This window comes from Oceanobacillus caeni (assembly GCF_042678465.1).
GTDB classification, from domain to species: domain Bacteria; phylum Bacillota; class Bacilli; order Bacillales; family Amphibacillaceae; genus Oceanobacillus; species Oceanobacillus caeni.
Map to the genome: position 1 here is coordinate 1 of NZ_JBHTKV010000005.1, position 57,671 is coordinate 57,671.

The following is a 57,671-nucleotide window of genomic DNA, read 5'->3' on the forward strand; positions in this document are numbered from 1 at the left end:
GACGTGGAACAATCCATGAATGGTTGTTGTGCAAAAAAACTTAATCTTTTTGTGTCCAAAAACTTGACGTAGATCCAATAGAAACATCATAAATAACGTTAAATTAATACTTAATAGTCCTATTTCATGCAATACGTCAAATTGGCTTCGCTGAAATGTATTAAAAAAAACGAGTACAATTAATTGAACGAGAAATAAAGATTCCCCTTGATAGTTTTTCATGGTATAGCCCCTTCAAGAATAAAATACAATTTATTTTAACAAATATAAAATCCGTTAGAAAGCTATTTTATAATTTTCTATGGTAGCGTTTGTGATTACTAAAAAGTAACAGTTTCTATCTTATTAAAATCCATGTATAATATATGTAGTTAAATTGTTAAAACATTGTAAAACTAAAATAAAATCTATGTAAATATATATGTTATAATACTGACAAGATAATTTTACGGAGGTCTAACTGATGAAAAAGGTAATCACATACGGTACATTTGATCTACTTCACACAGGTCATATCAATATTCTACGCCGTGCGAAAGAGTTTGGAGATTATTTAGTTGTTGCTATTTCGTCTGATGAATTTAATGCTTTAAAAGGGAAAAAAGCGTACTATACTTTTGAACAACGTAAAGCCATTTTAGAAGCAATCCGTTACGTCGATGAAGTAATCCCTGAGCATAATTGGGAACAAAAGATAGATGACGTAAAGAATCATAATATAGATGTATTTGTTATGGGAGATGACTGGGAAGGTAAATTCGACTTTCTAAAAGAATATTGTGAAGTAGTTTACCTACCGCGTACAGTTGGCATCTCTACTACACAAATCAAAGCAGATTTAAAACAAGCTAACAATGCTTAGAGAACTAGCAGTATATCTCTATCTTCTTGTTTTCCGCGTTATTTTTAATCTATGTAAACTATTCCCCAAAGAGAAGAAAGTCGTTGCCGTCGCATCCTTTGGGGACAATATCATGTACACAGCTCGGGCATTAAAACAACTAGACGACCAAAAGATCATCGTTTTAAAAGATGAAAAATGTAAATATGAATTTGATTCAACTATAGATCAAACGTTTGATTTTAAAGTGAAAAAGCCTTTTGATTTTATTAAATCTATTTATCACCTAGCGACCGCCTCTACTGTTTTAATAGATAATTATCAAGGCTTTTTAGCTGTGACTGAATTTAGACCTGGCGTTCGCTGCATCCAACTTTGGCATGCAGCCGGATCTTTGAAACGATTTGGACTTGAAGATCCGACAAACGAAGCACGCACGTCTAAGGCACTGGAACGCTTTAAACAAGTTTATTCGCGTTTCCACTATACAATTGTTGGTTCAGAGAAAATGGTAGAAACGTTTCAAAAAAGTTTTGGCTTAAGTGACGAGCGATTTATTCGTACAGGCATCCCCCGCTCTGATATTTTATTTAATGAACAAGTCAAACATGATGTTTATGCGGAACTTATTGAAAAACATCCAATGATAAAGGGGAAAAAAATCATTCTCTATGCACCAACATTTCGTCATGAGCAATTAGAAAACTATCAATTGGAACTAGATTTAAAACAGCTCTATCGTGATTTATCTGATGACTATGTACTTTTTATAAAATTACATCCAGCTGTTTCCAATCTAGTAAACTATGAACAATATGAGGGCTTCGTTTATGATGTTTCATATTTTACAGAAACGAACGCCTTATTGTTAGTCACAGACATTTTAATATCCGATTATTCCTCTATCCCTTTTGAATATGCGTTACTCGAAAAACCAATGATTTTCTTCGCATATGACATGGATGAATACAAGATTACGAATGGACTCATCCGTGATTATGAAGAACAAATGCCTGGGCCAGTCGTGTTCACGACCTTTGAAATCATTCGCACGATTAAAGAAGATGACTTTGATCTTGGACAAGTTCGAGCGTTTTCCGATGAGTGGAATGAATATTCTACCGGCAACGCAAGCATGAATTTGGCTAAATTTATTGCAGGTGTGGAAGAAGAGGAAAAAGAGAGAGAAGAAGTTTCGGTTTAATTTAATGATATGTAATGAGAGCAGCCCGATTACTAACTTTTAGTAGTCGGGTTTTTTGGTTTGTGTGTTGGTGGAGTGGAGATTGGGTTGAATGCTGATTTAAATAGTGTGGTTACTGATATCTTGCTCTCCAGCACTGATATAACATCTTGTTTGCTGATATCATGTATGCTGGTACTGATATAATCTTCATGGTTGCCGATATCCCACTCGCATGTGCTGATATAAACTCCTTGTTTACCGATATCCTACACGCTTGTACTGATATAATCCCATTGTTCGCTGATATCCCACTCGCTTGTACTGATATAATCCCATTGTTCACTGATATCCTACACGCTTGTACTGATATAATCCCATTGTTCACTGATATCCCACTCGCTTGTACTGATATATTCTCATTGTTTACCGATATCCCACTCGCTTGTACTGATATAATCCCATTGTTCACTGATATCCCACTCGCCTGTACTGATATAACCACCACAATTACCGATTTCCGCTCGCATCCCCTCCCCCCCAACCTTAACCCCACGTAAAAAATATTAACTTACTGTAATTTTCTCCCGCCTTTACAGACGCCAAGTATAAAAGACATTAAAATAGATTAGGATTATGTATAGGGAAAGGAGAAAAAAATGAAAAAGAAATATATCATTTCCATAGCTGCGATTATTTGCGTGTTGGCATTGATTGTTTTTGGTATAAATAAAATGAATACATCGTTTTCCGCTTCTACCAATGAAACGACAAAAAATTATTCCGATGACATTGTATTTGATGGGGATCATTATAAGGTAGAACATGCCCCTTTTGAAGAAGATGGTCACGTTTATATTGCTCTTTCGGATTTAGAAACCATCCTTTCACCTAAGCTAAAGCACGCAAAGAATAATTTGACAATCACCTACGAAGATAATCAATTGAAATATGAAGATGAAACCATTCAAAACAGTAATGCAAAAGAAAGTGATATACAAACGTATCTGACAAAGAATGATATCATCTATTTACCTGACCAGCATATCGAAAAATTCCTCGGTGTGAATGTGGGATACTTTTATAATAAAAAGACGGCTACCATCGCTCTTTCCAGTCCCACTGAACAACAAAAACAAACGTTTGATCAACAAATTGGCACGACGATTTTTTTACATAAAAAGGATGTATTACCTGCTAAATACGAGCCAAGGAATGGTCTTTATTTAGGAGGCTATGTTATCCAGGATGAGTACATTGATACGAGTATGAATGTTTTTAATGAGATGGCTGGGAAAAATCATGTTTCTTATTTCCGCTATGTTGGGTATGGCAAGCCTTTTCCGAAAGAATGGGTGGAGGAAGTGAAGTTGGTTGGTGGTTTTCCTCATATAGCTTGGGAGCCGAATGATGGCCTGGAAAAAGTGAAAGACGATGAATATCTCCGTCAATTTGCCAAAGATGCAAGTGATGCCGGCGTTCCGATTTTACTTCGTTATGCGAGTGAGATGAATGGAAATTGGACCGCTTATTCAGGGGATCCGGAACTTTATTTAGAAAAATGGAAGCTTGTACATGATGTCATGGAAGAAGAAGCTCCGAATGTCATGATGCTGTGGAATGTGTTTACGATGCCAGAACAATCGATTGCGAAATATTATCCTGGCGATGAGTATGTAGATTATGTTGGGGTGAATATTTACAACGTCGTGTATCATAACGATCGTTTGGAGGATTTATCCGATTTCGAGGATCCATTACGATTACTGGACTATGTTTACAACACCTTTAGTGACACGAAACCGATTGTTATTGGTGAGTTTGGTGCAACCAATTATACGGTAACGGACGGCTTGTATCATGTGGATTTTGCTGTAGAGAAAATCCAGCGCATGTACAAATATTTGCCAGAGCTCTATCCTCGTGTAAAAATGATTTATTATTTTGATGTGAATAATCTGGTAAACGCACCTGAAGGAAGGAAAATTAATAACTATGCGATCACAGAAAATGAGAGAATTACGAATGCTTATCGTACAAATGTGAAGAAAGATGTGTATCTATCTAGTGTTCAGGAGAATCCGTCAAACGAAGAGACCTTTTCGTATCGTGACTTCCTCTTCTTCTATAAAGGTGAGCTTTTTGTAGATAGACAATTTGTCCAGGATTATTTAAAGATGGAAATTCAAAAGGACGGGAAAAATACGTATAAAGTAACGTTTAAAAACCAAACAGCTTCCATTCCAAAAGCAGAACTAACCATCGATAAAGCAGCCTTTTTCGAAAAGCGAGATATTCATGGTATCGCCCTTGAAGCGTTGTTAGATGCATTTTCTATTAAATATGAATACGAAAATGGGGACATCCATATTTATCAATAATTTAAAAATAAGGGAACCGAGAATGTGAATAGGCTCGGTTCCCTTATCTTTATTCGTTATCCTCTTCTACAAATTTCTTAAGAACTGCCAGTTTTTCATCCCAATAATGTTCAAAGAACGTAAGCCAATTTTGTATTTCAACCAGTGGTTCTGGTCTAAGCGTATAACGTGTTTCACGTCCCACCCTCTGACTTCTGACAAGACCAGCATTAGAAAGAATATGAAGATGCTTATTTACAGCTGTACGACTTATCGGGAAGTGTTCCGTAATCTCAGCTATCGACATTTCTTTTTCAGCCAATAATTTTAGCATACTTCGACGAGTAGGATCGGCAATTGCTTGGAAAACATCGTGCTTAGGTTGATCGACCATACTTAGGCCTCGATATATGCTGGAATCTTCTCTTTTACAATTTTTTCCCATCCACCATCCATATGTCCGCGAATGGCAGTGTGTGGTTGTCCAAATTCGGTTACCTTTTCTGCATCCCAGCCAGAATGTACGAGAGTAAGCTCCGTTTTTCCATCGCTCAACTTTTTCAATTCAATAGAAAGGTGCCAATCTTTACCCCAGTCGAAACCAACACGGTTAGGTGGAGCAAGTTCCGTTACTTTGCAAGGAGAGTCACCGTACTGACCCGCATGAAGTACAAATTCATGTCCCAAAACAGGTTCAAATGTATTCGGCATCCACCATGCAGCAATGCCTTCTGATGTAGAAACAGCTTGCCATACTTTATCTATTGGAGCATTAAGTTCAACCGTTTTGCGTATTTCCGGTAATTTTTCTTGTGATTGCATTATTTTCTATTCCTCTCTTTCATTAAATAACACCCTTTAGTGTTATGTTTATTATAACACCTATTCGTGTCACATCAAGTACATTTTATTTTTCCCACAAACTCCTCTTTCATATTCTGATGGATGTGAATGAAAGATTTATAAATGAAATGTAAATATCATTAATCATTTGTAATTTTATTACGATCTTCATCAAAACCTTACAAAATTATATTACAATTAGTTTTGTAGATTAGATGATTTGGTATTTGCAACGGCTTTGGGGGATGTCAGGGTTGTTAGATTCATCACTACGATTAACGGATTCGCAGACTCGATTAGGGAATTATTTACATCTAGTTGTTAAATAACAATAAAGATGTTGCTTGCTATTCAACAATCGGCAATTAACAGAATATAACGATTTGAACTAATCCTTTTTGTAATGATGTTTTATATGTACTATATTTTGAGGGGTGATAACGTGAATATTAGACCAAACAAGAAAACAGAAGTGAATAAATTAGTAGATATATGGTACGAAGGTTCCTTAATAGCGCATAGCTTTATTGATAAGGAGTATTGGAAATCACAGCGAACGGAGATGGAAAAAAAGTATATCCCAATGTCTGAAACCTATGTTGTAAGCAATGAGAAAGATGTTGTCGGCTTCGTATCAATGGTGGATAATTATTTGGCTGCATTATTTATTGATGTGAAGCACCAAGGTGAGGGATACGGAAAGGAATTGTTAAATTTTATAAAAAGACAAAGGGAAAATATACAATTAAAAGTGTACAGGAAAAATAACAAAGCCGTTGATTTTTATTTGAGAAATGGCTTTGTTATAAAAGAGGAATCATTAGATGAACAGACTGCCCAGGAAGAATTTTTAATGGGCTGGGAAAAGTGTTGAATTTTTTATTGCTTTGATTAACGAATTCACGGACACGAGTATCGGATTAATCCCAAAGATTAACGGATTCGTGAACATGAGTATCGAATTATTCACTTTAATTAACGAATTCACAGGTACGAGCAGAGGATAGTTGTTGAGGGGGGACCCTGTGGGTAGTTCCCCCCCGGGACTTAATTGGAAACAATGATATACGGCACGAAGGTAAGGATATAAACAATAAACAATAGGATGGATACTTTTGCGTATTTAGATTTAAACAGATTATTTAATCCATTATTGAAAATGCCCAAGATAAAAACGCAAAAACATAAGCCTAATGCTCCCATTGCTACAATGAATAACATTTCTTCCATGAGTCCACTCCTTTCTGATTATTATTTATTTTAATCGTAGCAAGTGAAATAAGTTTGCGAAATCGAATCACCTAACAAAAAGCAGTAGGATGTGACGCTTTTGTCACTTGGTTGAACAAGGAGTGATTCAGTGCCAACAATCAAACGCTAAAAAAGTTACCATACAAAAGAGCAAGACCCAGCTGAATCCGATATAATAAAGGGAGATTAATTGGCGAGGGAACTGGAGATACTGTGTATTTAACAACAGAAACATGTTCCCCCTCCCTCTCCATACTTATCCTTAAGCTTATAAAGGAGAAGCGTTACAAATGATGAAACACATAACTATTATGGGAGTTCCGTTTATAGATATAAATCAGAGGGATTTTGTTTCCCTTTTGGAAGAACGAATAATTCAACATGAAAAAACATTTGTGATTACAGCAAATCCGGAAATTGTGATGAAGGCGAATGAAGAGCCGGACTTTATGAACTACATTCAGCAAGCGACTTATGTTACGGCAGATGGAATCGGCATTGTGAAAGCTGCGAAAATGTTAGGGAATCCCTTACCGGAACGAGTTACCGGCTATGACACGATGATGCAGTTACTTGATGTTGCAAATGAAAAGGGTTATAAAATTTTCTTACTAGGTGCGCATCCAGATACATTACATAAAACGATCAAAACGATAGAAAAAAATTATCCCAATATCCAAATAGTTGGCTCGAATGATGGCTATTTTGATTGGGAAGATAATGATATTACCGAACAAATTTCTACTGCTAAGCCGGACATTACGTTTGTTGCATTAGGGGTGCCGCGCCAGGAAAAATGGATATCCGAGAATATCGCACAGTTTGACCGAGGCATATTTATTGGTATTGGTGGATCCTTTGATGTGATTGCAGGAACGGTGAAACGTGCTCCGATGATTTGGCAAAAACTAAATATCGAATGGCTGTACCGTTTAATCAAACAACCAAGCCGCTGGAGACGTATGCTCGCACTACCACGATTTGCTTTTCAAATTTGGAAAGATAAAGGAAAATCACTATGAGCCGCTCCACACTCATCAAAGGGACGATTATTTTAACCGTTGCTTCCCTTCTTTCCAAAATATTAGGAAGCATTTTTCGCATCCCTTTACAAAATATTGCTGGAGATGAAGTGCTTGGTATTTTCAGCTTAGTTTATCCCGTTTATATGGTAGCACTGATTTTATCGGTTGCGGGAATCCCGACCGCCATCTCGAAATTGATTGCCGAAGAGAGAGCGCTCGATCCAAACGCTAATATTCGTCCGATTTATGTGACGGCAAGTATTTTAGCCCTTTCTTTCGGCGTTGTCAGCTTTACCTTCATCTACGTTTTCTCCTCCCCTATCGCTTATGCATTGGGAGGACCTACATCACGACTTTCACTCATCATCGTAGCTACAACCTTACTAATCGCACCATACATGGCGGTTTACCGCGGATTTTTCCAAGGCTTTGGGGATATGGGGCCAACCGCCATTTCGCAAGTGATTGAACAATTTATACGTGTTGGACTCATTCTTGTTCTTGCCTATGTTCTTGTTTCGCGAGGACTTTCCAATGAAAAAATTGCCGGGTATATTATGATTGGTTCGGTCGCTGGGGCATTGGCATCTTTCCTCTTTTTAAGAGTAAAATTCGCACGATCACCTTTGAAGCCGGTATCGAATTCGTCTTATTCCTTTGCAACCTTCTCACGTGTTGGGAAAAAAATTTTAAAAGTTTCTATCCCGATTGCGGTTGGTTCTATCACGATGGCTTTGGTTAATTTTATCGATTCCCTTACTATTCCATTTGGATTACGTTCGATTGGTGTAGATGGAGCAAGTGACATTCATTATTTATATGGTATCTATGGTCGTGGATTAGCACTTGTGCAGATTGCAACGGTGTTTGCCACTTCGATTGTGCTTCCGTTAATTCCTTTACTAACGGAAAAGTTAGTAAATCATGATCGAAATGGGATGCGTACGACCATCGAGAAAGCTTTTTATATGGCAAATCTCATTGCATGGCCTGCTGCTTTTGGCCTGTTAGCTTTAACGTTACCAATGAATGTAGGATTGTTTTCCGACTTAGAAGGAAGCACGATGCTTGCCATTATTGGCTTCAGCTCTGTTTTTACTTCTTTAACCGTATTGGGTACCGGAATTTTACAAGGAATGAACTTAGCAAATCAAGCTGCATATATTATTTTGATTGGAATTGTCGTCAAAACTTTTTCGAATATCTTTTTAGTTCATCTTTTTGGGTTAAATGGTGCGGCGATTTCTACGTTAGTTGTCTACATTTTTTTATTTATCGTGAACATGATATTCATTTACCGAAACATCGCTTTTTCATTTTGGAACGGTTGGAAAGTCGTAAAAATGATCGTTACATCCCTCTCGATGGCGATTATCATTGGGGCACCTACTTTATTTTTCCAAGTTGCAGAATGGTCAAGGTTGCAGGCTGTTTTATATGTAATGGGAGCAATCCTTGTCGGGGCAGTTATTTATTTTGGAATGTTATTCGTTTGGAACGTGATTGATAGAGAAAATGTGAAAAAACGTGTTCAAAAAGGAGGATGAAAAAGTTTCGCCAGACTTTTTGAACTTCCTCTAAAAATCTGGGGTGGGTGCTGATATACGGGGACCGGGTGCTGATTTCCAGGGGTGAGTGCTGATATCTGAGGATGAGTACTGGGTTTCCGGGGAGTGTGTGCCGATATCTGAGGATGGATGCCGATATCCGAGGGGTGAGTGCTGATTTCCAAGCAGTCTGTGCTGATTTCCAAGCAGTCTGTGCTGATTTCCGAGGACCGGGTGCTGATTTCCGTGGTGAGTACTGATATCTGAGGAATGTGCGCCGATATCCGGGGAGTGTGCGCTGATTTCTAAGGGGTGTGTGCCGATATCCGGGGAGTGTGTGCTGATTTCTAAGGAGTGTGCGCCGATATCCGGGGAGTGTGCTGATTTCTAAGGAGTGTGCGCCGATATCCGGGGGGTATGTGCTGATTTCTAAGGAATGTGTGCCGATATCCGAGGAGTGTATGCTGATTTCTAAGGAATGTGTGCCGATATCCGAGGAGTGTATGCTGATATCTGTACCTCTAATTAATGAACTAGAGAGGAAGAATAACATGATGAAACAAAAGTGGGTTTGGGGCGTACTCGTTATTTTGCTTCTAATCTCGTCGGTTGGCCTGTACCAGCGTTGGAATGTGGAAACAACAAACAACCAATATGAAATGGTCGTTCCGTATGAGGAATTGAATACATTAACACATGATTCTACTTTTACAGTGGATGAAGTCCTCTCCCGATTAAAAAATGCAGGATTAACATCGGTGAGTTTAAATCCGATGACATTAGTTGAACTTGACAATCAGGGCATCCTTTCGATTTATACAGATAAAATGCTAATGGAAATGTTGCGCTTTTCCATGGTGGATGAGCAAATTTCCGAAGTACCTGGATATTATATCTCCATTCCTGATGGGCAATACTATGAACAAGTCATATTGGATGAAATCAACCCAGAAATACGGACCATTGCCGGTGAAGAATTTTACTTTTTACCAAAGGATTCGGGTAAAGGGTTGAACACGTTCCTTGGCTATGATGAATCAGTTATTCATGAGATTACGGAGCATGGATTAGATTATGTTCTGCGTATGGACAATGCTGTGGATTTTGACCAGGAAGCGATGGATCGAGTGCTTGAAGTTCATAATGGGGATACGAATATTCTGTTTCATGGCGAAGAGGTCATTGGTTTTCCTGAATTAGAGAAAATGAATAACTGGATCCGGCAGTTACATGAGGCTGGTTCTAGCTTTTACATGATTGAATTTGCCAAACAACATGGTTTTCAAACATTAGCACGAAACACAGACTATGACATCATTCGTTTGCATAGTATTGATTTAAATCAAAAAACCTTGGATGAAAGTGCGAATCAAGTTGTCCGTGCTGTGAAGGAACGGAATATCCGCTCCCTCTTTTTCCACTTAACGTATGGGGATCCGGAAGAAAGTTTGGAAGATGCGGAGGAATTTTTGACTGAGGTTCAGCACATGATGCCTGGTGGATTTCAATTAGGGACCGCTCAACCTTATGAGACGATTCCTGTTTTACTGTGGAATACACTAGTTGTACTCCTAGCTGGAATAGTTTTTACGTATTTAGCCGCAGCGAGAATATGGAAGTGGCGTAGTTTATCGATTATAGCAGGACTTGGTATGACCTTATTAGCCCTTCTGTACATTGTTTTGGATCGACTTGTGATTTTACAAGGTTTTGCCTTAATCATTGCTATCGTTACACCGATTTATGCTATTTTAGCTTCTTTGGATATGGGCGTTGGTCGGCTTCGTGATGTAACAATTCAATATATAAAGGCGATTGCGATTAGCTTTGTAGGAATTATAATTGTGCTTGGATTGTTAAACGGAAATGCCTTTATCACTGGGATGGAAATATTTAGAGGGGTGAAATTAGTTTACGTCCTCCCTATCGCTTTTGTCGGTGTTTATTTATTTTGGCAAATGGCATTTAGAATTTTACGCGAAAATGGCCCGCGTCTATTGAATGCCGAAGTGAAATATTGGCATTTGCTAGTATTCTTAGGTCTTGCAGCCATTGGGTTGTATTATGTTAGCCGAACTGGAAATGCGGGTACAGCAAGTGACATGGAACTTTTGCTTCGTCATAAACTGGAGGAGTGGCTCTATGTACGCCCTCGGACAAAAGAGTTTTTAATCGGATTTCCTTTGTTTATCGTTGCGTTGTATGTAAGACCGAAAAATAAATTACTTGGAAACCTGTTACTCATCCCAGGAACGATTGGATTTTTATCCATCGTAAACACCTTTACGCATTTTCACATTCCGTTATATATCTCATTGCTACGTACGTTTTATAGCATCGTCATTGGATATTTGATTGGCTTGTTGTTGATTTTTATTATTAAAAAATGCTATACCTATTTATCATCTAAATTGGCAAAAGCGAGGTGACCCGAATGCATGTTGTTCTATCAGGTTATTATGGATTTGATAACTGTGGTGACGAGGCGATTTTATATTCGATTATACAAGGATTGCGCGGGATTCAAGCGGATATCGACATTACCGTTCTGTCCAACAACCCGTCATATACGAAAGAGATGTATGGAGTAGACTCCGTTGACAGGCATCACCTCGGGGAAATTTCAGCCGTCATGAAAAAAGCAGATGGCCTCATTAGTGGTGGCGGCAGTCTTTTACAAGATAAAACTGGATTGAAGTCTATTCCGTATTATAGCGGGATCATCCAACTTGCAACATTTTATAAAAAGCCTGTCTTCATCTATGCACAAGGGATGGGCCCGATTTCTAGTAAATTAAGCAAATGGATTGTGAAACATACATTAAATAAAGTCGAGCATATTACGGTACGAGATTGGGATTCACAAAGGCTATTAGATGAACTTGGCGTAAGCAAGGACTCCACGATTGTGCCCGATCCCGTGCTAGGCTTGAACAGCAATACTTTTTCATGCGACTGGCAAGGAAGCAGTAATGGCCCTATTTTAGCTGTTTCTGTTCGCGATTGGCCAAGCCAAATAGCGTTTAAAAAGTATATCGCAGAGGCATTGGATAAGCTTGCCGGAAAAGGCTATTCAATAGTGTTTGTCCCCATGCACGGAAAACATGATGAAAAAGCATCCATGGACGTAGGCGATTTAATGCAAGAAGCGAGCGAGATTTTCCCATGCGATTGTGAAGTTGAAGAGAAAATAGCCATCATCGGAAAAGCCGATTTACTCATCGGCATGAGACTACATTCTCTTATTTTTTCAGCAATCACATACACCCCATTCATCGCCCTTTCCTACGACCCAAAGATTGATGCCTTTGCCGAGATTTGTAAACAACCAGTCATTGGCAACACGGAAATAGACGATTGGGATGGAGAAGCATTGTTTACGGTAGCAGATTCTATATTGGGAGACGGAGAAAATAAACGTGCGGAATTAAGAAAGTTTGTAGAGCCCTATCAGAAGCAGGCGCTGCATACACCGGTGTATGCGTTGGAGATGTTGAGAAGGAAACGAGCATAGAAGTGTGCTCGTTTTTTTGTTGGGGTGTGGAGTGTTGATTGAAGTGGGATATTGAATGTATGGAGCAGGTTATCGGGATTGGTGCGTGGGATATCAGGATTCAGGGCCTCTTTATCAGGAGGCATGTGACTTTTTTCGGCGATCAGGAAGCAGATATCAGTAGGCAATTGACTTTTATCGGCAAGCAGGCTCCAAATATCAGCAGGCAATTGACTTTTATCGGCAAGCAGGTGCTGGATATCAGCAGCCAGTCACTTTTTATCAGCATTCAGGTGCTGGATATCAGCAGCCAGTTGACTTTCATCAGCTATCAGTCACCGGTTATCAGTTGGCAATTGACTTTTATCGGCAATCAGGTACCGGTTATCAGTAGCCAGTCAACTTTTATCAGTAAAGATCAGTCACCGGTTATCAGTAGCCACTCAACTTTTATCAGTAATCAGTCACCGGTTATCAGTTGGCAATTGACTTTTATCAGTGCAAAGCAATTTAATGAAATAACCACCTTTTCTTCACCCAGTTTTTTTAAACCCTCAAACAAAATATCACAAACCCTACTTCTTTTAATCATCGTCTACCACACCAAACCGAATTCCCTGTATAATGAAAACAAAAGAATCCCCCACTAAGAGAGGAAAAATGATTATGAGTTCTATACTTACAAGAATTAAAGAAAATCTCCATACTTTATCAGAAGCGGAAAAGAAGATGGGTATTTATGTGTTGGAAAATCCAAAACTTATTCCTAATATGACGACGAAGGACCTTTCTAGGAAAGCTGGAACAAGCGAGTCGAGTATTGTTCGCTTTTGCAAATCCATTGGAATAGAGAGTTTTAAAACATTCAAATTAGAACTTGCCAAGGAATTGGCTAAAGAAGATTTGAACCTTACTGATTTTAATTTTTTGCAAAAAAAGAGCGAACCCTATGATATTTTTCAACAAGTTTCCTTTGTCAATAAATCTGCCATTGAAGCAATCACTACCTCACTAGAACGTAAAGAATTTGAAAAAGCAGTGGATAAGATTCTTCATGCGGATAAACTTGTTTTCTATGGGGTCGGTGGGTCAGCAACAGCGGCATTGGATGGTTTTTATAAATTTACGAAACTTGGATATCCCAGTACAGCCCATCAAGACTTTCACTTTTTACTGTCATCTATTCCCTATTTAAATAAAAATGATGTTGTCATCGCGATTAGTATGTCAGGAAAAACAAAAGATGTTTTGGAACTATCCCGATTTGCTCAAAAAGAAGGAGCAACTGTGATTGCCATTACAAATCTTGATAAGTCCCCACTGTATAAAGAAGCGGATATCCGACTTTGTACACCAGTCGTTGAACAAGATTATCGAATTGGAAGTATCCCTTCAAGAATGACACAACTAACCATTATTGACGCATTGTACCTTAGCGTCTTAAATAAAAAAGGTGAAAATGTCCTCTCCCGCTACCATGAGGCACGAAATGAAGTAATTCGACTAAGAAGGTAATCACAGCTTAACATTTGGGGGCTTTCCCTCGAATCCTAGCCTGATACTTTCTTTCCCTATAACTATAGTGAAATAAAATTTCATAGTTTATTAATGTTATATTGACTTTATATTTCATATTTTGTAAAATAAAAGTGTAAGAAGAAAGGGTGAGAAAATGCTAAACAAATTAACAACAGAATTAAGAAACCCGCATAGCATAGATATAGATATAAAACCTATCAGAGAAATTTTAGAGATAATGAATCAAGAAGATAGTAAAGTTCCAACAGCGATAGCTAAAGAAATTCCTCAAATTGAAAGGGCTGTCAATTTTGCTATCGAGTCTTTTAAGCAAGGTGGTAGATTAATATATATTGGTGCTGGAACAAGTGGACGTTTAGGAATCCTAGATGCTTCAGAATGTCCCCCAACCTTTGGAGTATCGCACGACCTCGTTCAGGGCCTCATAGCGGGAGGATCGAAGGCCATTACAGAGGCGATTGAAGGTGCCGAAGATAATAATACTTTAGGAGGTGATGACCTAAAAGCCATTTCATTAACAGAGAAAGATACCGTAATTGGAATAGCAGCAAGCGGGAGAACGCCTTATGTCATTGGTGGCTTACAATACGCAAATGAAATTGGTGCAAAAACGGTCAGCATTAGTAACAATAAAGACTCTGAAATTGGAAAAATTGCTAATGTAAAAATTGAAGTGGTCACAGGCCCAGAAATCATCACAGGATCTACTCGATTAAAAGCTGGCACATCGCAAAAGCTTGTCCTAAACATGATTACGACAACAGCGATGATTGGGATTGGAAAGGTTTATCAAAACTTAATGGTTGATGTCCAACCAACAAACAAGAAGCTAATCGAACGATCCAAACACATTATTATGGAAGCAACCAATGCTGATTATGTAACAGCAGCAGATTACTTGAAAAAAGCAAATTATAACGTTAAAGCTGCCATTGTCATGATTTTATTAAATTGTACATTTGATCAAGCAGTTAAGAAATTAGAAGAGTCAAAAGGCTTTATTCGAAATACGAAATAGCTAATGAGGAGGGAGTCAGAATGAAAAAGGAGGAGAAATTAGCAAGAGAGATACTTGAACATGTTGGTGGGGCCGAAAATATTCGTTCCTTTACCCACTGCATGACTCGTGTGCGAATTAATTTAAAAGAATATGAAAAAGCAGACATCAAACAATTGAAACAAACAAATGGTGTCATGGGTGTCGTGGAGGATGACACCTTACAAATCGTTGTTGGCCCTGGTACCGTCAACAAAGTTTCTAACCACATTACGAGCATTACGGGAATAAAAATGGGAGAAGCACTTGATGTCAATGAAGATAATATTGCCGAAATGACAAAAGCAGGAATTAAGAAGAAAAATAACACACCAATGAAAAATTTGCTACGTAAAATTGGAAGCATTTTCATACCGCTTATTCCTGGTATTGTTGGTTCTGGAATCATCAACGGTACGGTAGGATTTTTGAAAAACTCCGGTGTTGATGACACATTAACGTGGATGCAACTTCTAACGGTTCTCGGCGGTAGTATTTTTGCCTATTTAGCGATTGTTGTTGCTTGGAATACAGCAAAGGAATTTGGAGGCACCCCAGTATTAGGTGCTATCGCAGGTATCATCACCATGAACCCAGCGCTTGCAGACATTACTCTCTTTGGAAATAATTTAACACCCGGTTACGGTGGATTAATTGGTGCGATGTTTGCCGCTTGGCTCATGGTATTTTTTGAAAAGCAATTCAGAAAAATTATCCCAAATGCAGTTGATATTATTTTTACTCCATTACTAACGATTTTAGTTGTCGGTCTATTAACTTTAGTTGTGGTACAGCCGGTCGCTGGTGTCTTATCTACTGGAATCACGTCTGGAATTAATGCGGTGTTAAGCTTAGGTGGTGCAATCGGAAGTGCTATAGCTGGTGCCTTACTTGCAGGTTTCTTCCTACCATTAGTAATGCTCGGTCTACACCATGGGTTGACGCCAATCCATATGGAGTTAATCAATACCTTTAACTCTACCGCATTACTACCAATCCTTGCAATGGCTGGAGCGAGCCAAGTTGGAGCAGCAATTGCGATTTATGTAAAAACGAAAAACAAACGTCTACGTAATGTTATTAAAGGTGGTCTTCCAACAGGATTCCTTGGAATTGGCGAACCATTAATCTATGGTGTTACCTTACCACTGGGCCGACCTTTTATCACAGCATGTCTTGGTGCAGCAGTAGGTGGGGCCTTCCAAGCAGTTATGAAAACAGCAGCTACTGGAATCGGAGTCTCTGGTATCCCACTTATTCCATTAATTGCTGACAATAAGTATATACTCTATTTCCTTGGCTTACTCATCACGTATACAGCAGGATTTATCATCACTTATTTCTTTGGATTTAAAGAAGAGATGGCGGATAACTTGGATTAATATTTAAAAAGGAGGAAGTTAGTTTTCCTCCTTTTTCTTTAGTAAAACGGAAAGGTGTGTTATAGAAATGCTTGGTATTTCCATTTATTTATCAAACCAATCTATCACAGAACAAGAAACATACATTAAAAAAATGAATCAACTAGGGTTCAGTAGCATTTTTACCTCCCTACATATCCCAGAAGACGACCCAAATATGTATAAGGAAAGACTATTGGAATTGGGTAAACTTGCCATAAAATACAACATGAAATTAATCTGTGATATTTCCCCAAAGTCTTTGAATTATCTCGGGTTTTCATGGGAAAATGCTCACGAATTAAAAAACTTTGGTATTACTGGTTTACGTGTGGATTATGGCGTAGCTGAAGAAACGATAGCTAAATTATCTAATCAAATGGCAATCGCCCTTAATGCAAGCACCATTACCCAAGAAGACATCGAGCAATTGCGAAACCATGGAGCAAATTTCACATCCATAGAAGCTTGGCATAATTATTATCCTCGCCCAGAAACTGGATTAGCTTTAGAAGACTTTCATGAAAAAAATCGTTGGCTAAAATCAGAGGGTATTAAAGTAATGGCATTCATCCCTGGTGATGGCGAAAAAAGAGGCCCACTATTCGAAGGACTCCCAACGATTGAAGAACAGCGAAAACAATCTACCTTTTCTTCCTTTTTGGAATTTAAATGTAATAAATGGGTGGATAAAATATTAATCGGTGACCCTTCCATTAGTGCAGCATCTATGAAACAATTTGCAAAATATAGGGAAGGAATAGTTTTGCTTCGGGCAGAGTATTTTGGGGGCAATGAGTATATCTACGACCAGTTACAAACAAAGCAAACCAATCGCCAAGATGCCGCAAGAGATGTTATTCGCTCCACCGAATCCAGACAATACGGTCTAACTAGAGATTACCCTGTCAAACCTGAAAACACAATAGCAAGAAAGGCTGGATCTATCACCATAGATAACGAAAAATATGGACGCTATCAAGGCGAAATTCAAATCACGAAACGCAACCTCCCTGCTGACGATAAAGTAAATGTGATTGGCCAAGTAATTAAGGAAGATAGAGCAATACTTCCATATATCAAGGGAGGAATATGCTTTCAGATTGAGTGGGTTGCATCCAAAGGGGATTAGTGGAAGCTTATTGTCTAATTGTAAAAAATCAATGATAGATATAAAGAAGACTTCCATCAGTGGGGGTTTTCCTTTTTCCCAAAAGCATCGTTCCGTTACTCATCCACAGTGATCCTATTGACACAAAATATCAGCAATCTATTGCTTTTTATCAGCAGTCAGCCACGAGATATCAGTAATCCCAAGTACTTTATCGGCATGCAAACAGGATAAACCAATACCTTTACTTTTACAGAACCTATTCAATAATAAGTAAAGTTTAACTAAAACACCCTATAGGCCCACTCATAAAAGGAATCCACTTTGATAAATTATTATTCAAAGTGGATTCTATCTGCATTTAAATTCAGTTTATAATAGAATACCCCTCATCCTATCGTACTTCAGACGTTAAAATCTAGCCTTATTCAACGCCCGTCGGTTAATCGAATTTTGTTCAAGTTCTCCTCGTGACGGTTCCGTTCCAAAAGAAATAGGTTCATTCAATTCCTCTGTATTATATTCCGTATAATTTTGTCTTCCCACTGTCTTATACTTTATTTCAAATTCTTCCTGGAATTCAGGTACCGTTGTTTCTGAAGGTGACTGTTTCATACCGGATATCCATGTTTCGAAATCTAACATTCCCCTATCAATGATACCGCATAAATCATCCAAGGATTGAGTCAACTCTACCAAACAATCCAATCCATTGCGTAGCATAATTCCTTTTTTCTTAGCCTTTTCAACAGAGTGTTCAAGTTTGTAAAAATTCTCATTGTAATCAAATTCAACATAGCAGCTAGTACGATCCCAATTGAAATGAAAATCTTGAACCTTTAAACGTTTCATAACATCAGTAAGTTTTCTTTCATACATGCTTTGCTCGTCATTTGGCATCCATTTTAATAGATTTCTTGCAACAAAATTTCTTTTTGGCATATCATTCACCTTCCTTGTAGATTCCGTTAGTGTTTCGAGGCAATAATCTTATATTAATAATTTCTACAAAATGGACGAGATTCCTTTAATAATCGTTCTACAATTATCGACTATTTTTTCAAAACCAAAGTAACCTTAGTAGCGCTTTGACAAAACGACAAATGAAGAAAATACAGTTATCATCGCTAGTGTTGCTAACAAACTAACCGTCTGATATCCGTTTAGATCAATGATTTTCAATTGAAAGAGTGGCATGAGAATAATCATATAACCCAAAATAAAGAGGAAACTAAAAAACACTCCTCTTTCTCGTATTCTTTTTGAACGCTCATCATCTTCTTTAAATTGTGGATAGAGATAGGATAGACAAAAGGACATAACAGCCGTACCTAAAAAAACAAGCTCATGTCCAACAAAGAAATCTCCTGTTGATATGCTGGAAAAAATGATAAGCAAACTATTAAGTAGAAATATAAAACCACTTATGAAGAAAAGCCTTCTCCCTGCCTTACTACTCATTTTCATGAAACCCCCTCCTCCTTATTGAAGTAATTTTATCTTGTTATACAATTCATCTTCTATCCATCATTATAAAGTAAAGGAAACCCGACTGTAAAGGATACTTTACATAAAAATAGCACCTCCTAATATCGGGGGTGCTACTTAAACATTAAACATAATATATTTTCAATATAAAATAACGTATCTTATAACCTTTCCCATGCACAACTATCCTTTATTTCGCAAACCGCTTAAAAATAAACACAAACAAGACAATTATCACGGAACAGCCAAAAATCCCTACAGCCAACATCATAAGTCCAATTCCATACCAAGGATCAACCATTCTGGCCACCACAAAACTTGCTGCAAATGTTAGTATGGCAATCGCAAAACTAATGATGGAAGGCAGATAGGCTTTACGCAAGCAATAATAATGAAGGTACACACTTAGTATCCCCATCAGTAACAGATACAGAATAGCAATAGTTAAGGTGTTTACCGAACAATCAAACATTTGTATGAATCGATTGTCACCTGATGATTGAGGTGCATCTAGGTTAACAGCTTCGATGTTGTGCGTTGTTGGATCAATGGTCATTAACCGATACACAGCTGGGGCATTTGACCAATTAGTGTTTTCCAGAAAAGCGATTTTATTTTCCTTATGAAAAAAGGTTGGAGATGTTACGGCTTTTTTCAAGTCTGTTAATCTCTCCACTTTTTGCGTATCCAAGTTTAATAAAAACAAATCATACTTAAAAAGCGAACTGTCTTGTGATTCCTGCGAAACGTCTGTAAACGCTAAATACCTTCCGTCCGGTGACAATTTTGGTTCATAAAAGGACTGTGTATTAATCATCTTCGCAGAAAGAATGGACGGACTAATATTTACTTTTCCATCTTCGAATGAGTAGGAATAAATCCGATCTTTGCTCCCGTCAAATTCACTATAAAAAATCGTGTCTCCATCAGGCGAAAGAAAGAGATAATCCATGGAAAAATGATCGGCATCCGTCAATTTTTTCATATGTTCCCCGTCTACCTCAATAGAATACAAGTCATATCCTTCTCTTGATTCTTCGCCTTTTTTAACCTCTCCCGCTTCTACTGCAACGAAATAAATTGTTTCCCCATCATGTGAAAAAATAGCGTCTGTTACGTGAAACTTGCTGTCCGTCAATGGCCTACCTTCACTTCCATCTTGGTTGACCATCCTTAGAGTTTGAATCCCTTCCGCATCTTTACTTAAATAAACAAGCTTTTTACCATCAGGTGAGTATTTTGGTTGGCTATCCCGCTGGTTATTTGAATTGGTTATTTGTTTAACATGAGTGCCATCAGGATTTGCCGTATAAATGGATTCCTTACCATCTACATAGTAAGAAAAAGCGATTTTCGAATCATCTGGCGTTACACTAATTTCTTCTCCGAGTCCAGTAAAATAGCGATATGGATCGTCATCTCTTAAAATGGCATAAAGTAACGTACCTACAAATAACAAAACAACCGCGCCAATAGTTACTAAAAAGATGCGTTTTCGTTTCATGTATAACTTCCCCCCTTTTTATTCAAAAGCACAGATAAGCGCCTTTTTTGTTTGGAAAAAGCGCCGACGATAAGTGACAGTCATTACCATTTATCTTACAGCAATGTATATTTCGATGGTTCCATTCGGATGATACTTTTCGAAATCAATGGTATATTCAGAATCACCAACTCCATCTGGTCTCACTCCTCCAATTGTTTGTTTATAAAGTAATTCGACAAATCTTTAGCATAACCTTCCTTGATTCGTTATCCCAAAATTAACTTGCTTGGTTGTGAAAAAAATTAACAGTCATGTGTAAAAAGCATTCCATATCATTATTCAGCACGCGGGGCAGATATCAGCAGTTGTTTACTCTTTATCAGTAGTCGAGGACGGGATTTTAGCAATCATTGACTTTTTATCAGCAATCAATACGCGATTTCAGCAAATACAAGATATCGGCACTCAATCACTTTTTATCAGCAATCATGTTACCGATATCAGTATCCTTCTTACTTTATCAGCACTTAGGCACAATATTTCAGCATTCCCTCATGCTTTTTCAGCATTCACGCACGACATATCAGCGATCCTCCACACTTTATCAGCACTCACCTTCCCCTACAAAACAAAAAACAAGCTGCCTCCCCCAAGACAACTTGTCTACTTCTTCCATCCTATTAAATTTAAAATCGGTCTATATTGATCACTAATGACCCCAGTGATTTCCACAATCAATTCCACCAAAATTAATAATGAAACTAATATAGAAATGGAACCCCATAATGTGGACCTCGTTAGGACAATTGCGATGACACTAAATAGAATACTTAGTGCATAAATCATAATAACCGTTTGTCTGTGGGTGAATCCTAGGCGAATGATACAATGGTGTAAATGAAATTTATCTGGTGATGATAATGGTCTTCCTTGTACGATACGGCGAATGATGGCAAACGTTGTATCCATAATTGGAATTCCCAAGATAATAATTGGAATGATTAAGGATACGATGGTAACCTCTTTGTAAAGACCCAATACCGAAACGACGCTGATCATATAGCCTAAAAATAATGATCCAGTATCACCCATAAATATTTTCGCTGGGTAGAAATTATATACCAAAAATCCGACTGTACTACCGAGCATGACGAGTCCAAGAAATGCGATGAGGATATCTCCTCTTGTAATCGCTATGACTGAAATTGTAAATAATGCAATCGATGATACACCAGCCGCCAAGCCATCTAAGCCATCAATTAGATTAATCGCATTTGTTATTGCGACAATCCAAATAATGGTGATTGGGATTGCAAAGAATTCAAAGTAAATTCGCTCGTCCTGCCAGATGGTAACGAACTCGATTTGAATTCCACCTAATACGGTTACTAGTGCCGCGATGATTTGCCCGAGTAACTTATATTTTGCCGAAATGGTAAAAATATCATCCAAGATTCCAGTAAGAATAATGATCGTCCCACCAACTAAGATGGGCCAATAGTCTCCAGGATTAGGATAAAAGAGAATAATTCCAATTATAAAACTTAAAAATATCGCCAAACCACCTAATCGTGGCATAACGGAAGTATGAACTTTTCTTTCATTTGGTTGATCCGTAGCTCCAATTTTCAATGCGAACCGTTTTACGATTGGTGTAATAATAATGGAGCTAAAGAAACTAACAATTAACGCAATATATAACATTTTTAAATCCTCCTGAACAGATAGGAAGTTTTCTTTTATTTTGTGTTACGAGTAAGTTTTTAATTCATGGATAAGGTAGGATAAAAATGCTCCTTAAATCTTTGCAATTCATCTGTCGTTGTTAAAATGGAAGGATATTTCTCTATTTGAATCATTTGTTCTTTCGTATTCACTGTCCAAACTACAAGCTGAATCCCAAGTTTTTCACACTTATTAACATATTTTTCCTTTAATCCATCATACCTCACCGCTAGATATTTCGCATCTATTTTTTCCATTAATTTAAAATGTGAACGTTTCACCCGATTTACTAAGGGGCCTACCTGTGCTTCTGGAGATAGGCTGCGAAGCTTTTTCAAAGAATGGTGGTTAAACGAAATAAAGTAAACTTGGTCCATCATTTCCAACTGATTGACCACTTCCACCACTCTTTCCTCAATCCTTCTATATAGCCTTGTATCCTTTAATTCAATGGAAACAATAATTCTCCCTTTCGCAAGCTGTAAAACTTGAGCCAAAGATGGGATTTTCTCCTCTGTTTCATTGATGCGAAACGCTTGTAATTCTTGGAATGTATATTGACGTATTTCCCCATGCCCATCTGTCATACGATCAATCGTCGCGTCGTGCATGACAACTGGAACCCCGTCTTTTGTCAGATGCACGTCTAACTCCATATGGGTGAATCCCATTTCAATCGCTGCACGAAATGATGAAATCGTGTTTTCCGGATATTCCACTGGATAACCTCTATGAGCAATACCTCGAATATTCATTTCCCAAACCCCTCCATTATTTAGGTGATACATACATTATATCGGATGAATGTTAAGCAACCATTAATGAACAATTAACTTCGTATGAATTTTATGTTAATTCAATCACAAAATAATTTTATCATATTGTTAAATAATACTTAAAAGGAATGGAGGATTTTTTATGAAAAGAGTAATCACCTATGGTACGTTTGATTTTCTTCATAATGGCCATATCAACTTATTAAAACGTGCCAAAGAATATGGAGACTACTTAATTGTTGGAATCTCCACTGATGAATTTAATATGATAAAAGACAAAAAAGCCTACTACAGTTTTGAGCAACGAAAAATGATACTGGAAGCTGTTCGCTATGTCGATCTTGTCATCCCAGAGGAATCATGGGATCAGAAAATAGACGATGTGAAAAAATACAATGTGGATGTTTTTGTCATTGGCGATGATTGGGAAGGTAAATTTGATTTTTTAAAAGAATATTGTGAAGTGGTGTATTTACCTCGAACCGTTGGGATTTCCACCACAAAAATTAAAACAGACTTGAATCACCACGCGAAATAATGAGAGAAATTGCAGTAGCCATTTACCTTTTTACCTTCCGCCTTTTTTTCACCTTTTTTAAACGATTCCCCTTGCAGCAAAAGACCACCTTTGTTGCTTCTTTTGGCCGAAATATTTTATATACGATGCGTGAAGTGGAAAAAACAACCGACCATCGTATCGTCATTTTAAAAGTACACCCTTGTAATATTACTTTTAAAAAACGTCCACGTAGACGGATTATTTCTTTTAAAGTTGGAAATTTTATCGACTGGATGGAGTCTATCTATCATTTAGCAACTTCTGAAAAAGTAATTGTTGATAATTATTTTGGATTTTTAGCTGTTACGGATTTTAAAGAAAATGTAACATGTGTCCAGCTTTGGCATGCAGCCGGTGCGATTAAACAATTCGGACTACGTGACTTATCGATTGAAAACCGCCCACCTAGTGCTTTTAGAAGATTTAAAGCCGTTTATTCCCGCTTCGATTATGTGGTCATTGGGTCAGATAAAATGGCCGCTATTTTTAAAGAAGGATTTGGAATAAAGGAGAAGCAACTATTGCGAACTGGCATACCACGGACGGATTTCTTTTTTGATCACGAGAATTTAGAAAAAGCCGCACAGTCATTACGAAGGTATTTTCCGATAATAGATGAGAAAAAGGTCATTCTCTACGCCCCTACCTATCGTGATCAGGAGTTACACGTTCAAGAATTGAAGATGGACATCGAAAAAATGTACAAGTACTTTCATGACGACTATGTGTTGTTTTTGAGTTTGCACCCAGCTGTTAAGGTCGATATTGAAAACAACCATCCCGACTTCGCCATTGACGTCACAACCTATAACATCAACCATTTGCTTGTCATAGCAGACGTACTCATTTCCGATTATTCCTCCATCATTTTTGAGTATTCTTTATTTAACAAGCCAATGGTTTTCTTCGCTTATGATATCGATGAGTATGCCGAGGAGCGTGGATTCTGGGAAGTTTACGAAGAACTCGTCCCCGGACCCGTTGCCTATAACATGGACGATTTAGTGGAAGTGATTAAGAATGAAGCCTATGACATGAGCGGGGTTCGGGAATTTTCGGAAGAATGGAATCGATATTCGAAGGGAAGATCGAGTGAGCAGTTGGTGCAGGTGGTTTATGGGGGGGATGAGACTGGGTAAATTTCTGCCTGATATCCTGCCGGTGGATGCTGATATATGTACACGAGTACTGATATCTTGTCAGCGGATGATGATATATAGTGCACCAGTGCTGATATCCAACAGGTGTCTACTGATATATAGTGCATGAGTACTGATATCCAACAGGCGTTTGCTGATATATAGTGCACCAGTACTGATATCTAGCCAGCGGATGCCGATATATAATGCATGAGTACTGATATCCTGCCAGACGATGCTGATATATGATGCACGAATACTGATATCCTGCCAGACGATGCTGATATATGGTGCGAATACTGATATCCAACGGGGAGAGTATTGATATCCCACCCATAACCCTCACTTCCAATAAAAAATTACATATTACCTAGAATATCTAAAAATAAAAAGGATTTTTGCTACTTCGTGTCGTATTTTATTCTTAAACCCATTTTATGAAAGGAATGAATTTAATTTGTATGATCCACGAAATAAAAAACTTGAGCTTTTAACATTGCAGGCGTTCGAGCGTCGGCTTTCGGCAAATCATCCCATGAAGCAAGCTGTATTGAAGGATTTAAAAATTAAATACGCTGAGGTTAATGGCGAAAATGAAATTAAATATAGGCTACAATTAATTGATAAGCAAAAATTTATAGTACTACACAACCTAAGATTGCAAGATGAAGTTGGATATTTTCAGATGGATACTTTAACATTATCCAATTATTTTAATACTGTTGTAGAAACAAAAAATTGGGAGGGGACGGTAAGATTTGGTGCAAATGGGCAAGTTACGCGCATAGATAATAACGGAATGAAAGAAGGATTCCAGAACCCTATTGACCAGGTGAAAATACAAGCGCTCCGCCTAAAACGATGGTTGAAAAATCATGATTTCCCCGATATACCTATCGAATATCTAGCTGTTATAAGTTTCCCCAAAACAATCATTGAAAGAGAAACCCCTCAAGATATTATTCCACATGAATTGATCCACAGTAGCGATTTAGTTTTTCGGATTCAAGAAATAGAAAAGAACTATACTACACCTATTTTATCCAGAAACCAGCTTCATCATCTAGCTAGACTTCTTGAACGTTCCCATTGCCCAGTAGATGTGAATTTGTTTGAAGAATACGGAGTACGGTCAATTGATATGGTAAAGGGTGTGTTCTGCACAAAATGTGGTGCCTTACCAATGAATAGATTTAACGGAAAGTGGTATTGTCAAAGTTGCAAAAATGTATCAATTGATGCACATAAACATGCGTTGAGGGATTATCGATTACTGTTTGGTGAATGGATTACAAATAAACAAGCCCGATATTTCCTTGGGCTATCATCCCCTGATATGACTAAACACATTCTTAGAAAGGAATGCACGGAAATGGTTGGGATGAATAAAGGTAAAAAGTATAGATTGGGACTATAAGTTGTGAATAATGATTTTGAATTTGGTTTTTTAGTAGCTCCAATAAGGAAAGGGAATGAATCTCTCTTTCCTTTAAATTATTATGAGGTATTTTGTTGGCGAACTCGTGTATTTCCGCCCTATTTATCATTTTCCTCATAAAATTCTTGATCTCGATTTGTTGCGGTTCTTTTTCCACCTTTTTCTCCTAATTGTTGACAGAGACATCTTACCATTATTGCTCTCAGCCTTTGGTTAATAACTCCTCTCAGTAGTTGATATTCTTTCTCGTACATTAGTTATATTCCTCGTTTTCGATTCCTGATGTCCCGAGCTCATTTATAAACATGGTGGTTTAGTTTTATGAAATCCGTTTTCACATGGGATCATTCTATAGAAACTTCTCGGTACAAAAATGTGATGCCGAGAAAATAGATGTGTCGAATTAAGCGGGATAACTGGATATATAGAAAATTATCGAATTTTTGAAGGAATTAACGAATGGTGATCGGGAAAGGAATGTTAGATTATGGGTGGCGATTAACGGATTGTGGGATGCAAGTATCAGATTATGGTTGCTGATTAACGGATTAACACATGCTAGTATCGGATTATGAACGACGATTAACGGATTAATTATTTCACAAAAAATCCTTCCACCTCTAAACTAACCATGTCGCATCCACCACCATCAAAAAAGGCGAGAAACTACAAATTGTAGTTCTCACCTTAACCACTTTCTTCACTTTCATTACATCGTTTTTTTCTTCGTATAAATTTTAAAAAACCGTCGATGATTGGACGTTTTCCGCCCAGAACAATTCCAGCTAATTCGGCAAATATATGTAGGACTAAATAAACGAGGATTACCACTACGATTAATGTCGTTTCTTGTACGTAATTAAATAAAATGGCAAGTCCTCCGAATAAGACACTAAAAGCATAAATAATTAGTACAGTTTGACGATGGGAGAAACCTGCTTCAATTAATCGATAATGAATGTGCTTATTATCCGGTTGCATTATTTTTTCCTTATTCTTAGCACGACGATAAATTGCAAATAACGTATCGAAAATTGGAACAGCTAGTACAATAACAGGAATGATGAAGCTGAAAAATGCTATTTCTTTAAACAATCCTAATATCGATACAACAGATATCATGTAGCCGAGGAAGTTCGATCCACTGTCACCCATATAAATTTTTGCCGGGTAAAAGTTATGAAATAGAAATCCAATATTCGCTCCAATTAAAGCAATGGAGAGATAAGCCACAAGCACTTGTCCGTCCATAAGTGACATGATAAAAATACTAATAAGTGCAATACTCGATACTCCGGTAGCTAGTCCATCAAGGCCGTCAATTAAATTAATGGCATTCGTAATTCCGACAACCCATAATACAGTAATTAACACACTAAAAAATCCAAGTTCAATGGTACCGATAAATGGTACCGTAAATCGTTCAATAATTAAACCAGCATTTACGAGAAAGGATGCTGCAATCAATTGTCCAGTTAATTTTGCAATTGGAGTAATCGTATACTTATCATCGATTGCCCCGGTTATCAAGATGATAATTCCACCAAGTAATATCGCAGGCAGATACTCATGCCTTGGATGAATATAAATAAGTGCCAAGACAAATCCAGCGAATATTGCTAATCCACCCAATCTGGGTGTTACAACTTTATGTATCTTTCGTTTATGCGGAAAATCAACTGCTCCTATTTTCACTGCTAATTTTTTTACTGGAATTGTTAACAATAATGATGCAACGAGTGCGATAAAAAATGCGATCGACAAATCGACATAATTAAACATATTATTCTCCTATTGTTGCAATATCTTCTACTTATCTTTACCTTTTCCTACTAAATTATAGCTAATTTTAACTAATATTAAAAATTTAAATTACTTATTTCACTCCCATGCTGGTATATTTATTCTTGGGAGGTGACAAATTTTGACATACATACCTGTACTTGCTTCAGTAATTGCTGTAATTGGAATCTTAGCTTTTTTCAAGAGAAACTTAGAAAAAATTAAAGACAACCCAGAAATGATAGAGAAGTATCAAACGAATTTATTTATAGGTTCTGCCATTAGTGAGGCTATTCCAATTGTTTTAATCATCATAGGATTCGTAAACATGGAGCCAGTTAGGTCGGTCGATGAACTAGTTGTACCGTTCACTATCATTGTCGGGCTTATTGTATTTTCTATTATTTATATTTTCTTACAGTCACGTATTGATGTAGATGAAAACATAATGCCTGTGGTACGAGGTTTTGGATTAATATCTGCCAGTCTTGTAATGGCGATTCCGATTATTTCAATAGTGATGTTACTAATGATAGTACCATGAGACGGGGGTACCCTCCCTCATCTCTTTTCCTTATAACCTGACAATATTCCCCAGGAAATATTAATTTCCCCGGAAATTTCCGATTTTCCACTATGAAATTCTCTTATTCCCAGAAACCTACACAAAATTTCACAGGTCATTTCAATTCCCTTTCCTTTCTTTTCTACCTTAACTAGTCTTATAATATACTCAAATCATCTGATTGGCAGGTAATGATATGGAGAAGGCTATGGTTGAAAGGGTATGTATGCTTGCTGGCAAAATAATGCTTGTTAGCGGTGCGGAGACATACCGGGTGGAAGATACGATGAATCGAATTGCCAACTCGTTTGGGGCACCAAATGCACAAAGTTATGCGACCCCAACAGCTATTAATTTTGCTATTGATGCAGATTCTGAGGCGAAAATGTTACGTATTAGAAAAAGATCAACGGCTGATTTAAGTAAAATCGCTGAAGTGAATAGCATTTCGCGAAAAATTGCCGCTGGCGAGATAGACTTGGGACGCGCTTTTCTTCTACTACAAGAGGTGGAAAAGGGAAAGCTATATCCAGCTTGGTTGCAGATACTTGCTTCCGCTATAGTTAGCGGTTGTTTCGCCATTATGTTTGGCGGGAGGTGGGAAGATTTTCTACCAGCAGTAATTGCTGGGGGAATCGGTTTTGCTGGCATGATAAGTTTTGAGAGATTTGTCGATATTCGCTTTCTTGCGGAATTTCTCGGTGCCTTTTTAATCGGGATCTCTTCGCTTCTCTTTATCCACTATGGATTTGGTACTTCCCTTGATCTGGTAATAATTGGTGCAGTTATGCCACTCGTTCCTGGTTTACTAATTACGAACGCAATACGTGATTTAATGGCCGGTCATTTGGTAGCAGGGGTTTCTAAAGGTGTGGAAGCATCGTTAACTGCAGTTGCCATTGGTGCAGGTATTGCAGCTATTTTTACTTTTATGTAAATGAAGGAGGGCTTAACCCATGCTCATGATCTCGGCACAATTAGTCACAAGTTTTATTGCCTCGGCAGGATTTGGTATAATATTTAATGTACCAAAACGATCAATCATTCAAAGTGGTCTTGTCGGCATGCTTGGTTGGATCTGTTATTATTCCCTTACAACTTACGGATTGGATGTTGTTCCAGCTACAATATTTGGTGCAGTTCTAGTTTCTATACTAAGCTATACATGCGCTAAAATTTACAAAACACCCATCATTATCTTTACAGTTTCTGGAATTATTCCATTAGTGCCTGGTGGAGTTGCCTACCGTGCGATGCGACAATTCGTGGAAAACAATTATGATTTAGCGATACAGTTATCCGCACAAGTTATGCTTTTAGCCGGTGGAATTGCAATTGGACTCATGTTTTCAGAAGTAGTCAATCAGATTGTCAAAAAGGTTTTTATTAGGAAAGATTAATACATTCGTTATACTATTCTAAATAAACTTTTATATTAAAAGTCCTATCAATCATTTGCTATAATTTTCTGTTTTCTCTATTATAGTTAATATATATTTTTTTAAGCGGAGGAATTCAAAATGAATGAAAATACACAACAACCAAAAGTTGTTTTTGTCATATTCGGTGCAACCGGAGACTTAGCAAAGCGTAAACTATTCCCTTCCATTTATAACCTTTATAAAAAAGGCAATTTAAGTGAAAATTTCGCGGTTGTGGGATTAGCACGTAGACCTTGGACAGATGAAACTTTACGTGAGAATGTTGAAACCTCTATCCGCAAAGCTACTGCTACTGAAGAAGAGCTAAGTGATTTCACATCTCATTTCTATTATCAATCATTTGATGTTACGGACGATGCTACATACGATGGTCTAAATAAATTGATCATCGATTTGGAAGGTAAATACGAAACGGACGGCAACCGCCTATTTTACCTAGCAATGGCACCTAACTTCTTTGGCTTAATCGCGAAAAAATTAAAAGAATATGGTTTGAAAGAATCCGCTGGCTGGACTCGTCTTATTATCGAAAAACCATTTGGAACAAATTTAGCTACAGCGAAAGAATTGAACAATGAAATCCGTGAAGCATTTGATGAAGATCAAATCTATCGTATCGACCATTATTTAGGAAAAGAAATGGTCCAAAATATTGAGGTCATTCGTTTTGCCAATGGAATATTCGAACATTTATGGAATAACCAATTTATCTCGAATATCCAAATTACTGCAAGTGAAGTACTTGGAGTAGAGGATCGAGCTCGTTACTACGATCAATCTGGTGCTGCACGTGACATGTTGCAAAACCATATTTTACAAATGGTTGCCCTTCTTTTAATGGAGCCACCAATTAAGTTAACAACAAAAGAAATTCGCTCAGAAAAAATTAAAGTCCTTCGTGCACTTCGCAAAATTAATCCAGATGAAGTGTACAAATATTTTGTCCGTGGTCAATACGATGCTGGTGAAATCAATAATCAAGCTGTACCAAGCTATCGTGAAGAGCATGAAGATCTTGCCTTCTCCAATACGGAAACATTTGTAGCAGGTAGACTTCTTGTTGATAACTATCGTTGGGCTGGCGTACCAATCTATGTACGTACTGGAAAACGCATGGCAGAAAAAACGATTAGCATCGTAGTCCAATTTAGAGATCTCCCAATGAACTTGTATTACAAATCTCATAAGCAAAGATATCCAAACTTGCTTAGAATTAATATCCAACCTGATGCTGGCGTTACCCTTTCCATTAATGCGAGTAAAGAAGGAACTGGATCATTAGCAGAACCAATCGAATTAACATACAATCAAAATGATGTTCCTGGAATCAACACTCCAGAAGCATATGAAAAATTATTATATGACTGTACGATTGGTGATGCAACAAACTTTACCCATTGGGATGAAGTTGCATTATCTTGGGAATTCGTTGACCCAATTTTAGAAACATGGGCAGAGAAACAACCAAGCTTCCCTAACTATAAATCCGGATCCATGGGACCACGAGCAGCAGATGAACTGCTTGAAAAAGATGGTTTCCATTGGTGGGATGTTTAATTTAGGCCCCTCACACGCACCAAGCGTGTGAGGGTTTTGTTTTGGTTGTAGAAGGTCATTGGATGCGATTGAGTGCCGATATCTCGGGGTTATGCTGATATATGGTGTTTGAGTGCTGATATCGCGAGGGTGGGTGCTGATATTTGGTGTTTGAGTGCTGATATCGCGAGGGTGAGTGCTGATATTTGGTGTTTGAGTGCTGATATCCCGAGGGTGTATGCTGATATTTGATGTTTCATCGCTGATATCCAGGAGGCGTGTGCTGATATTTGATGTTTCATCGCTGATATCCTGGAGCCGTGTGCTGATATTTGATGTTTGAGTGCTGATATCCCGGGGGCGTGTGCTGATATTTGATGTTTCATCGCTGATATCCTGGAGCCATGCTGATATTTAGTGTTTGAGCTGATATCCCGGGGGCGTGTGCCGATATTTGATGTTCGATCGCTGATATCCAGGAGCCGTGCTATGCAGATTTTCCAACCATAACCATGAAAAATGAATGATTGCCCATAAATAAAAGATTCTCGTCTTTGATTAACGTATAACCGGATTCCCAGACAGGAAAGATTTTTATACCTCCTACCTGCACAAAAACAAACCCACGCTATCACCTAGCGTGGGCCTCCTTTACTCTTCTACCACCTTTTTCTTTTTCCTTCTCGTAAACTTCTCTGTAATATTATCAAAAATAATATATATAACCGGTACGAAGAATAGCGTGAATATAGTTGAAGCACTTAAACCAAAAATAATCGTAATTGCTAGTGGTTGTTGCATTTCCGCTCCTTCACCGAGTGCTAATCCTAATGGAACCATAGCGAGCACGGTGGTGAGAGTGGTCATTAATATTGGTCGTAGCCTACTGCGGCCGGCCTCAACAATTGCTTTGCTTCTTGTCATTCCTCGTCTTCTTAATATATTAATATAATCTACCAGAACGATAGAGTTGTTAACTACGATACCAGCGAGCATGATAATACCGATAAACGCAGGTATACTAAATGAAATTCCAGTTATTAAAAACCCTATAATCACCCCGATTACTGTTGTAGGCAATGCGAACATGATGATGAATGGGAATAGGAAGTTTTCAAATTGCACAGCCATTACCGCATACACTAGGAATATGGCAAAAATGAGAGCTAATGCTAGTTGCCCGAACGCTTCTACCATATCCTCCGCTTGACCACCGATGGAATAGCTATATCCTTCCGGGAAGTTCATCGCACCTAATTTTGCATCGATATCTTGTATCACACTTGCAAGATCACGGTCTACAAGAGCGCTAGATACATTCATTTGTGGCTGTTGATTTTCCCTTTGTAACGTAGCAGGTCCTTGTGTTTCCTCAAAAGTTGCTACTTCTTCTAAAGGAAGCCTTGCACCGTTAGTTGACTGAATCTTCATATCTCTAATATCATTAATAGTCGAACGTTGATCTTCAGGATAAATTAATGTGACATCAATTTCTTTTCCAGCCTCACGATATTGTGTTGCGATTTGTCCATTAAACTGTAATTGAATTTGTCCAGTCACTTGAGATGGGGTTAATCCATACATAGCCGCTTTTTCCTCATCGACATGGATTTCCATATGTGGTATCCCATCCGATGCGCCTGTTGTTGGGTTAAATACCCCTTCAACCGTAGAAATTTCATCCACTACTTGTTCAGACAGACTACGTAACACATCATGTTCCGGACCGTTTAAAATAATTTGAACTGGGTCCCCCATGCTCATATTTGCTCCGCCATCCATTGCGGTGGCCGTAATTTCAGCACCAGGTATCTGTTGTAATTGTTCATCCATTTCTTGAACGATTTTGGTCGTGGATTTCGTTCGTTCACTTGCTGGTGTAAGCATTAACGTATAGCTCGCACCACCATTGGAACCACCAGCGCCCATCATTCCACCTGATGAACTAACTACTACATAACTTACATCTAAAACTTCATCGTATCCCGCCAAAACTTCATTCACTTGTTCCACAATCTTATACGTGTACTCAAATTTCGTTCCTGGCTCCGTTTCCACGTTAATCATTGCTTGCCCTTGGTCAGATGCTGGAATAAACTCCGCTCCTATCAAAGGAGTAAGTGCTAAACTTCCGACAATCAATAAGATAACAACGAAAACGCTTGTTTTGCAATATTTCAATACTTTCTTAAGAGCGTTACTGTATTTATTACGTAACCAGTCTAAGAATCTATCAAACCAATATCTACGTCCTTTATCTTCCATTGATTTTGCTAAAAGTTTAGAAGATAGCATCGGCACTAATGTGATTGCTACAACTAATGAAGCAATAAGAGAAAAGGCAACCGTTATTCCAAGTGGCATGAATAAGTCTGCCGCAATTCCTTCTACAAAAACCATTGGTAAAAATACCACAATTGTCGTTGTAGTGGAAGCGATAACTGCTGGAGTTAACTCGGAGGCACCTTTAATTGCGGCTTCCTTCAAGCTTTCTCCATTTTTTCGATACGTGTAAATGTTTTCTAAAATAATAATCGAGCTATCCACCATCATTCCAATCCCAAGCGCTAATCCACCTAATGTTAGGACGTTTAGTGTATGTCCTGTAAAATACATAAGCGCAAAGGTAGAAATAAGTGCAATTGGAATCGATAAACCGATAACAAATGTCGCACGAATGCTCTTTAGGAATAGTAATAGGATAAAGAAAGAAATAGCGCCACCAATAATAATATTGGATAAAACACTATCCACTGACATCTGAATGAACTCCGATGTATCGATAATGACATCTAAATTCACTTCATCTCCAAGTTCAGCTTGAATCGTTTCTAAGTTTTTCTGAACGGTGTTTGCTACTGCTACTGTATTGGCATCGGTTTGCTTCATGATGGACAAAACAATGGATTCTTCCCCATTTACTAAGGAAGCTGAACTCGCCTCTTTATATGTATCTTTAACTTCAGCCACATCATCCACATGTAGGATGGCGCCTGATTCGGTTTGAATAACTGTTTCCCGAATATCATCTATCGAGTCAAATTCTCCTGTCACTCGTAACTGCAAGTCTTTATTTCCTTTATCCACGGTTCCAACTGATGCGGATTGATTGCTTTCCCCGAGTGCTTGCTGAATCATTTGCGTAGTGACACCATATTGTTGTAATTTGGCTGGGTCAACCACTAGCTGTATTTCTCGAATCTTTGCTCCTTCTACTGTTACAGAAGCTACTCCCTCTTGTCTTTCAAGGAAAGGGACGATTTGATTATCTGCAAGTTCCGTTAATGTTGCAGCATCTTTCCCTGTTAAACCAATGTACATAACAGGTAATGCCTCGGGACTGAAACGTAGAATACTTGGATCCCCTGCTTGTTCTGGAAGCATCCCCTTAATTTGGTCGATTTTTTCCCGTACATCAAGCATGGCCTGATCAAGATCTGTTCCATTCTTAAACATCATCATCACAAGAGATGCACCTGATTGTGACTGCGATTGGACCGTGTCAATCCCCTGAACAGTACTAACCGCTGATTCTACTGGACGAGAAATTAAATTCTCTACATCCTCTGGTGCTGCATCTTCATAATTAGTTGCTACAACAGCGATCGGAAGTTCAATCTCTGGAAATAGGTCGACCGCCAAGTTACGTACAGAAACAAAACCTAGAGCTATAATGGCGAGTACAATCATAATGACACCGACTGGACGATTCACGGATGCTTTTATTAATTTCACGATTTACTCGCCTCCTGTAACATTCACTTCAGCGCCGTCGGTTAATGTCAACTGTCCCGTCGTAACAACTTGATCTCCAGCGTTTATACCTTCTACAGCAGTAACATCTGACTCTGTTTCTAATACCTTTATTTCTTGTCTTGTTGCTACATTTTCTTTAACCGTAAAAATAAAATCCTTATTCTCTTCATTTACAATGGCTGAAGTTGGAATTAGAATAGCAGTTTCCACTTTTTTCTCAGGTATACGAATATCAGCAACAACGCCGGGTAAAATCTCTCTTTTCTCATTATCTACTGTTGCGATAACGGAATATAATCCTGTTTCGTTAGGAAGTGTACCTACATTCGTAATGGCTGCTTCATATTCTTTATCCTCAATGAATACGTTTACCTTGTCATCTTCAGAAATCAAAGAAAGTAACTGTTTTGTTACGGAAAATTCGATTTTTATTGTGTCAAGATCTGCAACCATGGCAACTGGTTCTTCAGGATCCACCATATCTCCTTTATTCACTAAAAGATTAATGACTTCACCTTCTGTTGTTGAACGAACATTTTGGCTTCCTACAGCTGTGGAGATTTTGAGAATCGTATCATTATCATCTACCTCTTCCTCATTTTCCACCATCACTTCTTTTACCTCACCAGGCGTCTGTACCGCAACCGGTGCAACATGATTAGGTGCCGTACGACCATAGATGGACTTGTCAATGACTAGATCCTTTTCTACGGCTTCTTCCGTTTCTACCGCTACAACCCTTTCTTCCTGTTCCTCGTTTTCTGCAGCGTCATTACTCTCTGTACATGCCGCAAGCAATGAAACAATTAGTACAAAAGAAAATCCTAAAATAATTTTTTTCATTCCCCTAATTTCCCCCTTTACCTTCTTCTTTTTTCTATCATAATTAGGCGAGAGGACTCCCATCCTCAAGGAATATGTAGGGTTTAACCCAATGGGTAGGTGGGAGGTGAATCGCCTTTCGTATAACATCATATGTTTGTGTAGTGTAATTCCTAAAAGACGTTCTTTGAACTGAACATATTGGGTTGTGGCGCGAATATTCATTCTTACATTAAATTCCAACCATCCCCCCTTATTATCTCATTTTCCAATTCAGCATTCCACCGAAATAAGCAAATTTTGCGATAATTTATTTTTAACAAGAGGAATGAATCCTCTTTTTTTGTAGTACGGTTAACACTTCATTATGTTTCACTTTTATAGAAGTTGTTCAAAAAGTCTGGCGAAAAGGACACTTCGACGTTTCTAGTTGGCAATGCCGATCTTGGTCCGTTTCATCCTCCTTTTTGAACACAAATGTATATGACCATTTACCACAGTTTTGGTCCATGTCCGAATAACGTATAACGATTAAAATGAACAATCACTTGGCTTGCACGCTTAAATTGACGGTCGAATACCGATACCGTTGTAGGAATTAGTTCGCTCGTCCCATCATGAAACAAAACCAATGTTTGTTCATCGCTTTTTCTATAATGTTTAATCTGGTGATACGCAATCCATACGCAGTTTTTATTTCTTGTGGAAGCTGTTGGAATAAAGTAGATACCTGACTGAGGGTTAATTGGAATAGGGATTTTGCTTGAGGATTTTAAAATTTCTTCTACAACTTCTCTTCTACCATTTAATGTAGAACCATAACGTTTACAATTATAATCAATAATTTGCTCGGGTTTATAAGGGGAATAACTTTTTTCATCCTTCATCGTTTGATTTTCTTCAATAATACTAGAACGATAATACGCTGAATCCTCCTCTACTATCATTTTTGTATCTTTTGTTACCGTGTAGTACGGTGATTTCACCATCACCATAAATATCCTCCTCACTTTATTCTGTTTCTTCATTATTGTACTATAAAATCAGAGAATTTCAACAAAATGGAAGGAATTCAAATAACAAAAACAGAACAACTATAAAAGCTGCTCTGCTTAAGTAGATGTATTATTGATTGTCTCTATTGTCTTTATCATCTTTTTTGTTAAGGTTTTGATCATCATTTGGATTTTCTACATCATTGTTATCATCTTGATTATCTAAACCATTGTCTTCTGCTGGATTAAGGTTTCCATTATCATCCTCTTGATTTAACGGAGCTTCGTTGTCATCCGTTATTGGATCCTCATCATTATCATTCACTCCATCATCTGCTGGTGCCTCATTCGTTGGATTTTGATCTTCTACCGGCGCATTATTTGGATTGTTATCATCATTATCATTATTGTTACCACACGCCGCTACTAAAGATATTGCCAGCATTGATGCACCTATCTTAATAAGAATTTTCTTCGTCATAAATGTTGCCTCCTTTTTTATAGTCTCGAGATTAGGATTTCCATTTATGACAAAGTCATTCATGTTTTTACCATTTTTTTAAATCTTATTTAATCGCAAAGGTGATTTCTGCTTCACAAGCTAATTCACCATCCACTGTTGCAATTCCCTTTCCTTTTCCAATTGGTCCCTTCATTCTTATAATTTCTACTTCAAGTTTTAACTGATCACCCGGTCGCACCTGGCGTTTAAATCGACACTTGTCCACACCTGCTAAAAAGCCAATTTTCCCCTTATTCGCTTCGATACCAAGTACCGCAATTGCTCCTACTTGTGCTAATGCTTCAATAATAAGAACTCCAGGCATTACCGCATACTGTGGAAAATGCCCTTGGAAAAATGGTTCATTCATGGTTACATTTTTTAGACCAACGACACGTTTACCTTCTTCCATTTCAGTAACTTTATCCACTAACAAAAACGGATAGCGATGTGGAATAATTTCTTTAATTTGTTCGATGTCCATCATGGTATCTACTCCTTTTAGTAAAAATAAGTCTTGTCGTTATTATATCAAAGTTCTAGGGTGAAACGAATTGAAAAATAAAAAGCACCCCATCCTATGATGAAATGCTAATTTTTTTGCTATTCTGCTTTTACCACAATATCTATCAGGTGTTGCCAGGTCTCGATTTTTAAGGCATCAATTAGGTTACCATTGCCTAGAACTCCATAACCTACCATTAACCCTACTACTAGAGCAATTGCAGCAAGTGAAAGTACAACAATAATACGTAGCCAAATCGGGAACATTCTTCGTCCTCGACGTTCAAACTTAAGAAAGTGTTTGAGCTTTGGAAGGCGCTCCGTCTTTAGAAGGCGTCCGAGCTTTTGAAATCTATCCTTTTTCTTTTGCTCTTTAAGTTGTTTTCTTGTTTCTGCATGATTCTTCTTAGGTTGCTTCTCAGCTGTTTTCTCTTTCTGCTCTTTACGTGTAGGATTCTCAGCAACTTTTTCTAACTGTTCTGTTGACATATTTGTAACTCCTCAATCCTGACAATCGCGTCCGTTCTATATATTAAATGGTATTCAAACAAGCAAATAAAAATGCCTATTCTTTTTCATTTTATATATAAAATATTATCACATTGCGGTACCGCATATCTAGAACTATTTTAATAACAAGTTAAAGCCCAATTAAGACCGCAATCCATTCACAAGTCCCATCATTTGATCTGACATGGAAATCGTGCGGGAATTATATTGATAGGACCGTTGTGCCAGGATTAAGTCCGACATTTGTTGGGAGATATCTACGTTGGATTGCTCTAAAGCATTACTTTGAATTAGCTTCGTCTGTGCTGGAACGTCTTGGATAATATCCGCTAGATTATCATTCAGTTCCCCTAGGTTTGGCAAACGGAACAGATTTTGTCCTACCGCTTCCAAAACATTTGGACGAGTTGCTTCCACTATATCAATTGTTCCTACTTCTTCTACAATACCTCCACGTTCCACGACAACTTGTCCATTATCACGAATGGAAATAGAATCAAAACCACTATTAAATGTGATTGGACCGTTTTCACCAAGAACTGGATTTCCATCTTTCGTCGTCAATGTTACCGACCTGCCATCCGTGCTTGGGCTTATATAAAAGGCTCCGTCACGAGTGTACATCGTTTCCGTTACCCCATTGTCTGTAACTTGGATTTGAAAAAGCGTGTTTTCGTTTAACAAAGCAGTATCTAGCGCTCGGTCTGACGTAACAATCGACCCCTGATCCAGATTTAAAGTGGTTGCGCCTAATCTAGCACCTGAGCCAATTCGGATACCATCAGGTGTTAGACGTTGTTCTCCATTCCCGGGGTTTTCCAAATTATCGATTTGTTGATAAAGCAAGGAGGAAAATTCAGCTCCACGAGATTTATATCCTGTTGTTTGGCTATTTGCGATATTGTTCCCAACAATGTCCAACTTTTTTTGTAATTGGTTCATGGTTACAGCTGCTTGTATCATCATACGAGACATTACATTTCCTCCTAAAGGTCGTTCAAAAAGTCCGGTGAAAAAGACACTTCGACGTTTCTAATTGGCTCGCTTTTCGGATACTCACGTATTAATTGCATACGTTCCGTTCCTCAAAGCTTCGCCGCCTCGAACTGCGAAGCACAGGACGTGCGAGTGTCGGCGTTGCAAAAGGACGTTGCGCATTTAGCCGACCTCGGTCCTTTTCATCCTCCTTTTGAACATGTACTTCTAAATTTCACCATTCATTAAATTCTTCCAATTTCACTAACTGCTTTACCCAAGCTTTCATCAAAGGCCTTTAATACCTGCTGATTTGTTTCAAACATGCGATAAGCATTCATCATTTCTGTCATCGTCTTTACTGCATCAACGTTTGACCCTTCTAGAAATCCTTGTTTCATTGTAAAATTGGCATTAGCAGGGACTGCACCCGTTTCCCCAGCAAATAAGTCATTACCTTCTTTTACCATTTCTAGTGCATTGTCTGTATAAGCGATGCCCAATGGAATGTATTGCGTATTTGTTTCTATGATTCCATCTGGCGTAACTGAAAACGATGTACCGTCCATTTGAATCGGATTACCTGTTTGATCCAAAACATAATAACCCTGACTTGTTACAAGGTATCCTTGTCCATCCACTGTGAAATTCCCGTTCCTTGTGTATCGAACATCACCAGCATCATTTTGCACTGTAAAAAATAATGCACCATTTTCGTCAGGAACATGACCTTGTACAATGGCTAAATCCGTCTGAAGTTTCGTTTCACGGATATCCCCTTGCTGAAAGTTTGGAATTGTTTCTTGCACATATACTCCAGTATTTAACGCCCCAATTGGTTTCGTTGTTGCTACATTCGAGCCATTTTTCATAGGCGTCTGTTTAGAACCCATTTGTTGCATCAAAAGCTCTGGAAAAGCTCTTATAGTCGCTTGTTCCGCTTTATACCCTGGAGTATTCGCATTTGCTACATTATTTGCTAACGTCTCTTGTGCACGTTGTTGCGCTAACATCCCACTTGCAGCCGTATAAAAACCTCTTAACATCTAATCACCTCCAAGGCTCGGGGCTTAGATAATTCTCTTTTCAATCTTATCAATATTTTCAAGCATGATACCTGTACCTTTTGCCACACAATTCATTGGTTCTTCCGCTATAAATACAGGAACTTTTAATTCTTCTGCTAGAAGCTGATCAATTCCATGGATAAGCGCACCGCCACCGGTTAAAATAATTCCACGGTCAATGATATCAGCTGATAATTCTGGTGGTGTACGTTCTAAAACAGATTTCGCTGCTTGTACAATTAAATAAACCGATTCACGAAGTGCTTCTTCAATTTCAACCGATTCCACAGAGATTGTACGTGGAAGACCTGTAACCATATCGCGACCACGAATTTCCATTTCTTCTTTTCTAGAACCTTCAAATACAGTCGCAACTTGAATTTTAATTTCCTCAGCAGTCCGTTCACCAATTAATAATTTATATTTTTTCTTAATATATTGAAGAATCTCAACGTCAAACTTATCCCCAGCCATTTTAATCGATTCGGAAGTAACAATACCTCCCATGGATAGTACCGCAACGTCTGTTGTACCTCCACCGATATCAACAACCATGTTCCCGCTTGGCTGGAAAATTTCCATTCCCGCACCGATTGCAGCAACTTTAGGCTCTTCTTCTAAATAAACCTTTTTCCCACCAGATTTCTCTGCGGCTTCTTTAATCGCCTTTTGCTCCACTTTCGTAATATTCGTTGGACAGCAAATGAGCATTCTTGGTTTGGAAAGAAGTCCTTTTACATTGATTTTATTAATAAAATGCCTTAGCATTGCTTCTGTTACATCGAAATCAGCAATTACTCCATCTTTTAATGGACGAATTGCTTCAATGTTTCCAGGTGTACGACCAACCATACGCCGTGCAGCTTCCCCAACCTCCAGGACTTTCCCAGTGTTGCGGTCCATCGCAACAACGGATGGCTCATTCAAAACAATTCCTTTCCCCTTCAAATGAATAAGTACATTTGCCGTTCCAAGGTCAATTCCAATATCCCTAGAAAACATGTATCTAGATCCTCCTAAGTTTATTAACTTGCATCTGTCCGAAAACATAATGCTACTAGTAAAATATTTTACCACAAAAATCTACAATTAACTGCATTTATCTAAAAAGATTTTTGTTGAATTTTTTAATGGGATTTGGGGATTTGGTTGGTAGGTCTTGTCGATTTTTTGAAACTGATATTAGATGCCTATCGGAGGATCGGTAGACTGTAGGTAAGTAAGCATAGCATGTGGTCGGTTGATTTTTATTTCTTGAAAAGGGTGGCTATTCCGCGTCAATGTTTGCAACTGTATTACAACGGACTTGATGGGCTTTGCACGCAATTCCCCAATCAATTTTTAGCATTTGTATCAATATCAAAAGCAATAACTTCATGTTTTTGATCTTGAAGAAACAAAACAAGATTAAATCTCATTTCCTTAGCCCAAAATATTATAGAATGTCCACCCTTCATAAATATCTTATCCTTGTTCTCTACTTCACAAATATTTTGTCTTAAATTAATGGATGTCTTATTTCACTACTATTGTTAAAATAACATCTTGACCAGCTCGAACTTCGCCTTTTTCCACCGGCTGGATACTTTTCATATCAGTAGTATTTGTAATAACAATAGGAACAATATCGCTTGCTGCCATTTCGTTTACTAAGTTCTTGTTAAATGTTATTAACTTATCTCCTACTTTTACTACATCTTCCACTTCTACAAAGGATTCAAAACCTTCACCTTGCATTCCGACGGTTTCAAGTCCAATATGAATTAATATTTCGAGACCGTTATTCGTCTGAATACCTACTGCATGTTTCGTTGGAAACACTTGTACAACTTTCCCTTCTATTGGTGCAACAATTGTACCATTAACTGGTTTAACCGCAATTCCATCTCCCATCATCTTTTCTGAGAATACAGGATCTGGTACATCAGTTAATGAAATAACTTCTCCATCTACAGGAGAATAAAGTGTTACAGTTGTATCATTTTTCTTTTTAAATAATTTCTTTAACATCATTTCCCACCTTTATAACATAACGAGTGTAAGTCTCAGCAAAATAAATCCTGAAAAAACAGAAAAAACAAGTAAAATAATTGCAGTGGTTCTTTCATATATAGTTAAGCCTTGTTGTTTACTGGATTGGGAAAGTTTCCTTTTCGTAATAAACGTCAAGATGGCCATAATAAGATTCCCAACAATTAATTCTGAGACTAACATATACGTTAGTAGAATATCTGCCCTTCCCCTTTTTACCCTTTCATTCTTTGGAATAAGATTTAGAATATGCCCCCAAATAGGATTTATTAAACTAATCATAAGTAGAACAACATAGGTTGGCTGTTCATAAAAGAATTCTTGTATCGATTGATTACTTCCTTAGAAAACCATAAACAAATAGATAATATAAACTACCGGAAGAATGATTGTTAAACTAAGTATCGCTGTATACCACTTTGTACTACTTTGCTGTTTTATCACTATCTTCCTTCTCCTTTTTAAGTGAAAACTCTAAATACCCTCTATAGATCATGTCTAAAATTGAAAATAGACCTATAAAGGATCGATGCTCAAAACCATAATACTTTCCAAGTTTAGTAGATTCGAAATAAATGTTGTACGTACAAAACTCGGCAAGTTTATTATTCCTTAGGCTTGTGATGGAAAGAGTAGGAATTCCCAGTACCGATAATTGCCGTACACTATCCATTAAATTATCCAAATCCCCACTTAATGAGATAATAATTACTAAATCCCGCTTTTTCATACGAGACAAAATAACATCAAATTCTCGTTCTGCTGGAACAATAAACATCTTTTTATCACAAGAAATAAGATTTCTAGAAAGTTCCTCCATGGCATTTCTCTGCCCCCAACCCGTGGCAAAACCATAGATTGCACCCGCATAATATATTTGCTCATAAATCGGCTTCAATTGCATATTTTCAAATATCTTTCTCGTCATCTCAATTTCATTCGATTGGATGTCAAACAAACCATCAATTTCTTTATTCTTAACTAAATCTAGTTCTGCTTTTAAACTATATTTAAATTCACTATATCCACTAAAACCTAGTTTTTGGGTCATTCTCAATATAGAAGACTTAGACATTGCACAAGCTTTTTCTAGTTCCAAAATACTCATTGTACTACACTCATCAAGATGATGGAGTACATAGCTTAATGTATCCAAATCACTTTCGGATAACTTATTATAATGTTTATTAATTAGGTCTCTAATCAAAGTTAAAATCCTCCTACAAGCTTATATCTATCTTTCAATAGTATATGATAGAAGGAGAAATTTGTATAAAAGGAAAACTGAACTTACTGTAACTACTTAAGCCCAGTTTTCAGAATATATGCTTCCTAATTAGTTTAATTCAGGCCAGAAGCCTTTATTCACTTCAATTAATTCATCTAAAATTTGTTTAGCTACATCGGCGTTTGGAACTGTTCTTGATAAGATTAATGCTTGCCATAATTTTTGATAAGAGTGTTCAATCCACGCTTCTACTACCAACTTTTCAACAGCCACTTGCTGTTCCATCAAACCTTTTTGGAAGAGAGGGATGTTTCCTTGAGTAAGTGGTTCATACCCACCTGATCCCACGATACAAGGGACTTCAACCATTGCTGTTTCATCAAAGTTGTTAATAGCTCCTTTGTTTTCAACTATTAAAAGCATTCTTTCATGCGTGTTATAAGCAATGGCACGTGCAAGGTCGACAATATAGGAAGCATGGTCACCAGCTTTTAATGTGGTTCCTTCTATAGTACCTGCTTCAACAATGCGTTTACATTCAGAGAATACTTGTTTTTCCCTACCATCCATCACCATATTCGCACGTGTATAATTTGGATCGGTATGCTTTACTTCTTGATTTGGGTAGAAATAATATTTCAAATACGTGTTTGGTAACGTTTCTGGATCAAGTGCTTGTACATCTTTTGCCACTTGAAAAGTATGTTGCCAACTTCCATCACTATGTTCGCCAACATCATAGCCATTTTCTTTTACATATTCAATAATTTTTGGCATTAAGTTATTGCCTTCATTATCGCGGATATCTGTCCACCAACCAAAGTGATTTAGACCGTAATATCTTACATTCATTTCCTTTCTTGACTTTAACCCAATTGCTTTTGCCATTCTGCTTTCAATACCAATTGGCATATCGCAAATATTTAGGATTTTTGAGTTTGGATGTAATCTTCTTGTTGCCTCTGCAACAATTGCGGCTGGATTGGAATAGTTTAACATCCAAGCATTTGGTGAGTATTTTTCCATATAATTTAGTATTTCAAGTACACCACCAATCGAGCGCATGCCATACGCAATTCCACCAGGTCCGCATGTCTCTTGTCCAACTACACCATATTTTAATGGGATTTTTTCATCTAATTCACGCATTGCATATTTTCCAACACGGATATGCGCCATGACAAAATCAATATCAGTAAAGCCCAGTTCTGGATCAGTTGTTGCTACAAAATTAATTTCTGGAGCCTTTTCTTTTATAATAATTTCGCATGCATCTGCCACAATCTTTTGTCTTTCTTCATCATTATCATAAAGTTTAATATTACTTAACGGAAATTTATCTAAGTTATTTAATAGTAATAAGACAATACCTGGTGTATACGTACTTCCTCCACCTGCAATGGTAACAGAAAATTTTTTCATAAATTAATCTCTCCCTTTATTCCTTGGCTTGTTAATAATTCAAATTGTTCTCTTACTTGAGGAACAGATAATCCAACGATTACTTGGAAGTTCCTTCCGTTCCGAACAACCCCATGGGCCCCACCTGCTTTAAATGCTGCATCGGAATGAACCATTTCTAAATCCTTTACAGTAACACGTAATCTAGTTGCACAGTTTGTTACGGATGCTATATTTTCACTTCCTCCAAATGCATCTAAGAATGTTAGTGCTCGTTCAGTGTATTGATTCGCTCCCTCAAATGATGTGATTGGTGCACCCTTTTCTTGGGCTTTTTTAAATTTGTAATCTTTTTTCGTATATAGCTTTGCTTCTCCATCTATCGCTTCTCGCCCCGGTGTTTTCAAATTAAATTTATTAATCAGAAACCTGAATAAGATAAAGTATATAAATGTGAATGATAGACCAACAGCGAATTGAATCAAATATGTGTCCCAATGGTTGGCAAATAGTGGTATCCAATTTTTTGACATCATCGATAATGCCCCACCACCAAAGTCTCCAACTACTCCGAAGGTATACATTAATGCTGACATTGTAGCTGCTAGTAATGCATGTACAACGAATAATGCAGGAGCTAAGAATAGGAAAGTAAAATCTAATGGTTCAGTAATACCAGCTAAAACTGCAGTCAATGTAACAGGAATAAGCAAAGCTGCTACCTTCTTACGGTTCTCCTTTCTAGCCGTAAAGTAGAACGCGAGTGCAATTCCTGGTGCTGCAAACACTTTAGAGTTACCATGCAAAGCAAATCCACCCTCAGGAAATAGTGTTTTCAACGACTCTGTTGATTGCGCAAATGTTACCATATTCTCTGCCCAAAATCTTTGTAAACCGCCTTCTACAATCGCTGGACCAAAGTTGAATGGTACATAGACAAAATGATGTAAACCCGTTGGAATCAATAGCCTTTCTAGGAAAATATAAATCCAAACACCGAATGTACCGGAATTAGCCATAAACCCTTGAAGAGATGCAATACCGTTTTGCACCATTGGCCACAACCACGAGGTAAGTACTCCCATAGGAATCATAACGAAAAAACCAAGTATAACTACATATGCAGAGCCTTGGAAAATCCCTAACCAATCCGGCAATTTCTTTTCAAAATATCTATCATGTAACCACACAACAATTAATGCTATAACGATAGCACCCAAAATATTTGTATCTAACGTCTTAATACCTGCAATCATTTTTAGTCCACTATCGCCACCAACTTCTTGTGAGAAATCAACACCAAACGTTGGACCAAATTGTTGTAAAATCCCCGAAACAAAATAGTTAAAGGTTAAATATACAACCAAAGCTTCCATCGCTGCTCGTCCCTGTGCCTTTTTCGCAAGTCCAATGGAAAGACCTATAAGGAACAGTAATTCCATCTGATTAAATATAGTCCAAGCTCCTTCTTCTAAAATGGACCAGATACTGTACCAGGCCGTCCCCTCTGTTGCAATTTCTCCAACAATTAACGGATTTTGCATAATAATTGTAATTGCTACAGATATACCTGCAAATGCAAATAATGAGACCGGCGTAAACATTGCCCCACCAAAGCGCTGAAGTTTTTCCATCATTGTTTATAACACCTCTCTTATAAAAGTGAATTGAATTTTTTCTAATCTAGATATTAGGTATATGAAGAATTATCACACGTATTGGGGGCGCTTTCAATACAATGCGTATGTTTTGGTACAATGGCCATCAATGGGGAACTTTCTCTTATCCCGGGAAAATTCCCGAGGGTATTGGAAAGTTTTTTTGAACTAATCTTTTTCTTTAAGTCGACCAACTCTTCTTGTCTAAAATTATATACAAACATAAACAAAAATAGGACGAGAAATCTCTCGTCCTACCCTAGTACTCCTCCTTATCCCACTGGCTTAGGAGTATCCTTATTTGGTGGGTTTACTTTATATTTCTTTCTTGTTGCTTCTCCACCACGAAGATGTCGTATCGATTTGTGATATTCTAGGACTTCTTTTACTTGAGCGGCTAATTCGGGGTTAATTTCTGGTAAGCGTTCTGTAAGATCTTTATGAACTGTGCTTTTGGAAACACCAAATTCCTTCGCTATCGTTCGAACTGTTTTTCTTGTCTCCAAGATATAATTACCTATTTTAATCGTTCTTTCTTTGATGTAATCGTGCACACCGTTCGCCTCCCTAAGTTGATAACTTCCGAGGTGTCTAAGAACCTGAGACAAGGTGTTAATCATAGTGCGGCATGTTCATTCATACGAATAATAATCGGAGCGACAAAGTAATCTATGTAACTATTAAATTGTTAATCGTAATTAAATAACGAATTCTATAGGAATATTCTGTAATTTCTACTGACAAAATACAATAATCTGCTTTCATTATCATGTTCAGACTACCAGCCACAATGAGCTCTCACCTCAGACGTTGCTAAATGACTGATTGGTAGTATTCATTTTATTACGCTTACACTCCATTTATGATAAAAATTCCATATTTAGGCTGTCGGACAAGTTGTATTTTTAAATAATCAATATAAAAATAAAGCTGACACAACTTATATGTCAGCTTTTGCTAAAACGCTTCATGTCATAGTATTTTTAATTCACGCAAAGGTAAACGACAAAAGAAGTTATCATTTCGTTTATATACAAAGTCTTTATAGGATTGTAATAATAACGATTTATCTCGTTTCGCCTTACCTAAATAATATTTTTTAAATGGTGTATCTATAGGAATTTGCTTTAATATTTCAATTGCCTTCTTATGATTTCCTTTCATAATTTCTAAATGTGCTTGCTCACTTTTATCGGTGGTCGTAATATTATCTGTTTTATTGGAATGAGCAGCTAAAAAAGGAATCTTTGTTTGCTCAATAAACTCAATTTGGGATGTCAAATTATGCTCTTTTGCTATTTTTAATGCTTCCTTCAAATGAAACATCCCTTGTGAATAAGAATCAAACGTATAGGATTCTCCCAATTTAATATGTGTGCTTACTTGTATTTCTGGGTTACACGTTAAGTTCAGTAATTTATACCCATGTTTTCTCGTCATAATAATTTCATTTTGCATTAATGTGTAAGTAAGTGTTAGGATATGATACCTAATTTTAAAGTTTTCCACTAAAAAATAATCATTTATTTGTGGGAGAAGCTCATCATATCTACAAATTGCATTTCCGAGATCATGGTAATTGTGCATATTAAATTGTAAATTCACTTTGGCGAACTCAAGTAGACATAATAATTCCGGTTCATTTGTTTCGAATTGATTAATTCTTTCTATAACTTCAATAGGTTTATAGTCTTTTTCCCTAATTTGTAGTTGAATTTTGTAAACTTCTGCCCACTTTCTATTGGATGGGTCGTTGGATCGTTTGTTTTTTTCAATTAATGTTCGCAAGTCGTGAAGATAACCATTTATAAATAAAAATTCCATGCCCTTTTTTTGGATATCTTTTGAAGAAGAATCTAAACAAAACTGTCTCATTTGTTCCGCTGCCATTTTCTCACTATATTTTTGCCTAAGTGCATCTTGAAGTTGAATTAGCGATACCATTTCCGAATATATCTTACCTGCTACCATTGTCAATTATATTCTCCTCTCTTACCATATGAAAAATCTCTTCTTTTTTACAGTATTTTACCTTTATCTCTATTTTCTTATTCTTTCAGTCTATTTTCTTTTTTTATTTCTCTTTTCTTAGTTTTCTGGTCATATTCTTGTAAGATTACCTAAATTCAAACCATTACTAACAAACACATGTACCATCATAGCACAATTTTTTCGGAAATTATGAAAAATCGTTCGACAATATCCGAGTTTTTCCTTATTTTTCATCTCTATTTTTGCCTATTTACGTTTCAATTTTCCTAAACAAAGAAAAATACCCTAGCAAACGTTATGCTAGAGTACTTTTTTCACTTTTTATTGAATTGTTTCATTGTCAGAATCCGCCTCTGAATCTGCATTAGCATCTTCTTCTTCATTTTCACTTGCTTCAGATTCGTTAGCATCCTCAGTTGCAGCTTCATCAGACTCAGCTTCTTCTTCATTTACAGCAGTGTCTTCATTAGCTTCAGCTTCTTCCGTTACTTCTTCACTTTTTACCTTATCTAAACTACTAACTGGTTGATTGAAGAAGCTTTCTGGATTTACTACTTGTCCATCTTTTCTTATTTCAAAATGTACATGTGTACCATTGTCTTTTCCGAAAATACTTTGTCCCGCTGTTCCTACTTGATCCCCTTGTTTCACTTCATCTCCAGGTTTTACTTTAACTTCCTCAAGACTTGAGTAATAGGTCATCACTTCATTGCCATGAGTAAGTACAACCACATTACCTAGAAGTGGGTCTTCCTTCACTTCCTTTACAGTCCCGCTTAAGGATGCAACAACATCGAATGGTTTTTCTGATGCAACGTCAATTCCTTTGCTTTGATAGTATTTATTATTATAAAATACTAAAGCACTTTCTTGATCTTCTTCAGATGCACTATAGTCATAAAATTTAGTTACGATTTCTGCTTGATCAGGATCTGTTAAAGGAAATTGAATGACTTCTTGTTGATTTGCTACTGGTTCTGCTTCATCATCAGCTGACGTAGGAATAGACTCCTCTTGTTCATTTTGAATTTCCTCATCAGCAGTCGGAACAGAACTATCCATATTTTGATACCATACAACAACAGCTAATAGAAGTGCAGCAAGACCTAAATATACAGCTGGGAAAAACCATTTTTTCCGGAAAATTTGACTCCATTTATTTTTTGGAGTTTCTCTGTTTTCTTTCATTAGAACATCACCTCAGCAATCATTGTTATCAGAAATGGAGAAATATATACATTGCCGAGAAAAAATTATTCAATTTTATGCATTTATTTTAAATAATAGGGAAAAGTAAGCGTTTGAATGATGTCTAGCAACATTTTTAAATGCCTACAGCTTGTCTCTTTCTTCTAAGTTAAGAATCCAATATAATAGATTTAAATACATTAAAAGGATGTGTACATATGATATTTAAATACCGTACAAAACCCATTGATCTAAAGATTCTTGAATTATTAAATCCCCGAATGAATTTAACTAACAAAGATAAACAACACTATTATAATCAAAAAAGGGGCTATGAAGGTGAGGTAATGTTTGATACTTTAACAGAAAAACTCCAGTGTGAATGCTTCATATTAAATGATTTGTTATTGGAAATAAATAACACTACCTTCCAAATTGATTCCCTCCTTATTCTTCAAGAGGCAATCTATTTTTATGAGGTGAAAAACTTTGAAGGTGATTATTATTACGATTCAGATAAGATATTCAAGAAGCCTAAAACAGAAATTGTAAATCCACTTCACCAATTGAGCAGAAGTGAATCCCTACTACGACAATTACTCCTTAAACTAGGTTACACTCTCCCAATACATGCTTCCATTGTTTTTATTAATCCAACTTTCACCTTATACCAAGCACCTCTTAACCAACCTATTATTTTTCCAACACAAATTAAAAATTACTTGAGTCATTTAAATAAAACACCTTCCAAATTATCTAAATGGCACGAAAAACTTGCAGATCAGCTAACATCGTTACACATTACTGACTCGCCATATAAAAAAGTTCCTTCCTATAATTATAACCAACTTCGAAAAGGGATTACCTGCTTCCAATGTCATTCATTTTCTGTTTCAGTGGAGAAAAGAAAATGCGTTTGCCACAATTGTAGCTATAAAGAACCGATTAGCAATGCTGTATTAAGAACCATTAAAGAATTTCAAACTCTGTTCCCAAATGAAAAAATTACAACCAATATGATTCAAGATTGGTGCCAAGTAGTAGAATCTAAAAAGGCTATAAGAAGAATTCTAGCAACTAATTTTAACCGTGTAGGGGTAAATCAATGGACTTATTATGAATAGGATATCTAACTGTCATGCATAATCGAATTTATCACAAGAGGTAGGATCTTTTGCCGATCGACAGTTTATCTTGGTCACTCATCATCTCTATGAGTGACCTTTTCCTTTGGTTTTTTCCTTCCTCGGTCACTCATCACATACATGAGTGACCTTTTCCTTTAATCCTTTCTATCTTCGGTCACTCATCAATTCCGCTCTCAAGTTTTCCGCCGTATTCAAACACCAAAAAACCCTCATTTCATTTAGAAACGAGAGTTGGTGCGGTTTCATTTACCGTACTGATTTTTACATCTTTATAATAATGATGGACGATGTCTTCATATGTTTTACCTTCTTTGGCCATAAAATTTGCCCCATATTGGCTCATTCCTATGCCATGCCCAAAGCCTTCTGTTGTAAAAACGAAATGTCCATTATTTTGTTTTATCTTAAAGTCGCTTGATTTTAAATTTAATTTTTCACGGACTTCCCTTCCTGAAAAACTATTTCCTTCTATTCCAATCTCTTTCACGCGGCCACTTTCCGTCCTTGATTCTTCTATATACGCGGGCTTATCTTTTGGTAGAGTGATACCTAACGCTGTTTCTACTTCTTGTATTGTAAATGTGTCTTGGTTCAGATATTTTGGAGATTCTTTATCCCATGGGCTTTTAACGCTTCTTAAATATGGAAGCTCATTATCCCAGTAATCTTCAGAGTTCTCTGTATAACCATTACTAGTAGAGAAAAACGCTGCTGTTATAGGAGCTTCTTTATAAGTTAAGATTTTCCCCTTTGTTGCATTAACCGCTTCTTTAATTTTATTCATTTTCTCGGAGTATTCACTACCCCATTGTTTTAGAAGTTCGTCGTCACTCTTATATACTTGATGTTCAACGGTGTCTGTTACATCGTATTCTTCATTTTTTTCACCATGCAGCAAATGATTGATCGTATAAGTTCGTGCTGCAAGGGCCTGAGCTTTCAGTGCTTCTAACTCAAATTCTGCAGGCATTTCTGCAGCAATAACCCCAGCGATGTAATCCTCGAGCGGTATATTTTCAACCTTTTCCGTTGCAGTTCGTTTCACCTTTACTATAAACGGTGATGAAGCAGTTTCTACGGTTTCTTCTTTCATCTCCTTTGCTCCTACTACAGTACCTTCTTGCTCGCTACTTCCAAATGGTAGTACAACGATCGTCGGAATTACTAGAATGAACATAATCAAAACAGATAGAGTTAGTATAGTTGGAAGCCTCCACTTTTTCGAAGTCAATTTGCTCTGATATACAGAATGGAGTCGGGTGACTTTATTCAGTTTGTTCTTCTTTGTAAAATGATGAGATGACTGCTTCTTTTTTAGTTGTTTTACTACGCTTAAGTTTTTCTTCTTCTTTTTGACTGGCTTGTATGAATAGTTATGTCCTTTCACAGCTTTCCTCCTTTAATAATGTAGTCGTTTGATTAATCTAGTAACCCTATTATTAAATTTATACAAATCCTGTTTTCAATAGAACCAGAAATTGAAATTTCCTTTATAGAAGTTGTTCAAAAAGTCCGGTAAAAGAATACAGTTCTCTTAAACTTTTTAATAACGCTTCTAGACTTTTACCACAGTCTTTTTGAACACGCACTTATACAATTCTATAGGAAAATACGTAACTTCCAATCGATGATAGACTTAAAGCTTGTCGAACTTAGGTAATGAATTTATTACTTTTCGCTTTCACTCCACATATTTCGACCTTTTTGGCATGATTACCTAACTCCAGGCTCAATGATTAATTGTTTATTATATGTGGATAACTTTGCATATGCACCTAAAGGAATAGAAAAGTGTGGAAAACAATGACCAATCTTGAAACCACTTATCACGGGAATGCCTATATTCGAAAAATAATCGTTAAACACTTCTTCTATTGTGAAGGAATGTTTCAATTTCGATTCCGTATTCGCAAAATCTCCTATTACGATGCCTCTCGCTTCTCGTAGTTTACCAGACATTTTTAACTGATTGAGCATGCTATCCACTCGATAAGGTTCCTCACCAATATCCTCTATTAAAAGGATTTTATCTTTCATATCTATTTCATATGGGGTACCCATTGTGCTAAGTAGTACGGATAAATTTCCACCTACCAACTGACCTTCTGTTTCACCAGCATCATGTACATAGAGTGGGGATATGTATTCTGAGTAAATAAGACACGTAGGTTGGAATAACTGTTTAAACATGGATCCGGAGAAGTAATCGAAATGGGGTTTGGCAATATCAGATGCTAACATCGGTCCATGGAAAGTTACAAGACCCGTTTGTTGTCGAATGGCCGTATGCAAATATGTAATATCACTATAACCCCATAAAATTTTAGGATTACATCTTACCAATTCGTAATTAACAGAAGGAACAAATCGAGCTGTACCATATCCACCACGGGCAAAAATAATCGCTTTTATATTCGGATTGGCAACCATATCATGAAAGTCCTCTAATCGTTCTTGGTCGGTTCCAGCCAAATATCCATATACGTTATCCACATGTTGTCCGAGCTGTACGCATAGTCCAAGATTTTCAAAAAAAGGAATGACCTTTTTGATATCTTCCAAATCTGCCGGTCCCGCTGGCGCCATGACACCAATTGTATCCCCTTTACATAATCTATTTGGAAAGATCATCTTTGTCACACTCCTTGATATTTCCCTCATCCTACTTAAAAATCATATGTAGTTATTTGTAAAATATGAATAACTCTCATTACATTAAGTACCTTTACGGGCAGTTGATCTCCCACCTCCCTTCAGAAGCTTAAGGTGAGAGTCTAACTGCCTGTTTAGGTAAGATAAATTGAAAATCATTCAGTGGGGGTTTTGTTTTACAGCTAGTTAAGACATGATAAAGTGAAATACTGATGCGCCTTATAAGAACAAAGGCGCAAGCGCCCGTTTAGTGACGTATAGACTGGACTGAGCCGTAGGAGATAAAGGAAACACGGAGAGCGTAAGCGAGCCGATGTTGACTTATCGTACGGAGGTGAAGGAAGTCTACTAGTCACTGGGCGCTGGAGCCGGACGTGGCTATTTCTGTATCTATGTTATCCACAACCACAAATTTTATAATTTCCCAGACAAAGACAATCGCATGGATGTTATTGATCCACGCGATTTCTTAGTTATGTTTATATTATTGTCCACTTTTAGGATAATCTTGCAATCATTCTTTTGTTGTCTTGGTCCGCTTGAATTAGCACGTTTGGGTCTTCGTTTACACGTTCAATGTTTGCACCAAGGGAAGCTAATTTCCCTGCCAAATCAACATAACCACGGTCTAAGTGTTTTAATTCAGTAATTCTTGTATATCCTTCAGAAACTAAACCGGCCAATATTAGCGCAGCTGCAGCACGTAAGTCCGTCGCAGCAACCTCAGCACCTTGTAATTCAGAAGGACCTTCAATAATAACACTACGTCCCTCAATTTTCATTTTTGCATTCATACGTCTAAATTCTTCCACATGCATAAAGCGATTTTCAAATACCGTTTCGGTAATGACGCTAGTTCCTTTTGCTTGAAGCATTAAGGCCATTAACTGTGACTGCATATCAGTTGGAAAACCAGGGTATGGTAATGTTTTAATATCTGTAGCTTTTAATTTTCCATCTTTCGGTCCGATTACGCGAAGTCCACGGTTTTCTTCCTTTACCGTAACGTTCATTTCTTCTAATTTGGAAATAACGGAACGAAGATGGTCTGCTTCTGCATTTTCAATTAAAACATTTCCACCAGTAATTGCAGCTGCTACCATAAAGGTACCTGCTTCAATTCGATCAGGAATAATCGAATGGTTTGCACCATGTAACTTTTCCACTCCAGTAATGCGAATGGTCTCAGTTCCTGCACCAACAATTTTGGCACCCATTTTATTTAAATAATTTGCCAAGTCTACAATTTCAGGTTCTTTTGCACAGTTTTCTAGTATCGTAGTTCCGTCAGCTAATGCAGCTGCCATAATAATATTTTCAGTTGCACCAACACTTGGCATATCTAAATAAATTTTTGCACCTTTCAGACGTCCATCTACTTTTGCTTCAACAAATCCGTTGCCTACATGAATTTCGGCACCCATCGCTTCAAAGCCTTTCAAATGTAAGTCAATTGGACGTGATCCGATTGCACAGCCACCTGGCATTGCAACTTTTGCATGACCATAGCGGGCCAAAAGTGGTCCCAACACTAATACAGAAGCGCGCATTTTTCGAACATACTCAAATGGAGCTTCTGTCGTTAAATCATTGGAAGCATCAATTTCTACTGTATTTTTATCAGGATCAAAGTTAACATTAACGTTCATATTTCTTAATACTTCATTAATTGTATACACATCAGCTAGAACAGGTACTTCAGTAATGATACTCTTACCTTCACTTGCAATCAAACTTGCAGCAATAACCGGAAGAACCGCATTTTTGGCACCTTCTACACGAACAGTGCCATTTAATTGGTGTCCGCCTCTTACGATGATTTTTTCCATGTTACAAATCTCCTTCAGATCCATTTTCTCTATATTAATATTCATTTATTAGGATAGGTGTTCCTAAAGTCACTTCTGGATGTCCTTTTTTTTCATGGGTTATTGCAATTTGGACGTTTACTGGTATGTCTTCGATTGTTATCTTTTCATCCCAATTTTCTGTATATCCATAAATGTATTTACGTTCTATATTTGTAGTAGTATCTAATTGTGTTTTTGTATGTTGAAGATTAAAAAAGTTTATTAGTTCTTTTTCAAATACACCATTATGTATTATACCACCGGTTTCCGTTTTAAGCCACGAAAATATTCGTTTATTACTTGAAAAATATTTAGTTGAAATGGAATGAAACACATGATGAAACTCGGATTTTATGTCTTGATTCCAAGCACTTCCTTCGACAACCATTGTTAATTCTGGATAACTTTCTTTCTTTTTAGGTAACATAACATTATATGTTACGTTAACACTTCTCTCTTTATGAGTGTCTCTAAATTGAAATTTTATTATATTTTCATTTTCCATCCTAGAGGCTTTATAACTATTTTTTAAATCCTTCAAAATTTCATTAATAGAGTTCTCGGTCATCTTTTCCTTGGTAATAACTTGCCATTCTTTTACGGGTAATTGTTGATTTGTAACAAAATCAGCTAATTGCTCTATTTCCGATACTGTTTTCCCTTGAACGGATGCAACTGAAGTGAACATGAATAATACAGAGATTAGTAACATTTTTTTCATAAAAAAACCCCCCGGTTATTTCTGCTAGTCACAGTATTGACCGAAGAGGTTATTTGATATACTCATAGATTACTAGAGTTAGTATTTTTAATATTAAAGGTTGTTCAAAAAGTCGGTAAAAGTGACACTCCGCTCAAAGCTACCGCCACCCCAGTCCTTTTGATCCTCCTTTTTAAACACACACTATTAAAACAAGAAAATAAGGTCATTTGACCATTGAACAATTTCTAGGAAAAATCGGCTAACACCAGAACCGATTAAAATTGCTATAAAAAATAATAAAATTCTTGCTTCTGTTACCTTCCCCTTTTTAATAATTGACGAAAGGTTTACAGCTAATAGTACGCGCCAAGTAATGTATATAAATAAAAAGTGCGAAAAAATACTGACTAAAGCCCATTGTCCAATTGATAACATATACAACCACCTTATTCTTCTTCTATTTGTTACTTTGCCATGAATATATAAAAATGTCAAAAATATATAGTGTGTACAATGTTTCTAACCCATTTCTTTAAATAAGAAAATATTATCTATCTTATCCTATGATTTCAATGACTTCAATTACTTTCTTCACCAAAAAGGTCTCCATAAATGCAACTAAGGCATTCGCTAAAAAGGTATGTCGAATGTCGGATATTCTAATCGAATAATGGAATCATTTCCTAGGAAATATCTATTTAAGAGGATAAATAGATTATCTTGCTGATTATAAGAAGATTATTGATATTAATGTTGTTTTTCGTTGGATTGCGTCGATATGTAATATACGATTCTAATAAAGGAGACTTCCATCAATGGGGGTTTCCCTTCATCCCTCACTGACTTATCGGACCTATACGAGCAGTTGATCTCCCATCTACCTTCTTTGTTTCCACAAAAGCTTAAAGTGGGATAAAAACAAAAAATCCCCTGCAACAAAGTCGCAAGAGATTTTTACAATTATTTACTTGAAACATCTAAACGGTTAATTGCGCGTTGGAGTGCTAATTCTGCCCGTAATTTATCGATATTATCTTGATTTGATTGAAGTCTGCGTTCAGCTCTTTCTTTAGCTTTTCTTGCACGTTCTACATCAATATCAGATGGCTTTTCAGCTGATTGTG

General features: G+C 37.2%; 54 protein-coding genes (1 of these 54 running past the window's edge). 21 read left to right on the forward strand and 33 right to left on the reverse strand.

Features of this window, described 5'->3' with window-relative positions; genetic code table 11:
• Nucleotides 1-222, reverse strand: a 222-nt coding sequence (locus tag ACFQ18_RS05340) for a hypothetical protein (RefSeq protein ID WP_379565893.1), incomplete at its 3' end; no start/stop codon positions are given.
• A gap of 241 nt (nt 223-463) precedes the next feature.
• On the opposite strand from ACFQ18_RS05340, the gene tagD (ACFQ18_RS05345) reads away from it, so the two are divergent.
• From tagD (ACFQ18_RS05345) to ACFQ18_RS05355, 3 genes are all read left to right on the forward strand, one after another.
• Complete coding sequence (gene tagD / locus ACFQ18_RS05345) at nt 464-862, forward strand: glycerol-3-phosphate cytidylyltransferase (protein WP_204798021.1); 399 nt, start codon at nt 464-466, stop codon at nt 860-862.
• A gap of 112 nt (nt 863-974) precedes the next feature.
• Nucleotides 975-2,045, forward strand: coding sequence for a CDP-glycerol glycerophosphotransferase family protein (locus tag ACFQ18_RS05350; RefSeq protein WP_379565896.1), 1,071 nt, complete (start codon nt 975-977; stop codon nt 2,043-2,045).
• A gap of 638 nt (nt 2,046-2,683) precedes the next feature.
• Nucleotides 2,684-4,405 carry a glycoside hydrolase family 26 protein gene (locus tag ACFQ18_RS05355; protein ID WP_204798019.1) on the forward strand — a complete coding sequence of 574 codons (1,722 nt, stop codon included), beginning with the start codon at nt 2,684-2,686 and terminating at the stop codon, nt 4,403-4,405.
• Nucleotides 4,406-4,454: 49 nt separating this feature from the next.
• Here ACFQ18_RS05355 and ACFQ18_RS05360 read toward each other — a convergent pair whose 3' ends face one another.
• Both ACFQ18_RS05360 and ACFQ18_RS05365 read right to left on the reverse strand, forming a co-directional pair.
• Entirely contained in the window at nt 4,455-4,778 is a 324-nt protein-coding gene (locus tag ACFQ18_RS05360; RefSeq protein ID WP_204798018.1) for an ArsR/SmtB family transcription factor, read from the reverse strand.
• 2 nt (nt 4,779-4,780) lie between these two features.
• Entirely contained in the window at nt 4,781-5,206 is a 426-nt protein-coding gene (locus tag ACFQ18_RS05365) for an SRPBCC family protein (protein ID WP_204798017.1), read from the reverse strand.
• A gap of 463 nt (nt 5,207-5,669) precedes the next feature.
• Between ACFQ18_RS05365 and ACFQ18_RS05370 the strand changes: the two genes are divergently transcribed.
• Complete coding sequence (locus tag ACFQ18_RS05370) at nt 5,670-6,101, forward strand: GNAT family N-acetyltransferase (protein WP_204798016.1); 432 nt, start codon at nt 5,670-5,672, stop codon at nt 6,099-6,101.
• 173 nt (nt 6,102-6,274) lie between these two features.
• Here ACFQ18_RS05370 and ACFQ18_RS05375 read toward each other — a convergent pair whose 3' ends face one another.
• On the reverse strand, nt 6,275-6,457 hold the full coding sequence (locus tag ACFQ18_RS05375; RefSeq protein ID WP_204798015.1) for a hypothetical protein: 183 nt from the start codon (nt 6,455-6,457) through the stop codon (nt 6,275-6,277).
• Between the two features lie 314 nt (nt 6,458-6,771).
• On the opposite strand from ACFQ18_RS05375, the gene ACFQ18_RS05380 reads away from it, so the two are divergent.
• From ACFQ18_RS05380 to ACFQ18_RS05420, 9 genes are all read left to right on the forward strand, one after another.
• A complete protein-coding gene (locus tag ACFQ18_RS05380; RefSeq protein ID WP_204798026.1) occupies nt 6,772-7,500 on the forward strand; it encodes a WecB/TagA/CpsF family glycosyltransferase in 729 nt (242 codons plus the stop codon).
• Nucleotides 7,497-9,050, forward strand: coding sequence for a putative polysaccharide biosynthesis protein (locus ACFQ18_RS05385; RefSeq protein WP_204798014.1), 1,554 nt, complete (start codon nt 7,497-7,499; stop codon nt 9,048-9,050). Before ACFQ18_RS05380 ends, ACFQ18_RS05385 begins: the two co-directional genes overlap by 4 nt.
• Before the next feature lie 551 nt (nt 9,051-9,601).
• Nucleotides 9,602-11,479, forward strand: a complete 1,878-nt coding sequence (locus ACFQ18_RS05390; protein WP_204798013.1) for a DUF5693 family protein — start codon at nt 9,602-9,604, stop codon at nt 11,477-11,479.
• Nucleotides 11,480-11,484: 5 nt separating this feature from the next.
• On the forward strand, nt 11,485-12,564 hold the full coding sequence (gene csaB, locus ACFQ18_RS05395) for a polysaccharide pyruvyl transferase CsaB (RefSeq protein WP_204798012.1): 1,080 nt from the start codon (nt 11,485-11,487) through the stop codon (nt 12,562-12,564).
• A 38-nt stretch (nt 12,565-12,602) separates the two neighbouring features.
• Nucleotides 12,603-13,193, forward strand: a complete 591-nt coding sequence (locus ACFQ18_RS05400) for a hypothetical protein (protein ID WP_204798011.1) — start codon at nt 12,603-12,605, stop codon at nt 13,191-13,193.
• Nucleotides 13,194-13,209: 16 nt separating this feature from the next.
• The gene (locus ACFQ18_RS05405; RefSeq protein ID WP_204798010.1) at nt 13,210-14,058 is read left to right on the forward strand and encodes a MurR/RpiR family transcriptional regulator; all 849 of its coding nucleotides are present in this window, start codon (nt 13,210-13,212) and stop codon (nt 14,056-14,058) included.
• 157 nt (nt 14,059-14,215) lie between these two features.
• Nucleotides 14,216-15,100 carry an N-acetylmuramic acid 6-phosphate etherase gene (murQ, locus tag ACFQ18_RS05410; protein ID WP_047185822.1) on the forward strand — a complete coding sequence of 295 codons (885 nt, stop codon included), beginning with the start codon at nt 14,216-14,218 and terminating at the stop codon, nt 15,098-15,100.
• A 20-nt stretch (nt 15,101-15,120) separates the two neighbouring features.
• Nucleotides 15,121-16,500, forward strand: a complete 1,380-nt coding sequence (locus ACFQ18_RS05415) for a PTS transporter subunit EIIC (protein WP_145523364.1) — start codon at nt 15,121-15,123, stop codon at nt 16,498-16,500.
• A gap of 67 nt (nt 16,501-16,567) precedes the next feature.
• Nucleotides 16,568-17,650, forward strand: coding sequence for a DUF871 domain-containing protein (locus ACFQ18_RS05420; protein WP_204798009.1), 1,083 nt, complete (start codon nt 16,568-16,570; stop codon nt 17,648-17,650).
• Between the two features lie 390 nt (nt 17,651-18,040).
• On the opposite strand, the gene ACFQ18_RS05425 is transcribed toward ACFQ18_RS05420, so the two are convergent.
• The 5 genes from ACFQ18_RS05425 to ACFQ18_RS05445 form a co-directional block, all read right to left on the reverse strand.
• Nucleotides 18,041-18,571, reverse strand: coding sequence for a hypothetical protein (locus tag ACFQ18_RS05425; protein WP_204798008.1), 531 nt, complete (start codon nt 18,569-18,571; stop codon nt 18,041-18,043).
• Between the two features lie 135 nt (nt 18,572-18,706).
• The gene (locus ACFQ18_RS05430; RefSeq protein ID WP_204798007.1) at nt 18,707-19,096 is read right to left on the reverse strand and encodes a hypothetical protein; all 390 of its coding nucleotides are present in this window, start codon (nt 19,094-19,096) and stop codon (nt 18,707-18,709) included.
• 211 nt (nt 19,097-19,307) lie between these two features.
• The gene (locus ACFQ18_RS05435; protein ID WP_204798006.1) at nt 19,308-20,621 is read right to left on the reverse strand and encodes a TolB family protein; all 1,314 of its coding nucleotides are present in this window, start codon (nt 20,619-20,621) and stop codon (nt 19,308-19,310) included.
• 645 nt (nt 20,622-21,266) lie between these two features.
• Nucleotides 21,267-22,307 carry a glycosyltransferase family 4 protein gene (locus ACFQ18_RS05440; RefSeq protein ID WP_047183963.1) on the reverse strand — a complete coding sequence of 347 codons (1,041 nt, stop codon included), beginning with the start codon at nt 22,305-22,307 and terminating at the stop codon, nt 21,267-21,269.
• Nucleotides 22,308-22,366: 59 nt separating this feature from the next.
• Entirely contained in the window at nt 22,367-23,083 is a 717-nt protein-coding gene (locus tag ACFQ18_RS05445; protein WP_047183962.1) for a glycerophosphodiester phosphodiesterase, read from the reverse strand.
• Between the two features lie 163 nt (nt 23,084-23,246).
• Between ACFQ18_RS05445 and tagD (ACFQ18_RS05450) the strand changes: the two genes are divergently transcribed.
• The 3 genes from tagD (ACFQ18_RS05450) to ACFQ18_RS05460 all read left to right on the forward strand — a co-directional run bounded on the left by tagD (ACFQ18_RS05450) (nt 23,247) and on the right by ACFQ18_RS05460 (nt 26,219).
• The gene (tagD, locus tag ACFQ18_RS05450) at nt 23,247-23,642 is read left to right on the forward strand and encodes a glycerol-3-phosphate cytidylyltransferase (protein ID WP_047183961.1); all 396 of its coding nucleotides are present in this window, start codon (nt 23,247-23,249) and stop codon (nt 23,640-23,642) included.
• Nucleotides 23,643-23,713: 71 nt separating this feature from the next.
• Nucleotides 23,714-24,802 (forward strand): CDP-glycerol glycerophosphotransferase family protein, encoded by a 1,089-nt coding sequence (locus ACFQ18_RS05455; protein WP_379565905.1) that lies wholly within the window; start codon nt 23,714-23,716, stop codon nt 24,800-24,802.
• A 457-nt stretch (nt 24,803-25,259) separates the two neighbouring features.
• A complete protein-coding gene (locus ACFQ18_RS05460) occupies nt 25,260-26,219 on the forward strand; it encodes a nuclease-related domain-containing protein (RefSeq protein WP_060668818.1) in 960 nt (319 codons plus the stop codon).
• A gap of 119 nt (nt 26,220-26,338) precedes the next feature.
• On the opposite strand, the gene ACFQ18_RS05465 is transcribed toward ACFQ18_RS05460, so the two are convergent.
• Together ACFQ18_RS05465 and ACFQ18_RS05470 are read right to left on the reverse strand one after the other, a co-directional pair.
• Nucleotides 26,339-26,494 (reverse strand): hypothetical protein, encoded by a 156-nt coding sequence (locus tag ACFQ18_RS05465; RefSeq protein ID WP_157851556.1) that lies wholly within the window; start codon nt 26,492-26,494, stop codon nt 26,339-26,341.
• A 433-nt stretch (nt 26,495-26,927) separates the two neighbouring features.
• Complete coding sequence (locus tag ACFQ18_RS05470) at nt 26,928-28,022, reverse strand: glycosyltransferase family 4 protein (protein ID WP_047183958.1); 1,095 nt, start codon at nt 28,020-28,022, stop codon at nt 26,928-26,930.
• A gap of 142 nt (nt 28,023-28,164) precedes the next feature.
• Here ACFQ18_RS05470 and ACFQ18_RS05475 point away from each other — a divergent pair, with 142 nt between their 5' ends.
• The 4 genes from ACFQ18_RS05475 (at nt 28,165) to zwf (ending at nt 31,586) form a co-directional block, all read left to right on the forward strand.
• Nucleotides 28,165-28,566 carry a hypothetical protein gene (locus ACFQ18_RS05475; RefSeq protein WP_052771617.1) on the forward strand — a complete coding sequence of 134 codons (402 nt, stop codon included), beginning with the start codon at nt 28,165-28,167 and terminating at the stop codon, nt 28,564-28,566.
• Between the two features lie 217 nt (nt 28,567-28,783).
• Nucleotides 28,784-29,524, forward strand: a complete 741-nt coding sequence (locus tag ACFQ18_RS05480) for a threonine/serine exporter family protein (RefSeq protein WP_060668816.1) — start codon at nt 28,784-28,786, stop codon at nt 29,522-29,524.
• A gap of 25 nt (nt 29,525-29,549) precedes the next feature.
• Complete coding sequence (locus ACFQ18_RS05485; protein ID WP_083452595.1) at nt 29,550-29,987, forward strand: threonine/serine exporter family protein; 438 nt, start codon at nt 29,550-29,552, stop codon at nt 29,985-29,987.
• Nucleotides 29,988-30,107: 120 nt separating this feature from the next.
• Nucleotides 30,108-31,586 carry a glucose-6-phosphate dehydrogenase gene (zwf, locus tag ACFQ18_RS05490; protein WP_047183954.1) on the forward strand — a complete coding sequence of 493 codons (1,479 nt, stop codon included), beginning with the start codon at nt 30,108-30,110 and terminating at the stop codon, nt 31,584-31,586.
• Nucleotides 31,587-32,216: 630 nt separating this feature from the next.
• On the opposite strand, the gene ACFQ18_RS05495 is transcribed toward zwf, so the two are convergent.
• From ACFQ18_RS05495 to ACFQ18_RS05570, 16 genes are all read right to left on the reverse strand, one after another.
• A complete protein-coding gene (locus ACFQ18_RS05495) occupies nt 32,217-35,300 on the reverse strand; it encodes an efflux RND transporter permease subunit (protein WP_204798005.1) in 3,084 nt (1,027 codons plus the stop codon).
• A 3-nt stretch (nt 35,301-35,303) separates the two neighbouring features.
• Nucleotides 35,304-36,164 carry an efflux RND transporter periplasmic adaptor subunit gene (locus ACFQ18_RS05500; protein ID WP_204798004.1) on the reverse strand — a complete coding sequence of 287 codons (861 nt, stop codon included), beginning with the start codon at nt 36,162-36,164 and terminating at the stop codon, nt 35,304-35,306.
• A 470-nt stretch (nt 36,165-36,634) separates the two neighbouring features.
• Nucleotides 36,635-37,138, reverse strand: coding sequence for a competence protein ComK (locus ACFQ18_RS05505; RefSeq protein ID WP_204798003.1), 504 nt, complete (start codon nt 37,136-37,138; stop codon nt 36,635-36,637).
• A gap of 130 nt (nt 37,139-37,268) precedes the next feature.
• On the reverse strand, nt 37,269-37,619 hold the full coding sequence (locus ACFQ18_RS05510; RefSeq protein ID WP_060668161.1) for a hypothetical protein: 351 nt from the start codon (nt 37,617-37,619) through the stop codon (nt 37,269-37,271).
• Nucleotides 37,620-37,704: 85 nt separating this feature from the next.
• Entirely contained in the window at nt 37,705-38,127 is a 423-nt protein-coding gene (gene fabZ / locus ACFQ18_RS05515; RefSeq protein ID WP_047183951.1) for a 3-hydroxyacyl-ACP dehydratase FabZ, read from the reverse strand.
• A gap of 116 nt (nt 38,128-38,243) precedes the next feature.
• On the reverse strand, nt 38,244-38,633 hold the full coding sequence (locus ACFQ18_RS05520; protein WP_047183950.1) for a DNA-directed RNA polymerase subunit beta: 390 nt from the start codon (nt 38,631-38,633) through the stop codon (nt 38,244-38,246).
• A 162-nt stretch (nt 38,634-38,795) separates the two neighbouring features.
• The gene (locus ACFQ18_RS05525; protein WP_047183949.1) at nt 38,796-39,629 is read right to left on the reverse strand and encodes a flagellar hook-basal body protein; all 834 of its coding nucleotides are present in this window, start codon (nt 39,627-39,629) and stop codon (nt 38,796-38,798) included.
• Nucleotides 39,630-39,874: 245 nt separating this feature from the next.
• Nucleotides 39,875-40,675: a flagellar hook-basal body protein gene (locus tag ACFQ18_RS05530; RefSeq protein WP_047183948.1), complete on the reverse strand. Its 801-nt coding sequence runs from the start codon at nt 40,673-40,675 to the stop codon at nt 39,875-39,877.
• Nucleotides 40,676-40,699: 24 nt separating this feature from the next.
• Nucleotides 40,700-41,698 carry a rod shape-determining protein gene (gene mreB, locus ACFQ18_RS05535; RefSeq protein ID WP_047183947.1) on the reverse strand — a complete coding sequence of 333 codons (999 nt, stop codon included), beginning with the start codon at nt 41,696-41,698 and terminating at the stop codon, nt 40,700-40,702.
• Nucleotides 41,699-42,211: 513 nt separating this feature from the next.
• On the reverse strand, nt 42,212-42,706 hold the full coding sequence (locus ACFQ18_RS05540) for a PTS sugar transporter subunit IIA (protein WP_204798002.1): 495 nt from the start codon (nt 42,704-42,706) through the stop codon (nt 42,212-42,214).
• Nucleotides 42,707-43,151: 445 nt separating this feature from the next.
• Nucleotides 43,152-43,934 carry a MurR/RpiR family transcriptional regulator gene (locus ACFQ18_RS05545; protein ID WP_204798000.1) on the reverse strand — a complete coding sequence of 261 codons (783 nt, stop codon included), beginning with the start codon at nt 43,932-43,934 and terminating at the stop codon, nt 43,152-43,154.
• A 129-nt stretch (nt 43,935-44,063) separates the two neighbouring features.
• On the reverse strand, nt 44,064-45,377 hold the full coding sequence (locus ACFQ18_RS05550) for a 6-phospho-alpha-glucosidase (protein ID WP_204797999.1): 1,314 nt from the start codon (nt 45,375-45,377) through the stop codon (nt 44,064-44,066).
• Nucleotides 45,374-46,993 carry an alpha-glucoside-specific PTS transporter subunit IIBC gene (locus ACFQ18_RS05555; protein ID WP_204797998.1) on the reverse strand — a complete coding sequence of 540 codons (1,620 nt, stop codon included), beginning with the start codon at nt 46,991-46,993 and terminating at the stop codon, nt 45,374-45,376. Before ACFQ18_RS05555 ends, ACFQ18_RS05550 begins: the two co-directional genes overlap by 4 nt.
• A gap of 293 nt (nt 46,994-47,286) precedes the next feature.
• Nucleotides 47,287-47,568, reverse strand: a complete 282-nt coding sequence (gene spoIIID / locus ACFQ18_RS05560) for a sporulation transcriptional regulator SpoIIID (RefSeq protein WP_047183946.1) — start codon at nt 47,566-47,568, stop codon at nt 47,287-47,289.
• A gap of 418 nt (nt 47,569-47,986) precedes the next feature.
• Nucleotides 47,987-48,985, reverse strand: a complete 999-nt coding sequence (locus tag ACFQ18_RS05565; protein WP_225344068.1) for an AimR family lysis-lysogeny pheromone receptor — start codon at nt 48,983-48,985, stop codon at nt 47,987-47,989.
• Between the two features lie 342 nt (nt 48,986-49,327).
• Nucleotides 49,328-50,194 (reverse strand): M23 family metallopeptidase, encoded by an 867-nt coding sequence (locus ACFQ18_RS05570; protein WP_047183945.1) that lies wholly within the window; start codon nt 50,192-50,194, stop codon nt 49,328-49,330.
• 218 nt (nt 50,195-50,412) lie between these two features.
• Between ACFQ18_RS05570 and ACFQ18_RS05575 the strand changes: the two genes are divergently transcribed.
• Nucleotides 50,413-51,318: a nuclease-related domain-containing protein gene (locus tag ACFQ18_RS05575; protein WP_047183944.1), complete on the forward strand. Its 906-nt coding sequence runs from the start codon at nt 50,413-50,415 to the stop codon at nt 51,316-51,318.
• A 238-nt stretch (nt 51,319-51,556) separates the two neighbouring features.
• On the opposite strand, the gene spoIID is transcribed toward ACFQ18_RS05575, so the two are convergent.
• The 6 genes from spoIID to ACFQ18_RS05605 all read right to left on the reverse strand — a co-directional run.
• Nucleotides 51,557-52,729, reverse strand: coding sequence for a stage II sporulation protein D (gene spoIID, locus ACFQ18_RS05580; protein WP_204797997.1), 1,173 nt, complete (start codon nt 52,727-52,729; stop codon nt 51,557-51,559).
• A gap of 326 nt (nt 52,730-53,055) precedes the next feature.
• Complete coding sequence (locus ACFQ18_RS05585) at nt 53,056-53,973, reverse strand: S66 peptidase family protein (RefSeq protein WP_204797996.1); 918 nt, start codon at nt 53,971-53,973, stop codon at nt 53,056-53,058.
• Between the two features lie 518 nt (nt 53,974-54,491).
• Nucleotides 54,492-55,823, reverse strand: coding sequence for a UDP-N-acetylglucosamine 1-carboxyvinyltransferase (gene murA / locus ACFQ18_RS05590; RefSeq protein WP_204797995.1), 1,332 nt, complete (start codon nt 55,821-55,823; stop codon nt 54,492-54,494).
• A gap of 34 nt (nt 55,824-55,857) precedes the next feature.
• Complete coding sequence (locus ACFQ18_RS05595) at nt 55,858-56,565, reverse strand: YwmB family TATA-box binding protein (protein WP_145523393.1); 708 nt, start codon at nt 56,563-56,565, stop codon at nt 55,858-55,860.
• A 186-nt stretch (nt 56,566-56,751) separates the two neighbouring features.
• Nucleotides 56,752-56,982: a DUF1146 family protein gene (locus tag ACFQ18_RS05600; protein ID WP_047186724.1), complete on the reverse strand. Its 231-nt coding sequence runs from the start codon at nt 56,980-56,982 to the stop codon at nt 56,752-56,754.
• 525 nt (nt 56,983-57,507) lie between these two features.
• Nucleotides 57,508-57,671, reverse strand: the end of a protein-coding gene (locus ACFQ18_RS05605; protein WP_047186723.1) for a F0F1 ATP synthase subunit epsilon. The gene runs 235 nt beyond the window's last position; 164 of the gene's 399 nt are visible here — the last part of the coding sequence; its start codon lies off the right edge, out of view; it ends in the stop codon at nt 57,508-57,510.

Excerpts from the sequence above, each read along its gene's own strand:
- tagD (WP_047183961.1), top strand. The coding sequence starts at position 23,247 with ATGAAAAGAGTAATCACCTATGGTACGTTTGATTTTCTTCATAATGGC.
- ACFQ18_RS05350 (WP_379565896.1), top strand. The coding sequence starts at position 975 with ATGTACACAGCTCGGGCATTAAAACAACTAGACGACCAAAAGATCATC.
- murQ (WP_047185822.1), top strand. The coding sequence starts at position 14,216 with ATGCTAAACAAATTAACAACAGAATTAAGAAACCCGCATAGCATAGAT.
- ACFQ18_RS05430 (WP_204798007.1), bottom strand. The coding sequence starts at position 19,096 with ATGAAAATGAGTAGTAAGGCAGGGAGAAGGCTTTTCTTCATAAGTGGT.
- mreB (WP_047183947.1), bottom strand. The coding sequence starts at position 41,698 with ATGTTTTCTAGGGATATTGGAATTGACCTTGGAACGGCAAATGTACTT.
- ACFQ18_RS05465 (WP_157851556.1), bottom strand. The coding sequence starts at position 26,494 with ATGTACGAGAAAGAATATCAACTACTGAGAGGAGTTATTAACCAAAGG.
- ACFQ18_RS05480 (WP_060668816.1), top strand. The coding sequence starts at position 28,784 with ATGGAGAAGGCTATGGTTGAAAGGGTATGTATGCTTGCTGGCAAAATA.
- ACFQ18_RS05550 (WP_204797999.1), bottom strand. The coding sequence starts at position 45,377 with ATGAAAAAATTTTCTGTTACCATTGCAGGTGGAGGAAGTACGTATACA.
- csaB (WP_204798012.1), top strand. The coding sequence starts at position 11,485 with ATGCATGTTGTTCTATCAGGTTATTATGGATTTGATAACTGTGGTGAC.
- ACFQ18_RS05365 (WP_204798017.1), bottom strand. The coding sequence starts at position 5,206 with ATGCAATCACAAGAAAAATTACCGGAAATACGCAAAACGGTTGAACTT.
- fabZ (WP_047183951.1), bottom strand. The coding sequence starts at position 38,127 with ATGATGGACATCGAACAAATTAAAGAAATTATTCCACATCGCTATCCG.
- ACFQ18_RS05595 (WP_145523393.1), bottom strand. The coding sequence starts at position 56,565 with ATGAAAAAAATGTTACTAATCTCTGTATTATTCATGTTCACTTCAGTT.
- ACFQ18_RS05440 (WP_047183963.1), bottom strand. The coding sequence starts at position 22,307 with ATGTTATATATTGCGTTAATTGTTAGTTTCTTTAGCTCCATTATTATT.
- ACFQ18_RS05385 (WP_204798014.1), top strand. The coding sequence starts at position 7,497 with ATGAGCCGCTCCACACTCATCAAAGGGACGATTATTTTAACCGTTGCT.
- murA (WP_204797995.1), bottom strand. The coding sequence starts at position 55,823 with ATGGAAAAAATCATCGTAAGAGGCGGACACCAATTAAATGGCACTGTT.
- ACFQ18_RS05505 (WP_204798003.1), bottom strand. The coding sequence starts at position 37,138 with ATGGTGATGGTGAAATCACCGTACTACACGGTAACAAAAGATACAAAA.
- ACFQ18_RS05500 (WP_204798004.1), bottom strand. The coding sequence starts at position 36,164 with ATGAAAAAAATTATTTTAGGATTTTCTTTTGTACTAATTGTTTCATTG.
- ACFQ18_RS05375 (WP_204798015.1), bottom strand. The coding sequence starts at position 6,457 with ATGGAAGAAATGTTATTCATTGTAGCAATGGGAGCATTAGGCTTATGT.
- ACFQ18_RS05390 (WP_204798013.1), top strand. The coding sequence starts at position 9,602 with ATGATGAAACAAAAGTGGGTTTGGGGCGTACTCGTTATTTTGCTTCTA.
- ACFQ18_RS05585 (WP_204797996.1), bottom strand. The coding sequence starts at position 53,973 with ATGATCTTTCCAAATAGATTATGTAAAGGGGATACAATTGGTGTCATG.
- ACFQ18_RS05445 (WP_047183962.1), bottom strand. The coding sequence starts at position 23,083 with ATGAATATTCGAGGTATTGCTCATAGAGGTTATCCAGTGGAATATCCG.
- ACFQ18_RS05485 (WP_083452595.1), top strand. The coding sequence starts at position 29,550 with ATGATCTCGGCACAATTAGTCACAAGTTTTATTGCCTCGGCAGGATTT.
- ACFQ18_RS05380 (WP_204798026.1), top strand. The coding sequence starts at position 6,772 with ATGAAACACATAACTATTATGGGAGTTCCGTTTATAGATATAAATCAG.
- ACFQ18_RS05575 (WP_047183944.1), top strand. The coding sequence starts at position 50,413 with ATGATATTTAAATACCGTACAAAACCCATTGATCTAAAGATTCTTGAA.
- ACFQ18_RS05540 (WP_204798002.1), bottom strand. The coding sequence starts at position 42,706 with ATGTTAAAGAAATTATTTAAAAAGAAAAATGATACAACTGTAACACTT.
- ACFQ18_RS05525 (WP_047183949.1), bottom strand. The coding sequence starts at position 39,629 with ATGTCTCGTATGATGATACAAGCAGCTGTAACCATGAACCAATTACAA.
- ACFQ18_RS05510 (WP_060668161.1), bottom strand. The coding sequence starts at position 37,619 with ATGACGAAGAAAATTCTTATTAAGATAGGTGCATCAATGCTGGCAATA.
- zwf (WP_047183954.1), top strand. The coding sequence starts at position 30,108 with ATGAATGAAAATACACAACAACCAAAAGTTGTTTTTGTCATATTCGGT.
- ACFQ18_RS05360 (WP_204798018.1), bottom strand. The coding sequence starts at position 4,778 with ATGGTCGATCAACCTAAGCACGATGTTTTCCAAGCAATTGCCGATCCT.
- ACFQ18_RS05425 (WP_204798008.1), bottom strand. The coding sequence starts at position 18,571 with ATGCCAAAAAGAAATTTTGTTGCAAGAAATCTATTAAAATGGATGCCA.
- ACFQ18_RS05405 (WP_204798010.1), top strand. The coding sequence starts at position 13,210 with ATGAGTTCTATACTTACAAGAATTAAAGAAAATCTCCATACTTTATCA.
- ACFQ18_RS05555 (WP_204797998.1), bottom strand. The coding sequence starts at position 46,993 with ATGATGGAAAAACTTCAGCGCTTTGGTGGGGCAATGTTTACGCCGGTC.
- ACFQ18_RS05415 (WP_145523364.1), top strand. The coding sequence starts at position 15,121 with ATGAAAAAGGAGGAGAAATTAGCAAGAGAGATACTTGAACATGTTGGT.
- ACFQ18_RS05565 (WP_225344068.1), bottom strand. The coding sequence starts at position 48,985 with ATGGTAGCAGGTAAGATATATTCGGAAATGGTATCGCTAATTCAACTT.
- ACFQ18_RS05420 (WP_204798009.1), top strand. The coding sequence starts at position 16,568 with ATGCTTGGTATTTCCATTTATTTATCAAACCAATCTATCACAGAACAA.
- ACFQ18_RS05600 (WP_047186724.1), bottom strand. The coding sequence starts at position 56,982 with ATGTTATCAATTGGACAATGGGCTTTAGTCAGTATTTTTTCGCACTTT.
- ACFQ18_RS05570 (WP_047183945.1), bottom strand. The coding sequence starts at position 50,194 with ATGAAAGAAAACAGAGAAACTCCAAAAAATAAATGGAGTCAAATTTTC.
- ACFQ18_RS05530 (WP_047183948.1), bottom strand. The coding sequence starts at position 40,675 with ATGTTAAGAGGTTTTTATACGGCTGCAAGTGGGATGTTAGCGCAACAA.
- ACFQ18_RS05470 (WP_047183958.1), bottom strand. The coding sequence starts at position 28,022 with ATGTTTAATTATGTCGATTTGTCGATCGCATTTTTTATCGCACTCGTT.
- ACFQ18_RS05520 (WP_047183950.1), bottom strand. The coding sequence starts at position 38,633 with ATGTCAACAGAACAGTTAGAAAAAGTTGCTGAGAATCCTACACGTAAA.
- tagD (WP_204798021.1), top strand. The coding sequence starts at position 464 with ATGAAAAAGGTAATCACATACGGTACATTTGATCTACTTCACACAGGT.
- ACFQ18_RS05355 (WP_204798019.1), top strand. The coding sequence starts at position 2,684 with ATGAAAAAGAAATATATCATTTCCATAGCTGCGATTATTTGCGTGTTG.
- ACFQ18_RS05435 (WP_204798006.1), bottom strand. The coding sequence starts at position 20,621 with ATGAAACGAAAACGCATCTTTTTAGTAACTATTGGCGCGGTTGTTTTG.